Below are 57,671 nucleotides of genomic sequence, written 5' to 3' on the forward strand. Positions count from 1 at the left end.
CCTCGGACGCACCCACCGCCGCCATCACGCCGCCGGCGGGCAGCGCCTGCATCAAGCGGCCCCGCGCGGCCACCAGGGCACACGCGTCCGACAGCGACAGCATCCCCGCCACGTACGCGGCGGTCACCTCACCGATCGAGTGACCGGCGACGAAGTCCGCCCGCACACCCCACGACGACAGCAGCTCCCACAGCGCCACCTCGACCGCGAACAAACCGGCCTGCGCGAAGACGGTCTGGTCCACGAGACCCGCGTCCGCGGTACCCGCCTCCGCGAACACCACCGCGCGCAGCGGACGCGGCAGGTGCGGGTCGATCTCCGCGCACACCGCGTCGAAGGACGCCGCGAAGACGGGGAACGCGTCGTAAAACCCACGACCCATGCCCGCGCGCTGCGAACCCTGCCCGGTGAACAACACCGCCCGACGACCCGCCGACACCACACCCGACGACCGGCCCTCGGCGACCCCGGCCAACCCCGCCGACAACTCCTCGACCGTCGAGCCCCACACCACCGCCCGGTGCTCCAACGCCGCCCTCGTCGTCACCAACGACCACGACACATCCGCCACCGACAGATCGGAACGGTCCCGCACGAACGACGTTAGCCGGGCCGCCTGACCCGCCAGACCCCGCGCCGAGCGCGCCGACACCACCCACGGCACCGGCACCGCGACGGGCGCGACGGGCGCCGGAGCGGACTCCGGCTCCCCCTGCTCGATGATCACGTGGGCGTTGGTGCCGGAGATGCCGAACGACGACACCCCCGCCCGACGCGGACGCCCCACCACCGGCCACTCCCGCGCCTGCGTCACCAACTCCACCGCACCCGACGACCAATCCACATGCGACGACGGCGCATCCACGTGCAACGTCGCCGGCACCACACCCGCCCGCATCGCCATGACCATCTTGATCACACCGGCCACCCCGGCGGCCGCCTGCGTGTGACCGATGTTCGACTTCACCGACCCGAGGAGCAGCGGCTCGTCCCGCCCCTGCCCGTACGTCGCCAACAGCGCCTGCGCCTCAATCGGGTCACCCAACGTGGTACCCGTACCGTGCGCCTCCACCACGTCCACGTCCCCGACGTCCAACCGGGCGTTGGCGAGCGCCTGCCGGATCACCCGCTGCTGCGACGGACCATTCGGCGCCGTCAACCCGTTCGACGCCCCGTCCTGGTTCACCGCCGTACCCCGCACCACAGCCAGAACCCGCCGGCCCTCCCGCCGCGCGTCCGACAACCGCTGCACCAGCAGCACGCCCACGCCCTCGGACCAACCGGTGCCGTCCGCCGTGTCGGAGAAGGACTTGCACCGGCCGTCGGGTGCCATGCCCCGCTGCCGGGAGAAGTCGATGAACGTCTCGGGGGTCGCCATGACGGTGACGCCGCCGGCGAGGGCCAGGTCGCACTCGCCGGACCGCAGGGCCTGCACCGCCAGGTGCAACGCCACCAACGACGACGAACACGCCGTGTCCACCGTCACCGCCGGCCCCTCGAAACCGAACGAGTACGCCACCCGACCCGACAGCACGCTGCTCGCCGTGCCCACGCCGAGGTAGCCGTCGAGGGTCTCCGGCACGTCGGTCAGCCCGGCGGCGTGGTTGTGGTACATCATTCCGGCGAACACGCCGACCGGCCGGCCCCGCAGCGCGAGCGGGTCGATCCGGGCGTCCTCGATCGCTTCCCACGAGGTCTCCAGCAGCAGCCGCTGCTGCGGGTCCATGGCGAGGGCCTCGTGCGGCGAGATCTTGAACAGGTCGGCGTCGAAGTCACCGGCGTCGACCAGGAAGCCGCCCTCGCGGGCGTAGCTGCTGCCCCGGCGCGCGCCGGACGGGTCGTACAGCTCCTCGACGTCCCACCCCCGGTCGGCGGGGAAGTCGGTGATGCCGTCCCCGCCGGCGACGAGGAGGTCCCACAGCTGCTCCGGGGAGCGTACGCCGCCGGGGTAGCGGCAGCTCATGCCGACAATCGCGATCGGCTCGTCGAGCGCCGCGACGGCGGCGACCGGGGCCGGCAGCGGGCCGGCGTCCGTGCCGGTCTCGGCGTCCAGGTGGTCGGCCAGGGCGAGCGGCGTCGGGTGGTCGAACACCAGGGTGGCCGGCAGCCGCAGGCCGGTCACCGCGCCCAGCCGGTTCCGCAGCTCGACGGCGGTCAGCGAGTCGAACCCCAGCTCGGTGAAGGGGCGGCCGGCCTCGACGGCGGCGGCGTCGGCGTACCCGAGCACCGCCGCGACCTGGTCGAGGACGAGCCGCAGCAGGGCCGCGGCGCGCTCCTCGCGGTCGAGCCCGGCCAACTGCTCGGCCAGCGCGGTGGTCCCGGCCGGACCGGTGCGCGCGGCGCGGCGGCGGGGCGCGCGGACCAGCCCACGCAGGACCGGCGGCAGGGTTCCCGCCTCGGCCTGGGCGCGCAGCGCCGGGCCGTCCAGCGTCATCGGCACCGCCACCGGCCGGCCGGTGAGCAGGGCGGCGTCGAAGAGGGCGAGGCCGTCCGCCTGCGGGAGGGGCCGCACGCCCGCGCGGGCCAGCCGGTCGGTGTCGGCGCGGTCGAGGCCGGCGGTCATGCCGCCACCGGACTCGGCCCACGGCCCCCAGGCCAGGGAGAGCGCCGGGCGGCCCGCGGCCCGCCGCCGGTGCGCGAGCGCGTCGAGGTAGGCGTTGGCCGCCGCGTAGTTGGCCTGGCCGGGGCTGCCCGTCACGCCGGCCGCCGAGGAGTAGGTGACGAAGAGGCGCAGGTCCAGCCCGGCGGTCAGCTCGTGCAGGTGCGCGGCGGCGTCCACCTTGGGCCGGAGCACGTCGGAGAGGGATTCGGCGGTGAGCGCGGCCAGGGTGCGGTCGGCGAGCACGCCGGCGGTGTGCACGACGCCGGTCAGTGGGTGGGCCGGGTCGATCCGGCCCAGCAGCGCGGCCAGGGCGTCCCGGTCGGCGGCGTCGCACGCCTCGACCGTCGCGCTCGCGCCCAGGTCGGCCAGCTCGGCGAGCAGGTCGGCGACGCCGTCCGCGTCGGCGCCGCGCCGGCTGGTCAGCAGCAGGTGGCGGACCCCGTGCCGGGTGACCAGGTGGCGGGCGGTCAGCGCGCCCAGAGCGCCGGTGCCGCCGGTGACCAGGACCGTGCCGTCCGGGTCGAGCGCCGGTGCCGGGGCGTCGGATTCCGGGGCGGCGACGAGCCGGGGCACCCGGACCACGCCGTCGCGCACCGCCGCCTGCGGCTCGTCGGCCGACAGCAGGCCGGCGAGGGCGGACGCGGAGCTGTCCCGGTCGTCGACGTCGACGAGCAGGAACCGGCCGGGGTGCTCGGCCTGCGCGGAGCGGAGCAGACCCCAGACGGCCGCGCCGGCCAGGTCCGCCACCTCGGCGTCGTCGTCCACGGCGACGGCACCGCGGGTGAGCACCACCAGCCGGGATCCGCCGGTGTGCCGCTCGGCGGCGAGCCAGCCCTGGAGCACGCCGAGGACCTCGGCGAGCAGGTCGTGGACCAAGCCGGCGCCGGCTGCGGCGGTGCCGGCCACCGGGTACAGCACGACGTCGGGCACCCCGGCGTCGACCAGCGTGTCGAGGTCGGGGTGCCGGGCGGCGGTCACGCCGGCCGGCAGTGGCGCGGGGCGGTCGCCGAGCACGGCCCAGGTCGTGTCGTCCGCCGCGCCGACGCCGCCGGCGTGCCGGGGCCAGTCGAGGCGGAACAGCGAGCGACGCCACGCGGACCCGCCGGGGCTCAGCTCCCCGGCCGGCAGGGGCCGCAGCACCAGGGACCCGACCCGGGCGACCGGCTCGCCGGCGGCGTCCGCGACCAGCATGGCCACCGTGTCCGGGCCGGTGGGGGTGAGCCGCACCCGCAGCGCGTCGGCGCCGTGGGCGGAGAGCGTGACGGCGGCCCAGGAGAACGGCAGCCGGGCCTGGCCGGGGTCGACGATGCCCAGCCCGACCGCCTGCACGGCGGCGTCGAGCAGCGCCGGGTGCAGCCCGTACCCGCCGGCCTCGCCGGCCGCCGGCTCGGGCAGCGCCACCTCGGCGTACACGTCGGCGCCGAGCCGCCAGGCGGCGCGCAGCCCCTGGAAGGCCGGGCCGTAGGCGAACCCGGCCTCCGCCGCCCGCCCGGTCAGCTCCGACACGTCGAGGGCGGTGGCCCCGGTCGGCGGCCAGTCCGCCAGCGTGCTGCCGCTCTCCCCCGGGTCGGGGGTGAGCAGGCCGGTGGCGTGCCGTACCCACAGGTCGTCGGTGCCGGACCGGCGGGCGTGGACGGTGAGCTGCCACGCGTCGCCGCCGGCCCGTTCGGCGGCGACCTGCACGTCGAGGCCGCCGGTCTCCGGCAGCACCAGCGGCGCCTCCAGGGTCAGCTCGGCGAGCCGGTCGGCGCCGACCTCCGCGCCGGCCCGCAGCGCCAGCTCCACGAACCCGGTGCCGGGGAAGAGCACCACGTCGCGTACGGCGTGCTCGGCCAGCCAGGGCTGGCTCTGCACCGACAGCCGGCCGGTGAGGGTCACCTCGTCGCCGTCGGCCGAGCGGAACACCGCGCCGAGCAGCGGGTGGCCGGTCGGGGTCAGCCCGGCGGCGGTCACGTCGGCGGCCTGCGGCAGGGGCAGCAGCCAGTAGTGCTCGCGCTGGAACGCGTACGTGGGCAGGTCGACCGGCTCGGGCGGGCCGTCGAACAGGGCGGCCCAGTTCACGGGCACGCCCCGGGACCAGACGGTGGCGGCGGCGGCCAGCGCGGTCGCCGCCTCGTCGGAGTCGGCGCGCAGCACCGGGGCGCAGACCACCTGGTCCGAGCCGACGATCTCCTGGGTCAGCGCGGAGAGCACCCCGCCCGGGCCCACCTCGACGTACGCGCCGACGCCGAGGTCGCGCAGGGTGGCGACGGCCGCGTCGAAGCGGACGGTGTCGCGGACGTTGCGCAGCCAGTACGCCGGGGAGGCGACCTCGTCGGGCGCGAGCACCGCGCCGGTCACGGTGGAGACCACGGGGATCCGCGGGGCGGCGAAGGTCAGCTGCCCGAGCACGTCGGCGAACGCGTCGAGCATCGGTTCCATCCGGGCGGAGTGGAACGCGTGGCTGACCCGCAGCCGCCTGGTGTTCCGGCCCAGGGCGGTGAAGTGCCCGGCGACCGCCAGCACGGCGTCCTCGGCGCCGGAGACGACGACGGACTCCGGGCCGTTGACGGCGGCCAGTCCGGCGCCGGCCGCCTCGACGGCGGTGTCCAGGTGCTGGCGCACCTCCGCCTCGGTGGCGCGGATCGACACCATCGCGCCGCCGGCGGGCAGCGCCTGCATCAGGGTGCCCCGGGCGGCGACCAGGCGGGCGGCGTCCGGCAGCGACAGCACGCCCGCGACGTGCGCGGCGGCCACCTCGCCGACCGAGTGCCCGGCCACGAAGTCCGGCACGACGCCCCAGGACTCGACGAGCCGGTAGGCGGCCACCTCGACGGCGAACAGCGCCGCCTGGGCGTAGCCGGTGCGGTCGAGCACCTCGGCGGGACCGTCGAGCACGCCGCGCAGGGGCCGGTCGAGGTGCCGGTCCAGTTCGGCGCAGGCGGCGTCGAAGGCCGCGGCGAAGACCGGGAACGCGGCGTACAACCGCCGGCCCATCCCGGTCCGCTGGGCGCCCTGCCCGGTGCAGAGCACGGCGACGCGGGTGGGGCTGGCGACCCCGCGCCGCACGGACGCCGCCGGGACGCCGTCGGCCAGCGCGGTGAGCCCGGCGACCAGCTCGTCCCGGTCGGTCCCGAGCACCACGGCGCGGTGTTCCAGGGCGGACCGGCCGGCGGCCAGGGTCCGACCCACCGCGGCCGGCGCGGCGTCGGGGTGGTCGGCGAGCCAGGAGCGCAACCGGTCGGCCTGGGCGGTGAGCGCGGCGGCGCTGCGCGCGGAGACCACCCAGGGCAGCGGCTCGGGCCCGGTCACGGTGTCGGCCCCCGCGTCCGGCTGCGGCGCGGGCGGGGCGGCCTCGACGATGACGTGGGCGTTGGTTCCGCTGACGCCGAAGGAGGAGACCCCGGCCCGCATCGGCCGGGACCCGCGCGGCCACGGGCGCGGCTCGCGGAGCAGGCTCACCGCGCCGGCCGACCAGTCGACGTGCGGGGACGGCTCGTCGACGTGCAGGGTCCTCGGCAGGACGCCGTGCCGCATCGCCATGACCATCTTGATCACCCCGGCGACCCCGGCGGCGGCCTGGGTGTGCCCGAGGTTGGACTTGATCGAGCCGAGCCACAGGGGCTGGTCGGCGGCCCGGTCCCGGCCGTACGTGGCGAGCAGCGCCTGCGCCTCGATGGGGTCGCCGAGCCGGGTGCCGGTGCCGTGGGCCTCCACCGCGTCCACGTCGGCCGGGGAGAGCCGGGCGTTCGCGAGGGCCTGGCGGATCACCCGCTGCTGCGACGGGCCGTGCGGGGCGGTGAGGCCGTTCGACGCGCCGTCCTGGTTGACGGCGCTGCCGCGCACCACGGCGAGCACCCGGTGGCCGTGGCGCTGGGCGTCGGAGAGCCGTTCCAGCAGCAGCAGCCCCGCGCCCTCGCTCCAGCCGGTGCCGTCGGCGGCGGCGGCGAAGGACTTGCACCGCCCGTCCGGGGAGAGGCCCCGCTGGCGGCTGAAGCCGATGAACGTGTCAGGGCTGGACATGACGGTGACGCCGCCGGCGAGCGCGAGCGTGCACTCGCCGGAGCGCAGGGCCTGCACGGCGAGGTGCAGCGCCACCAGCGAGGACGAGCAGGCGGTGTCGACGGTCACCGCCGGGCCCTCGAACCCGAAGGTGTACGCGATCCGGCCGGAGACGACGCTGCCGTGGTTGCCGGTGCCGACGAACGCCTCGACCTCCTCCGGCACTCCGTTCAGGCGGGAGACGTAGTCGTGGTACATGACGCCGGTGAAGACGCCGGTCCGGCTGCCCTTGAGCGAGTCGGCGGCGATGCCGGCCCGTTCGACGGCCTCCCAGGCGACCTCCAGCAGCAGCCGCTGCTGCGGGTCCATCGCCAGCGCCTCACGGGGGGAGATGCCGAAGAACGCGCCGTCGAACTCGCCGGCGTCGTGCAGGAAGCCGCCCTCCCGGGTGTACGACTTGCCGTGCGCGTCCGGGTCGGGGTCGTAGAGGTTCTCCACGTCCCAGCCCCGGTCGGCCGGGAACGTCGTGACGGCGTCGGTGCCGGACTCGACCAGCCGCCACAGCGCCTCGGGGGTGTCCACCCCGCCCGGGTAGCGACAGCTCATCCCCACGATCGCGATGGGCTCGTGGTTCTGCTCGTCGATGGCCCTCAGGCGTTCGCTGGTCTCGTGCAGGTCAGCGGTGACGCGCTTGAGGTACTCGCGGAGCTTGGCTTCGTTCGCCATCGGTTGATCACCTGTCGCTAAGGGGCAAGCGGCGGACTCGTGGTCAGGATCGGCCGAACTTCTGGTCGATGAAGTCGAACAGCTCGTCGTCCGAGGCGTCGTCGATGGCCTGGCTGACGTCGGCCGGCCGGTCGGTGGCGTCGCTCCACCTGGTGACCAGCGCCCGGAGGCGGACCGCCACGGCGCTCCGGGTCTCGTCGTCGCCGGCGAGCCGTTCCAGCTCGTCCGGCCCGGTCGCGGCGAACGCGGCCTCCAGCCGGTCCAGCTCGGCCAGCAGGTCCGACGCGGGCGCGGGCGGCGCGATGTCGGCCAGCAGGAAGTCGGCCAGCGCCGCGGGCGTGGGGCAGTCGAAGATCAGGCTCGCCGGCAGCCGGATCCCGGTGACGGAGGTCAGCCGGTTGCGCAGTTCCACCGCGGTCAGCGAGTCGAAGCCGAGGCCGGTGAACGTCTGCCCGGAGGGGATGACGGTGGCCGGCGGGTAGCCGAGCACGTCGACGACCTGCGCCTTGACGAGGTCCTCCACCAGCCGGCTGCGATCGGCCTCCGGCGTGCCGGCCAGCCGTCGGGCGAAGGACGGCCCGCCCTCGGCGCCGCCGTCGGCGACGCGCCGCCGGGCCCGGACCAGGCCGCGCAGCGGCGCCGCGAGCTGGCCGGCGTCGGACCGGCGGCGCAGCGCGGCGAGGTCGAGCAGCGCCGGCACGAGGTGCGGGCGGCCGCCGCGCAGGCTGGCGTCGAACAGGCGCAGCGCCTGGCCGGTGTCGAGCGGGCGGAGGCCGTTGCGGCTCATCCGCTGGCGCTGGGCGTCGTCGAGCCCGCCGGTCATCCCGCTGGCCTCGGCCCAGAGGCCCCAGGCCAGCGCGGTGGCGGCGAGACCCGAGGCGCGCCGCTGGTGGGCCAGACCGTCCAGGAACGCGTTCGCGGCGGCGTAGTTGCCCTGTCCGGGGCCGCCGAGGACGCCGGCGACCGACGAGAAGAGGACGAACATCGACAGGTTCCGCCCCCGGGTCAGCTCGTGCAGGCGCCAGGCGGCGTCGGCCTTGGCGGCCAGCACGGTGGACAACCGCTCCGGCGTCAGCGCCGACACCACCGCGTCGTCGAGGACGCCGGCGGCGTGCACGACCCCGGTGAGCGGGTGCTCGGCGGGGACACCGGCCAGCAGGGCGGCGAGGCTGTCCGGGTCCGCCACGTCGCCGGCCACCAGCCGGACCTGCGCGCCCAGCGCGGACAGCGCGCTCAGCAGCTCCGCCGCGCCGGGGGCGTCCGGCCCTCGCCGGCTGACCAGCAGCAGGTGGCGCACCTTGTGCGCGGCGACCAGGTGTCGGGCCAGCAGGCCACCGAGCGCGCCGGTGGCGCCGGTGACCAGGACCGTGCCGTGGGGGTCGGGTTCGGCGCCCAGCGCCGCGTCGAGGGCGGCGGGCACGAGCCGGGGCGCCAGCACCCGGTCGCCCCGGATCGCCAGCTGGGGTTCGCCGGTGGCGACCGCGCGGGCCACCAGCTCGACCGGACCCGCGGTCCCGGCGGGCTCCGGTCGCTGCGCCTCGTCGAGGTCCACGAGCACGAAGCGGTCGGGGTGCTCCGCCTGGGCCGAGCGCAGCAGGCCCCAGACCGCCGCGCCGGGCAGGTCGGTCACCCGGCCGGCGTCCCCGGCGGGGACGGCCCCGCGGGTCAGCACGACCAGCCGCCGGTCCGCCAGCCGGTCGTCGGCGAGCCAGCCCTGCACGGCGGTCAGCACGGTGGCGAGCCGGGCCCGGGTGGCGGTGGGGACCGGGTCGCCCTCGTCGTCGGCGTACGCCGCGAGCAGCACCAGCTCCGGGTCGAGCCGGCCGGAGTCGACCGCCTCGGCCAGCTCGGTGAGCCCGAGCCTGTCGAGGCCGGCCGGGCCGGTCGGGGCGTCGCCGAGGAGCACCGCGCGGGCGGTCGCCGGGGCGCCCAGCGGCACGCTCTGCCAGGCGACGTCGAACAGCGAGTCGACGTCCGCACCGGCGCCGCGTACCTGGTCGGCGGTGACCGGGCGGGAGACCAGCGAGCCGATCCGGGCGACGGGGGCGCCGGCCGGGTCGGTCAGGGTCAGGGTGACCCCGCCGCCGCTGCGCCGGGCCCGCACCCGCAGCGCGGTCGCGCCGACCGCCGAGAGGGTGACGCCGGTCCAGGCGAAGGGCAGGCGTACGCCCGATGCCTCCGCGTCCTCGTCGAGGAGGCCGACGACGTGCAACGCCGCGTCCAGCAGGGCAGGGTGGATGCCGAAGCCGGCGACCTCGGTGCCGTCGGGCACCGCCACCTCGGCGCACACCTCGTCACCGGTACGCCAGACCGCGCGCAGGCCGCGGAAGACCGGGCCGTACTCGACGCCGAGGCGGGACAGCTCGGCGTAGACGGTGTCGACCGCGACGCCGGCGGCGGGCGTGGGCGGCCAGGGCGCCGGGTCGGGCCCGTCGGGGTGCGGTGCGGCGGGTGAGAGGATCCCCGTCGCGTGGCGGTCCCATTCCCCGTCCGGGTCGGCTGCGGCCCGGGAGTGGATGGTGACCGGTCGGCGGCCCTCCTCGTCCGCCGCCCCCAACTTGACCTGCACCGCCCGGGCGCCCTGCTCGGGCAGCGCCAGCGGCGCCTCCAGCGTCAGCTCGTCCAGCGCGTCGCAGCCGACCTGGGCGCCCGCGTGCAGGACCATCTCGACCAGAGCGGCGCCCGGCACCACCACCGAGTCCCAGACGACGTGTTCGGCGAGCCACGGCTGGGTCTGCGCGGAAAGCTCGGTGCCGAAGATCCGGACGTCGTCGTCGGCCACCCGCACGGCGGCCCCGAGCATGGCGTGGTCGACGGCGTGGACACCGAGGCCGGGGGTCGCGACGCCAGCGGTCGCGGCGGCGTTGAGCCAGTAGCGCTGGTGGTCGAAGGCGTACGTGGGCAGGTCGACCGCGCGGGGCCGCGCCCCGGTGCCGGTGAGGTAGCCGGCCCAGTCGACGTGGCCGCCGGTGACGTAGCGCTCGGCCAGGGCGGTGAGCAGCGTGTCGACCTCGGGGTGACCGGCGCGCAGCGTGGCGGTGAACCGGACGTCGCCAGCCGCCTCGACGCAGTCCTGCGCCATCGCGGTCAGTACGGCGTCGGGGCCGACCTCCAGGAAGTGCGTCACGTCCTGGAGGTGGAGGGTCCGTACCGCGTCGGCGAACCGCACCGGCTGCCGCACGTGCCGCACCCAGTAGCCGGGGTCGGTGATGTCCCCGGCGTCCGCGACCGCGCCCGTCACGTTCGACACCACCGGAATCCTCGGCGGCTGCCAGTCCAGCCCCGCCACCACCGACGCGAACTCGTCCAGCATCGGATCCATCAACCGCGAGTGGAACGCGTGACTGACCACGAGTTCCTTGACCCGCCAGCCCCGCTCACGACCCGCCGCCACCACCGACGCGACCTCGCCGGCGACACCCGACACCACCACCGACGCCGGACCATTCACCGCCGCGACATCCACCGCCACGGCCGACGCCTCGATGACCTCCCGCACCGCATCCTCGGACGCACCCACCGCCGCCATCACGCCCCCGGCGGGCAGCGCCTGCATCAAACGGCCCCGCGCGGCCACCAGGACACACGCGTCCGACAGCGACAGCATCCCCGCCACGTACGCCGCCGTCACCTCACCGATCGAGTGACCGGCGACGAAGTCCGCCCGCACACCCCACGACGACAGCAACTCCCACAACGCCACCTCGACCGCGAACAAACCCGCCTGCGCGAACACCGTCTGACCCAACAGGCCGGCATCAGTGCTGCCCGACTCGGCGAACACCACCTCCCGCAACGGACGCGGCAACAGCGGATCCAATTCGCCGCACACCGCGTCGAAGGACGCCGCGAACACCGGGAACGCGTCGTACAACCCACGACCCATCCCGGCGCGCTGCGAACCCTGGCCGGTGAACAGCACCGCCCGACGACCCGCCGACACCACACCCGACACCGCCGACCGGCCCTCGGCGACCCCGGCCAACCCCGCCGACAACTCCTCGACCGTCGAGCCCCACACCACCGCCCGGTGCTCCAGAGCGGCCCGCGTCGTCGCCAACGACCAGGACACATCCGCCACCGACACGTCAGACCGGTCCCGCACGAACGACGTTAGCCGGGCCGCCTGACCCGCCAGACCCCGCTCCGAGCGCGCCGACACCACCCACGGCACCGGCAGCCCCACCGGCACCCCCACCACATGCACCGCGCCGGCCTCGGACTCCGGCTCCGGCTCCGGCTGCTCCAGGACCACGTGGGCGTTGGTGCCGGAGATGCCGAACGACGACACCCCCGCCCGACGCGGACGCCCCACCACCGGCCACTCCCGCGCCTGCGTCACCAACTCCACCGCACCCGACGACCAATCCACATGCGACGACGGCGCATCGACGTGCAACGTCGCCGGCACCACACCCGCCCGCATCGACAGGATCATCTTGATCACGCCGGCCACCCCGGCGGCCGCCTGCGTGTGACCGATGTTCGACTTCACCGACCCCAACAACAGCGGCTCATCCCGCCCCTGCCCGTACGTCGCCAACAGCGCCTGCGCCTCAATCGGGTCACCCAACGTGGTACCCGTACCGTGCGCCTCCACCACGTCCACGTCACCGGCCGACAACCCCGCCGACGCGAGCGCCTGCCGGATCACCCGCTGCTGCGACGGACCATTCGGCGCCGTCAACCCGTTCGACGCCCCGTCCTGGTTCACCGCCGTACCCCGCACCACCGCCAGAACCCGCCGACCCTCGCGCCGCGCGTCCGACAACCGCTGCACCAGTAGCACGCCCACGCCCTCGGCGAGCGCCGTGCCGTCCGCGGCCTCGGCGAACGCCCGGCACCGGGCCACCGGCGAGAGGTTGCCCTGCCGGGTGAAGTCGACGAAGACCGCCGGGGTCGGCATCACGGTGACGCCGCCGGCCAGGGCCAGGTCGCACTCCCCCGACCGCAGCGCCTGCACCGCCAGGTGCAACGCCACCAACGACGACGAACACGCCGTGTCCACCGTCACCGCCGGCCCCTCGAAACCGAACGAGTACGCCACCCGACCCGACGCGATGCTGCCCGCGTTGCCGAGGCCCAGGTAGTCCTCCGCCCCCGCCGGTGGGGACTCCGGTGGGTGGGCGTACCCGCTGTGGGTCATGCCGGCGAAGACCCCGACGCGGGCGCCCTTCAGGCTGGTCGGGTCGATGCCGGCGGACTCGACCGCCTCCCAGGACGTCTCCAGCAGCAGCCGCTGCTGCGGGTCCATGGCGAGCGCCTCACGCGGCGAAACCCCGAACAGCCGGGCGTCGAAGTCGGCGGCGTCGGGCAGGAAGCCGCCCTCCCGCACCGAGGACGTGCCCGGCCGGGACCGCCCGGGGTCGTAGAGCGTGTCCAGGTCCCAGCCACGGTCGGTCGGGAAGGAGGTGATGGCGTCCCCGCCGGCCGCGACGAGGTCCCACAGCTCCTCGGCCGTCCGCACCCCGCCCGGGAAACGGCAGCCGGTGCCGACGATCGCGATCGGCTGCTGCGCCTCGGCCTCGACGTCGCGGAGCCGTTGCCGGGTCCGCCGCAGGTCGGCGGTGACTCTCTTCAGGTAATCCCGGAGCTTGTCTTCGGTGTCCATCAACCCAGCCCATCGCGATGCACGGCGGAGACTCGGCGTAAGCGACGGTACGAATGCGCAGAAGTCTCAGGCGACACCTGTATCTGTCGTTCGGCTCGCTCGGCCGAGAGCCACGAGGATCCCCATCTGCGGGGAGAAGTTATTGGTGCGCGCGAGCGCGGACAACCCCTAACCAGGCGGCTGGCCAGCTAGGGGTGTCCGGTCCCGACCCCGTCGCACTAGCGTCGCCTCGACCGGGTCTGCGTTCGGCCCGGTCGGGAACTCCAGCCGCCGGGAAGGACCGCCGAGGATGACCACGCCAGATATCGACAACGGCCTGTGGGTGCGACGTTTCCACCCGGCGCCGGGTGGCGCCAGACGGCTGGTGTGTCTGCCCCACGCCGGCGGCTCGGCCAGCTTCTACTTCCCCGTCTCCCGCAGCCTCTCCCCCGCCGTCGAGGTGCTGGCGATCCAGTACCCGGGCCGGCAGGACCGCCGCCACGAGCCGTGCGTCGGCGACATCCACCAGCTCGCGCGGGAGGTCTTCACCGTGCTGCGGCCGTGGCTGGACGAGCCGGTGGCCATCTTCGGGCACAGCATGGGGGCCAGCGTCGGCTTCGAGCTGGCCCGGCTGATCGAGCAGGACGGCGGCGCGGCCGCGCACCTGTTCGCGTCCGGGCGTCGTGCGCCGTCGCAGGCGCGGCACGAGACCGTGCATCTGCTGGACGACGAGGGCCTGCTGGCCGACGTACGGAAGCTGAGCGGCACCAACCCGGCCGTCCTCGGCGACCAGGAGATGCTGCGGGCCGCGCTGCCGGCGATCCGCAGCGACTACCGGGCCGCGGAGACGTACACCTACCGGCCCGGTCCGCCGCTGAGCTGCCCGATCACGGTCTTCACCGGCGACGACGACCCGAAGACGACGGTCGAGGAGGCCCGCGCCTGGTCGACCCACACCACGGGGCCGTTCGACCTCAAGGTCTATCCGGGCGGGCACTTCTTCCTGGCCGAGCACCAGGCGGCGGTCCTGCGGGCGATCTCGACCGCCCTGACCGCGGCGCCGGCCATCTGATCCTGACGCGACGAGGGGCCCGTCCACCGGTGTCACGACCGGTCGGCGGGCCCCTCGTCCGTGGGCGGTGTCACCGCTTGTGGCCGACCGCGATCACGTAGTCGAGCTGCGCCAGCTCGCGCTTCATCAGGTCCTGGTTCTTCCAGTGCGCGGCCATGCTCTTGCGCACGGCGGGCTTGACCACGGCGCGGAACTCGGGGTCGTTGGTCCGGTCGGCCATGTACCGCCGCCAGCCCTCCCAGGTCTGGTCCTTGATCGACTGGACCTCCGGGTTGGCGAAGCCGGCCTCGACGAGCTCCTGCCGGTACGTGTCCCGGTCGTGCCAGTTCTCCTTCGGGATGCTGAACTTGACGAAACTCAGCGGGCCCGACTGGATGGCCGCCCGGACCACGTCGGCGCTGACCGGGATGATGTCGGCCGTGGCCAGCACGCCGCCCGGGCGCAGCACCCGCAGCGCCTCGGCGAAGAACGCGCTGCGCGGGTAGAAGTGGAAGGCGGACTCCAGGGCCACCACCCGGTCGAAGGTGTTGTCCTCGAAGGGCAGTTCGGTCGCGCTGCCCAGGCGGAAGTCGGTCCGGTCCGCCAAGCCCTCCGCGCGCGCCCGGCGCTGCGCCGCCTCGACGTGGTGCGGGGTGATGTTGAGGCCGTACACCTTGCCGACCCGGCGCTCGCGCAGCCACTTGAAGTCCTGGTCGGCGTAGCCGAAGCCGACGTCGAGGACGGTGTCGTCGGGCTTGAGCCCGGCGGCGTCGGCCAGCTTGTCGGCCAGCGCCTCGGCCGCGGTATCGAGGTCGGTCGCCCCGTCGGCCCAGTAGCCGACGTTCATGTAGTGGGTGCGGCGGGCCGCGAACTCCACGTCGGGCGACTGGATCTCGTAGAAGCGCCGGACCCGGGTGACGGGGTCGGCGGTGAAGACTGTGCGGATCGCCCGGCCGGCGATCTTCAGGTTCTCGAACATATGGATTTCCTTCCGGTGGGTGGAATGCTGATCAGCCCCGCCGGACCTGCTGGCGCAGGTCCTCGACGAGCGCGCGCACACCGGCCGGGTCAGCGGCGGTGCCGAAGACGTAGAAGTCGGGCCGGACGAGCACCGCCACGGCGTCGTACCGCTTGAGGTGGGACAGGTAGACGTCGTCGAGGTCGAACGCGGTCAGCGCGCCCGGTCCGGCGGCGGGGGCGCCGGCGGGGAGCATCCGGACGACCCGGGCGTCGAGGGAGTCCAGGAAGGCGCGGGCGTCGGCGTCGAGCAGCCCGTCGGGATCCTCGGCGCAGACCAGGGCGAAGCCGGTGCCGACGACCTCGTCGAAGAGCCCGGACCGGCCGTCGACCTGCACCTGCCCCTGCGGCATCGGCGCGCCGGCGCCGGACGCGGCGGCCTCGTCGGCCCGGCCGTGCAGGATCCCGCCGACCAGCGGCTCCAGCAGCGACCGGGTCCGGGGCCGGGTGGTCCGGCGGCGCAGTTCGGCGAGCATGACGGCGTCCCGGCCGGCCGCGGCGGTGCGGTCGGTCTCGCAGATCACCGTGCCCGAGTCCATGGACATCCGGATGGCGTGCTGCACGTGGGCGCAGCGCTCCTCCTGGTAGGTGTCCAGCAGGGCCTCGCCGGCGAGGCCGCGGTGCACCAGGTCGAGCTTCCAGGCGAGGTTGAGCGCGTCCCGGAAGCCCGAACTCATCCCCTGCCCCATGAACGGCGGCATCACGTGCGCCGCGTCACCGGCGATGAGGATCCGGCCGCAGCGCCAGCGGTCGGCCGAGCACGCCTGGGTGGTGTAGACGCCGTACCGCTCCAGGGTCGCGTTGTCGGGTGTGATGTCGAAGAGGCCGAGCAGCCGCCAGACGCTCTCGACGCTCTCGAACTCCTCGCGGCTCTCCCCCGGCACCCGCATGAACTCCCACCGCCGGTGCCCCGGCCCGGCCGACACCGCGGTGCGGGGCCGCGCCGGGTCGCAGACCTGGAGGTTGTTCGGCTTGAACTCGCGGGCCTCGTGCGGCACCACGTCGCAGACCAGCCAGTCGTACGTGAAGCCGAGGTCGGTGACGCCGCTGCCCAGGTGCTCGCGGACGAAGCTGTTGGCCCCGTCGCAGCCGACCACCCACCGGGCCGCGCGGACCTCCTCGCCGTCCGGCCCGGCGATGGTGACCTCGACCCGGTCGTCGTGCTCGGCCAGGCCGGTCACCTGGTACGGGCGCAGCACGGTGACGCCCGGCAGCTCCGTCGCCCGCTCGGCGAGCAGCGCCTCGAGGCCCGGCTGGTAGAAGGAGACGGAGTCGGGCCAGCCCATCGGGCCGTCGCCCGTCACCTTCACGTGCAGCAGGGTCCGGCCGAAGCCGTTCTTGAACGTGTACTCCCCCGACGACTCCACCACCGGACCCAGCCGGTCGGCGACCCCGGCGGCGGCCAGGATCCGGCTCGCCTCGCCGTCGTACGACACGGCGCGCGGGAAGTTGTACGGCGTGGCCCACCGCTCGACCGCCGTGACGGTGAGACCCCGCTGCGCCAGCAGGATCGTGAGCATCTCGCCCACCGGGCCGTAGCCCACGATCAGCACGTCGGTCATCAGCATCGGTATCGGTTCCTCGCGGAGTCGGTCGGACACGGTGTCGGAAGGACGGCTCCCGCCGTCCGGGGCGGCCGGACGGCCATCAGAGGCCGAGTTCGGCGTCGATGAGGTCGAAGATCTCGTCGTCGCTGGCCCGGTCGAGGTCGATGTCGAGGTCGGGGTCCCCGCCCGAGCCGGCGCGCATCGTCCGCCACTTGGCGATCAGCACCTCCAGCCGGGAGCCGATCTGGGCGTGCAGCTCCGGCTCGACGCTGGCCTCGGTCAGCGAGCGTTCCAGGTTCTCCAGGTCCGCGAGGACCGGCGGCACCTCGGGGCCGGTGGCCGGCGCGAGCTGGGCGAGCAGGAACGCGGCCAGCGCGTTCGGGTCCGGGTAGTCGAAGATCAGCGTGGCCGGCAGGCGCAGGCCGGTCGCCGTGGTGAGCCGGTTGCGCAGCTCGACGGCGGTCAACGAGTCGAAGCCGATCTGGCTGAACGCCCGGCCGGGGGCGACCGCCGCGCGGCTGCCGTGCCCGAGCACGCTCGCCGCCTGCTCGCGGACCAGGTCGACCAGCAGGGTGTGCCGGTCGGGACCGGCCAGGGCCGCCAGCTCGTCGGAGAGGGTGCGGCCGCCGGCGGCCGGGGCGGCCGACCGGGCGCTGGGCCGTTCCCGCCGGGTCAGGCCGCGCAGCAGGGCCGGGGGCCGCTCGACCTCGCCGAGCGCGGCGACGTCGATCCTGGTCGGCACCAGCACCGGCTCGGCCGTCCGCAGGCCCGCGTCGAACAGGGCCATGCCCAGGTCGGACGGGATCGCGAGCTGCCCGTCCCGGGCGGTGATCCGGGGGTCGGTCCGGTCCAGCTTGGCGGTCATCTCGCTGGCCTGCTCCCACAGGCCCCAGGCCAGCGACCGGCCCGGCAGTCCCTCGGCGCGGCGCGCCAGGGCGAGCGCGTCGAGGAACGCGTTGGCCGCCGCGTAGTTCGCCTGGCCGGGCACGCCGAAGACGCCGGCGCCGGAGGAGAACAGCACGAATCCGGCCAGGTCGAGGTGCCGGGTCAGCTCGTGCAGGTGCCACGCGGCGTCGAGCTTCGGCGCGAAGACCGTGTCGAGGCGCCGCGGCGTCAGGGCGGTGACCACGCCGTCGTCGAGCACCCCGGCGAGGTGTACGACCGCGGTCAGCGGGTGCCGCGGCGGCACCGCGGCCAGCACTCCGGCCAGGCTTTCCCGGTCGGACACGTCGGCCGCCACCACCGTGGCCTCGGCGCCCAGGGACCGCAGTTCGGCGACCGCCTCGGCCGCGCCGGGCGCCCGCTCGCCCCGGCGGCTGACCAGCAGCAGCCGCCGCATGCCGTGCGTCTCGACCAGTCGCCGGGCGACCAGGCGGCCCAGGGTCCCGGTGCCGCCGGTCAGCAGCACGGTGCCGTCCGGGTCCCACGCCCGGGGCATGGTGAGCACCACCTTGCCGACGTGCCGGGCCTGACTGACGTACCGGAACGCCGCCGGCGCCTGGCGCACGTCCCACGCCTGGGTGGGCAGCGGGGTGAGCGCGCCGCGTTCGAAGAGCCCCAGCAGCACGACGAGCATGCGCTGCACCTCGTCGGGGTCCTCAAGGGTCAGGTCGAAGGCGGTGTAGGCGACCCCCGGATGGTCGGCGGCGACCCGGCCGGCGTCCCGGATGTCCGTCTTGCCCATCTCGACGAACCGCCCGCCGCGTGGCAGCAGCCGCAGCGAGGCGTCGACGAACTCGCGGGCCAACGAGTCCAGCACCACGTCGACGCCCCGGCCGTCGGTGACGTCGGCGAACCGGGTCTCGAAGTCGAGGGTGCGGGACGAGGCCAGGTGATCCTCGTCGATGCCCATCGCCCGCAGGGCGTCCCACTTGGCGGGGCTGGCGGTGGCGAACACCTCGGCGCCGAGGTGCCGGGCGAGTTGCACGGCGGCCATGCCGACGCCGCCGGCCGCCGCGTGCACCAGCACCGACTCGCCCTTGGTGAGCCCGGCCAGGTTGACCAGGCCGTGGTACGCGGTCAGGAAGACCACCGGCACGGACGCGGCCGCCACGTACGACCAGCCGGCCGGCATCGGGGCCAGCAGCCGGCGGTCGGTGACCGCGACGGGCCCGAAGCAGCCCACGAACACCCCGAACACCCGGTCGCCGGGCCGCAGGTCCGCCACCTCGGCGCCCACCTCGACGACCTCGCCGGCGCCCTCGCCGCCGAGCGGCCCGGCGTCGCCGGGGTAGAGACCGAGCGCGTTGAGCACGTCGCGGAAGTTCAGGCCGGCGGCGCGGACGCGGACCCGCACCTCGCGGGGGCCGAGGACGGCGTCGGCGGCGTCGGTCGGGCTCAGGGTGAGGTTCTCCAGGCTGCCGCGCACCGGCGCGTCCAGCCGCCACGCGGCGGCGGGCGGCGCGGTCAGCTCGCCCGCCGACCCGGCGCGCGCCAGTCGTGGCACGTACGCCACGCCGCCCCGGATCGCCGCCTGCGGCTCGGCCGCCGCCAGCAGCGCGGCGACCTGGTCGGGACCGATCCCGTCGCCGTCGACGTCGACGACGACCACCTGGTCCGGGTTCTCCGACTGGGCGGAGCGGACCAGTCCCCACACCGCCGCGGCGGCCGGGTCGGTCACCTCGCCGGCGGCGTGCACGGCCACCGCGCCGCGCGTCACCAGCAGCAGCCGCGACGCCGCCCAGCGGGGCTCGGCGAGCCAGCGCCGGATCGCCTCGAGGGCCCGGACGGCGGCGCGGCGGGCCGCGCGGGGGGTGGGCTGCCCGGGTGCCGCGTCGAGCGGCACGAGCACGGCCCCGGGCAGGTCCAGTCCCGCGTCGACGGCGTCGGCGAGCCCGTCCAGCCCCGGATGCAGGGGGAACCCGTCGAGGCCGGGGGCGACCGCCGCGGCGGTGACCGGCGCGACCCCGTCGACCGGCGGCAGCGGCGTCCAGTCGACGCGGAACAGGGCGTCCCGGGTGGCCCGGTCGTCGGTGACGGCCAGCTCCGTGGCGGAGATCGGCCGCATCGTCAGGGCGGTCACGTCGGCGACCGGGGCGCCGGTCGGGTCGGCGGCGGTCAGCGCGATGGCGTACGGCGCGACCTGGGTGAGCCGGATCCGCAGCGCGGTCGCGCCGGTGGCGTGCAGGGTGACGCCGTTCCAGGCGAACGGCAGCAGCAGCCGGCCGGCCCCCGCCTCGGCGAGACCACCGAAGTGCGCGGCGTGCAGGGCGGCGTCGAGCAGGGCCGGGTGCAGCCCGTACCGGTCGGCGTCGACCCGCTGGGCCGCCGGCAACTCCACCTCGGCGTAGACCTCGTCGCCGCTGGTCCACACGGCCCGCAGCCCCTGGAACGCCGGCCCGTACGCGTAACCGTCGGCGGCGAGGCCGGCGTAGAAGCCGGTCAGGTCGACGGGGCGGGCGTCGCGCGGCGGCCAGTCGGTGAGCTGCGGCGGCGGGGCGGGCTGGTCGGCGGAGAGGGTCGCGCTGGCGTGCCGGGTCCACGGGCTCCCGGCCGGGCCGTCGGCGGGCCGGGAGTGCAGGGTCACCGGGCGGCGCCCGTCGTCGCCGGCCGGGCCGACCGCCACCTGCACCTGGGTGGCGCCGGTGGCGGGCAGCGTCAGCGGGGCCTCGATGACCAGCTCGTCGAGGACGGGGTGGCCGATCTCGTCGCCGGCGCGCAGGCAGAGCTCCACCAGCCCGGTGCCGGGCACCAGCACGCTCGCGGTGACCCGGTGGTCGGCCAGCCACGGCTGGGCGTCGGTCGACAGCCGTCCGGTGAACAGGTGTCCCCTCGCCTCGGCCAGCGGGACCGACGCGCCGAGCAGCGGGTGCCCGGCGGCGTCCAGGCCGGCGGCGCCGACGTCGCCAGGGCCGGCGACCGGCCGGGGCCAGTAGCGGCGGTGGACGAACGCGTACGTGGGCAGGTCGACCCGCCGGCCGCCGGCCAGCGCGGGTCGCCAGTCCACGGGTACCCCGCGCACGTGCAGCTGGGCCACCGAGAGCAGGAACCGCTGCCGGTCGCCCTGGTCGCGGTGCACGGAACCGACCACCACGGTCTCGCCGTCGTGCTCGGCGAGGGTCTCCTCGATGCCCACGGTGAGCACGGGGTGCGGGCTGCACTCGACGTACGTGTCGTGGCCCTGGGCGGCCAGCGACCGGACCGCCCGCTCCAACTCGACCGGCTGCCGCAGGTTGCGGTACCAGTAGTCGGGGCCCATCTCCTCGCCGTCGAGCCAGCGCAGGTCGGTGGTGGAGAACAGCGGCACGGCCGCCGGGCCGGGGGTGAGGCCCGCCAACACCTCCGCCAGCTCGTCGCGGATGCGTTCCACCTGGGCCGAGTGGGAGGCGTAGTCGACCGCGATCCGGCGGACCCGGACCTGCTCGCCGGCCAGCTCCGCGAGGAGTTCCTCCACCGCCTCGGGCTCGCCGGAGAGCACCACGGCGGTCGGGCCGTTCACGGCGGCCACCGCGATCCGGTCGCCGAACCGGGCGATCCGCTCCCGGACGGTGTCGGCGGGGAGCGCGACGGAGGCCATCGCCCCGTGCCCGGCCAGGGCCCGCAGCGCGCGGCTGCGCAGCGCCACCACCCGGGCGGCGTCGGGCAGCGAGAGCACCCCGGCGACGCAGGCGGCGGCGATCTCGCCCTGCGAGTGGCCGACCACGGCGGCCGGCTGCACGCCGTACGAGCGCCACAGCTCGGCCAGCGAGACCATCATCGCGAACAGGGCGGGCTGCACGACGTCGACCTCGTCGAGGCCGGGCGCGCCGGGCGCCCGGCGCAGCACGTCCAGCAGCGACCAGTCGAGGTACGGCCGCAGCGCCGCGTCGCAGGCCGCCATCCGCTCGGCGAACACCGGGGCCTGGTCGAGCAGCTCCAGCCCCATGCCGAGCCACTGGGAGCCCTGGCCGGGGAAGACGAAGACGCACCGGCCGGCGGGCCCGGCGTCGCCGCGTACCACCGCCGGGTCGGGGCGGCCCTCGGCGAGCGCGTCGAGGGCGGCGGCGATCCGGTCCGGCTCGGCGCCGACCAGCACCGCCCGGCAGTCGAAGGTGCTCCGGCTGGTGGCCAGCGACCAGGCCACGTCGAGCGGGGCCTGGTCGGGCCGCTCGGCGAGGTGGGCCCGCAGCCGACGGGCCTGCCCGGCCAGCGCCTCGGGGGTGCGCGCGGACAGCAGCCACGGCAGCGCCCGGGCACCGCCGGCGACGGCCGGCGGTGGGCTGGACCCGGCCTCCGCGAGCGGGGCGGACCCGGCGGCGGCCGCCGACAGCGGCGACGACCCGACCGCGGGCTCCGGGGCCGGTGCCGGCTCGGCGACCGCCTCGACGATCACGTGGGCGTTGGTGCCGCTGATACCGAACGAGGAGACACCGGCGCGCGCCGGCCGGTCCCCCCGGGGCCACGGGCGGGCCTCGGTGAGCAGCTCCAGGGAGCCGGAGTCCCAGTCGACGCGCGAGCTGCGCCGCTCGGCGTGCAGGGTGCGGGGCAACCGGCCGTGCCGCATGGCGAGGACCATCTTCAGCACCCCGGCGACGCCGGCCGCGGCCTGGGTGTGCCCGAGGTTGGACTTGACCGAGCCGAGCAGCACCGGCGGGGTGTCGGCCGGGCGCTGCCCGTAGGTGGCGAGGATCGCCTCCGCCTCGATGGGGTCGCCCAGCGACGTGCCGGTGCCGTGCGCCTCCACCACGTCCACGTCGGCGGGGGTCAGCCCGGCGGCGCCCAGCGCGGCCCGGATGACCCGCTCCTGGGACGGCCCGTTCGGGGCGGTCAGTCCGTTGGACGCCCCGTCCTGGTTGACGGCCGAGCCCCGGACCACGGCGAGGACCGGGTGGCCCCGACGGCGGGCCTCGGAGAGGCGTTCCACCACCAGCATCCCGACGCCCTCGGACATGCCGAAGCCGTCGGCGTCCTCGGCGAACGCCTTGCACCGCCCGTCGGCGGCGAGGCCGCGCTGGCGGCTGAACCCGGTCAACCCGGCGGGGGTGGACATCACGGACACGCCGCCGGCCAGGGCCAGGTCGCAGTCGCCCTGACGCAGCGCCTGGACGGCCAGGTGCAGCGCCACGAGGGACGCCGAGCAGGCGGTGTCCACGGTGACTGCCGGCCCCTCCAGCCCCAGCGCGTACGCGACCCGCCCGGACAGGACGCTGCCGGCGGTGCCGGTGAGCAGGTGCCCCTCGTCGGCGGTGACCTCGCCGTCGTCGGAGGTGACGCCCGGGGCGACCTGGTCGGCGTAGTCCTGGCCGTGCGTGCCGGCGAAGACGCCGGTGCGGCTGCCGCGCAGGGTGGCCGGGTCGATGCCGGCGCGTTCCAGCGCCTCCCAGGAGGTCTCCAGCAGCAGCCGGTGCTGCGGGTCCATCGCGAGGGCCTCGCGGGGGCTGATGCCGAAGAACGCGGCGTCGAAGTCGGCGATGCCGGTGAGGAACCCGCCGGCCCGCACGTACGTGCGGCCGGGCGTGCCGGGCACCGGGTCGTAGAGGTCGGCCAGCGGCCAGCCCCGGTCGTCGGGCAGGTCGCCGATGACGTCCCCGCCGGCGTCGAGCAGCCGCCACAGTTCCTCGGGCGAGCCGATGCCGCCGGGGAACCGGCAGGCCATCGCGACGATGGCGACCGGCTCGTCGAGGGCGACGGTGGTCGCGTCGGTGACCTCGGTGGCGGCGGTGCCGAGCAGGCGGGCGTGCAGGTGCGCGGCGAGCAGTTCCGGGGTGGGGTGGTTGAACACGGCGTGCGGGGCGAGCCGGACGCCGGTGACCGCGGTGAGCCGGTTGCTCAGTTCCACCGCCATCAGCGAGTCGAAGCCGAGCTCCTTGAACGGGCGGCGCGGCTCGACCTGTTCGGGGCCGGTGTGCCCGACGACGGTGGCGCACCGGGTGCGCACCAGGTCCAGCAGCAGGGCGGCGCGGTCGGGCTCGGCCAACTCGCCCAGCCGGTCGGCGAAGCTCGCGGCGGAGGTGGGGGCGGAGCCGGCGTTGACGGCCCGGCGGGGCGGCGGGGGCAGCAGCGCCCGCAGCAGGGCGGGCACCTCGCCGGAGGCCCGGACCGCGGCCAGGTCCAACCCGATCGGCACCAGCGCCGGCAGGTCGGCGTGCAGCGCGGCGTCGAGCAGCGCCAGGCCGGCGGCCGCGTCCAGGGGCCGGGTGCCGCCCCGGGCGAGGCGGGCCAGGTCGGCCGGGGTGAGCCGGCCGGCCATCCCGTCCTCGGTGGCCCACAGCCCCCAGGCCAGGGACGTCGCGGGCACGCCGTGGGCGCGGCGGTGCGCGGCGAGCGCGTCGAGGAAGGCGTTGCCGGCCGCGTAGTTGCCCTGGCCGGGGCTGCCGAAGGTGGCGGCGGCCGAGGAGAACAGCACGAACGCGGCCAGGTCGAGGCCGGCGGTCAGCTCGTGCAGGTGCCAGGCGCCGTGCACCTTGGACCGCAGGGCACGCTCCCAGCGGGCCGGGTCGAGGTCGGTGAGCAGCGCGTCGTCGGTGGCCCCGGCGGCGTGCACCACGGCGACCAGCCGGTCGGCCAGCGGGGTGACGACGGCGGCGAGGGCCGCCCGGTCGGCGACGTCGACCGCGACCACCCGGACGGTGACGCCGGCGTCGGTCAGCGCGGCCGTCCAGTCGGCGGCCCGGCCGGTGCGGCTGAGCAGGACCAGCTCGGCGACGCCGTGGACGGTGGCGAGGTGGGTGGCGACGTGCCGGCCGATCCCGCCCGTGCCGCCGGTGACCAGCACGGTCCCGCCGGCCAGCGCCGGGACCGGCGTGCCGGCCGAAGGGTGCTCGACCGGGCGGAGCCGGGGCAGCAGGACACGGCCGTCGCGGACCGCGACCTGGGGTTCGTCCGCCGTGACGGCCAGCGCCGACCGGACGGTGGCGTCGTCGGTGGCGTCGAGGCTGAGCAGCAGGAACCGGTCGGGATGCTCGGCCTGGGCGACCCGGACCAGCCCGGCCACCGGGGCGTGCGCCGGGTCGCCGTCGCGGACGGCGACGGCCAGGCGGGTGGTCTCCGCGCGGGGATCGGCCAGCCACCGCTGGAGCACGTCGAGGACGGCGAGGCCGACGGCGTGCGCCCGGTCGGGCACCGGGCGGCCCGGGTCGCCGTCGCCGACGCGCAGCACCAGCAGCGGCGGCAGCGGCCCGTCCGGGGGCGTGTCGTCGGCGAGCGTCCAGGTGGGCGCCGGCGTCGCCGGGAACGCCGCCGGCAGCCAGTCGACGGCGTACAGCCCGGCGGGGGCGGCCGCGGGCGTCGGGGCGGCGGCGGGCGGCAGCGTCAGCGGCCGCAGCACCACCCGGTCCACGTCGAGCACGGGCGCCCCGGCGTCGTCGACGGCGCTCAGCGTCACCGCGTCCGCCCCGGCCGGGGCCAGGCTGACGCGCAGCGCGTACGCGCCGGTGGCGTGGACGCGCACCCCCGCCCAGTCGACGGGCGTCAGCCGCGCGCCGGGCGCGGCACCCGCCTCGTCGCCGGGTGCGGTGTCGGCCTCGCCGCCGGGCGCGAAGTCGGCGAGCGGGAGCAGGCGCAGGGCGGCGTCCAGCACCTGCGGGTGCACGCCGTACCGCTCGGCGTCCGGGTCGCGGGCGTCCTCGGGCAGGCGTACGTCGACGAAGAGCCGGTCGGCGGCGACCCACGCGGAGCGGACCAGCTCCCCGGCGATCGCCCGGCGCTGCGGGGTGGCCAAATCCAGCGGCCGGGCCCCGGTGGGCGGCCAGGCCGGGGCGCGGACGCCGAGCCCGCTCTCCTGGTCGGCGGGGCCGAGCACCGCCTCGGCGACCTCTTGCCACGGCTGCCCGTCGCCGGTGCGGACGTGGCAGCGCGCCGCCCGGCGCCCCCGCTCGTCGGGCACGGAGAGGTCGACCTGCACGTCGACGGTCAGCTCGGCGGGCAGCGGCACCGGCTCGGGGACGCTCAGCCGCTCCACCGTCGGGGTGCCGAGCCGCTCGCCGAGGTGGGTGAGCATGTCCAGCAGGGCGGTGGCGGGCAGCAGCGCCGGCGCGCCGTCCCCGGTGGCGGCCAGCCACGGCCGGGTCGCCGCCGAGAGCTGGCCCGTGCAGACCACCTGGCCGGTGCCGGCGACCGGCAGCATCCCGCCGAGCAGCGGATGCCCGGCGTCGGCCAGCCCGGCCCCGGCCGGGCCGCCGGCCGCGGAACTGGCGGGCAGCCAGTAGTGGCGGCGCTGGAAGGCGTACGTGGGCAGGTCGACCCGGCGGTGCGGGCCGGGGCCGGCGAGGGCGGCACGGTCCACGGCGACGCCCCGCACGTGCAGCCGCGCCACGGCGGCGAGCAGCGCCTCCGGCTCGCCGGAGGCGCCCCGCACGGCGGGCACGAACGCCAGCTCGTCGGCCTCGGCGGCCAGGCAGTCCTGGGCCATCGCGGTGAGCACGCCGGCCGGGCCGACCTCCAGGAAGGTGGTGACCCCCTGGCGGTGCAGGGCCCGCACGCCGTCCTGGAAGCGGACGGTCCCCCGCACGTGTGCCACCCAGTATTCGGGTGAGCAGAGCCGGGCCGGGTCGACGGGGTGACCGGTCAGGTTGGACACCACGGGCAGGTGCGGGGTGCGGTAGGCGAGTCCCGCCGCCACCTCGCGGAACGCGTCGAGCATCGGCTCCATGCGCGGCGAGTGGAAGGCGTGCGACACCCGCAGCCGGCTGGTCCGCCGCCCGGCCGCGCGCAGGGTGGCCGCGACGGCGAGCACGGCGTCGGTGTCGCCGGAGATGACGACGCTGGTCGGGCCGTTGACGGCGGCGAGACCCACCCGGTCGGTCAGGTGGGCGGCGACCTCGGCCTCGTCGGCCTCGACGGCGACCATCGCGCCCCCGGCGGGCAGCTGCTGCATCAGCCGGGCCCGGGCGGCGACGAGCGCCGCCGCGTCGGCGAGGGCGAACACCCCGGCCACGTGTGCGGCGGCCAGCTCGCCGACGGAGTGCCCGAGCAGCGCGTCGGGGCGTACGCCCCAGGACTCCAGCAGCCGGTACAGGGCCACCTCGAAGGCGAACAGCCCCGGCTGGGTGTAGAGGGTCTGGTCGAGCAGGTCGGCCAGCTCTCCGCCCTCGGGGGCGAGGACGACGTCCGCGACGGGGTGCGGGGCGTGGCCGGCGAGGCAGCGGTCGAGTTCGGCGCAGGCCGCGTCGAACGCCTCGGCGAAGACCGGGTACGCCGCGTGCAGTTCGCGGCCCATGCCGGCGCGCTGGCCGCCCTGCCCGCCGAAGAGCAGGCCGAGCCGGCCGTCGACGACCCGGCCCGTCAGCACGGACGGCGCGTCCGACTCGCCCCGGGTCAGGGCGGTCAGTCCGGCGCGGGCGGCGGCCGGGTCGCCGGCCAGCACCACGGCCCGGTGTTCGAGGGCGGCGCGGGTGGTGGCGAGCGCGTGGCCGACGTCGGCCGGGTCGGCGTCCGCGCCGGGCCCGTCGAGCCAGGTCAGCAGGCGGGCCGCCTGGTCGCGCAGGGCCTCGCCGGAGGCCGCGGCGAGCAGCCACGGCACGGGCCGGCGGCCGGCGGGCCCGGTGCCCGGCGTCCGCTCGTCGACCGCCAACGCCGTGCCGCCGGTGGACGCCGGGACCTCCGGGTCGGCGGGGGGCGCCTCGACGATGACGTGGGCGTTGGTGCCGCTGATGCCGAACGAGGAGATGCCGGCCCGCCGGGGCCGCCGCACCTCGGGCCACGGGCGGGCCTCGGTGAGCACCTCGACCGCGCCGGCGGCCCAGTCCACCTCGGACGTCGGGGCGTCCACGTGCAGGGTGCGGGGCAGCGTCCCGTGCCGCATGGCGAGCACCATCTTGATCACCCCGGCGGCGCCGGCGGCGGCCTGGGTGTGGCCGAGGTTGGACTTCAGCGAGCCCAGCCGCAGCGGCTCGGCGTCGCCGCGTCCGGCGCCGTACGTGGCGAGCAGCGCCTGCGCCTCGATCGGGTCGCCGAGCCGGGTGCCGGTGCCGTGCGCCTCGACGGCGTCCACGTCGGCGGCGGTGAGGCCGGCGGCGGCCAGCGCCCGGCGGATGACCCGTTCCTGGGCGGGGCCGTTGGGGGCGGTGAGCCCGTTGGACGCACCATCGGAGTTGACGGCCGAGCCGCGCAGTACGGCGAGGACGGGGTGCCCGCGCCGGCGGGCGTCGGAGAGCCGCTCCAGCAGCAGCACCGCGACGCCCTCGGACCAGCCGGTGCCGTCGGCGCCCTCGGCGAACGCCTTGCACCGGCCGTCCGGGGCCAGGCCCCGCTGCCGGCTGAACTCGACGAACGCCTGCGGGGTGCCCATCACCGCCACGCCGCCGGCCACCGCGAGGGAGCAGTCCCCGGCGCGCAGCGCCTGGGCGGCCAGGTGCAGCGCCACCAGCGACGACGAGCACGCCGTGTCGACGGTGACCGCCGGCCCCTCCAGCCCCAGCGCGTACGCGACCCGCCCGGAGACGACGCTGCCGGCGGTGCCGACGCCGAGGTAGCCCTCGGTGCCGGGTGGCGCCTGGCGCAGGTTCGCGGCGTAGTCGTGGTGCATGACGCCGGTGAAGACGCCGGTGGCGCTGCCGCGCAGCGAGGTGGGGTCGATGCCGGCCCGCTCGAACAGCTCCCAGGACGTCTCCAGCAGCAGCCGCTGCTGCGGGTCCATGGCCAGCGCCTCGCGGGGGCTGATCGCGAACAGGGTGGCGTCGAAGTCCGCCGCGCCGGCCAGGAAGCCACCCACCCGGACGTACGAGGTGCCGGGGCGGTCGGGGTCGTCGGAGAACAGGCGCGCGAGGTCCCAGCCCCGGTCGGCGGGAAACCCGGTGAGCCCCTCCCGCCCCTGGTCGACCAGGTCCCACAGCTCCTCGGGGGAGCCGACGCCGCCGGGAAGCCGGCAGGCCATGGCGACGACGACCACGGGGTCGTCCGACGTGGACGGTGCCGAGGGCCGGTCGGAGACGGAACCGGGCTCCGGGGTGCCGCCGCGCAACCGGGCGGCGAGGTGCCGGGCGAGGGCCTCCGGGCTGGGGTGGTCGAACGCGGCCGTGGCGGAGAGCCGTACGCCGGTGGCCCGGGCCAGCCGGTCGCGCAGGGCGACCGCGCTGACCGAGGTGAAGCCGAGTTCCTTGAAGGCCCGGGCCGGGCGGACGGTAGCCGGACCGGGCAGGCCGGCCACCTCGGCGGTGGCGGCGCGGACCAGGTCGAGCAGGAGCCGGTCGCCCTCGGCGGTGCTCAGCGCGGACAGCCGGCGACGCAACTCGGCGACGTCCCGGTCGTCCGCGGCGTCGCGGGCGGCCACCCGGGGCGTACGCCAGGCGGGGTGCGCGTCGGCGTGGCCCGCCGGACGGCCGAGCAGGACCAGGTCGTCACCGTCGTGGGCCACGTCGAACGCGGCGAGGTCGGCGCGCGCCTCCGCCGGCGAGCCACCGGCGGCCTGCCCGGTCGCGGGCGGCGCCGACGACGTCCGGTCGCCGGTGTCCGAGTGTGCGGTCGTGCCCACGAGCCGGGCCGGGAGGCCGGCGGCCCGACGGCGGGCGAGCAGGGCGTGCAGGGCGCCGACGGCCGAGGCCGCCCGCTCCCGGTCGGCGGCGCCCAGCAGCAGGGCGGACGGCGCGAGGACGGTGAACGCGGTCCCCGGGCGCCGGGTCCCGGCGTCCAGCCCGCCGGCGAGGCCGAGCAGCCGCGCGACGGCGTCGTCGTCGGCCAGGTCGCCCGCGGACGGGCAGAGGAAGACCCCGCCGAGGGGTTCGTCACCCGCCCGGTCGGCGGGCAGCACGACGGCCTCGGCGCCGGCGGCGGTCAGTTCGGCGGCCAGGTCCGCCAGGGCGGGCGCGGCCGTGGCGTCGGCGTGCGGCAGCCGCAGCCGGCGGACGCGGTGGGCGGCGACGAGGTGCCGGGCCAGCGCCGCGCCGGTCGGCCCGTCGGCGCCGGTGACCACGACCGGGTGGGCCGGGTCGACCACGGCGGCCGGCCGCGCCGGCAGGTTCGCGGGGGCGGGCGCGAGGACCGCGTGCCGGGCGGCCCCGGCGCGGAGCGCGACCTGCGCGGCCCCGGCGTCCACCGCGGCCGGCAGCAGGGCGAGCGAGGCCGCGTCGCCGTCGTGGTCGATGAGCACGATCCGGTCCGGGTGCGCGGCCTGCAGGCAGCGCCCGAGGGCCTGGACCGCCCCGGCCGCCGGGTCGACCCCGGCCGCCACGCCGGTCGCGGGGGCGGGCTCGCGGATCCCGCCGGTCGCGGCAGGACCGTCGGACCCGGTGCCGCCGGCCGCGTCGGCTGCGGTGGACGCGTCGGGTCCGGCGTCCAGGTTCCGGGGCGCGGCCGTCAGCAGCACCAGGCGGGCGCCAGCGAACCGGTCGTCGGCGAGCCAGCCGCGCAGCCGGTCGGCGAGGTCCCCCGGCGCGGCGTCCGCCGGCTCGACCGCCAGCACCGTCACGTCGGGCACGTCCGGGTCGTCACGCAGGGCGGCGAGGTCGGGGTGGGCCCGGAACCGGTCCCCCGCCGACGCCGCGCGCAGCGCCTCCACCAGCGCCGCGCTCGCGCGCCCGACGACCGCCCAGCGCCGGGTCGGGGCGGTCGCGGCCAGGGCCGCCGTGGGGACGGGCGACTCGACCGGCGCTACGGCGGTCAGGTCCAGCGGCTGCCAGGTGAGCCGGCTCAGCGTCTCGTGGTGACTGCCGTTGACCGCGCGCAGCCGGGCCGGCCAGTCGAACAGCAGCCGGCGGGTGACCTTGCCGGAGGCGGTGCGGGGCACCTGACCGATCTCGTACAGCTCCTCCGGGACCTTGTGGTAGGAGAGCCTCTCCCGGCAGGCCGCGTACGCGGCCCGGGGGTCGAGACCCTCCGGCCCGGGCACCACGAACGCCACCGGCACCTCACCCAGCACGTCGTGCGGCCGGCCGGTCACCGCCACGTCGGCGACGCCGGGCACCGCGCGCAGCGCCTCCTCCACCTCGGCCGGGTGGATCTTCTCGCCGCCCCGGATGATCAGTTCCTGGTGCCGCCCGGTGACGAAGATGTTGCCGTCGGCGTCGCGACGCGCCAGGTCGCCGGTGCGGTACCAGCCGTCGCGCAGCGCGGCGGCGGTGACCTCCGGCAGGCCGTGGTAGCCGAGCATGAGGCTCGGCCCGCGGACCCACACCTCGCCCTCGGCGCCGGTCGGCACGTCGAGACCGGTCTGCGGGCTGACCAGGCGCACCTCGACGCCGGGCACCGCGAGTCCGCAGGACCCCTCGACGCGGGGCCGGTCGGGCCGGGTGACGGCGATCGAGCCGCAGGTCTCCGTGCTGCCGTACGCGTCGAGCAGCGGCGCGTCGAAGACCTCCTCGAAGGCCCGGCGCAGCGCGCCGGTCGTGATCGCCCCGCCGACCAGGCAGACCCGCAGGGCCGGGGCGCGGAAGCCGGTCTCCCGGGCGGCGGCGACCAGGTGGTGGTACATGGCCGGCACACCGGCGAGCACGGTGGCCTCGTCCTCGTCGACCGCGCGCAGCACGTCGTCGGCGGAGAAGCCGTCGACGAGCCGTGCCGTGGCGCCGACCGCGGTCACGCTGAGCACGCACCCGATGTGGGAGAGGCTGTGGAACAACGGCAGCGGCCAGACCACCCGGTCGGCGGCGGTGAGCCCGGGGATCGGCACGTAGCAGGAGGCGACCGACCAGAGGCAGGTGCGCTGCGTGGAGAGCACGCCCTTGGGCCGGCCGGTGGTGCCGGAGGTGTAGAGCATCCAGGCGACCTCGTCGAGGCCCAGGTCGTCGCGGGCGTCCACGCCCGGCTCGGCGTCGACGAGTTCGCGCCAGGCGGTGACCCCGTCGGGCATCGGGCCGTCGCCGGTGGCCACCACCCGCAGGGCCGGCCGGTCGGCGCGCAGCCGCAGCAGCTGGTCGAGGTGCTGCGGGTCGGTGACCACCAGCACCGCGCCGGAGTCGTCCAGCAGGTGGGCCAGCTCGGCCTCGGTGCTGCGCGGGTTCAGCGGCACGCCGACCGCGGCGGCCCGCGTGACGGCGAGCCAGGTCTCCACCGTCTCCACCCGGTTGCCGAGGCAGAAGGCCACCCGGTCGCCGCGTCCGACCCCCGACGCCGCGAGGTGCCCGGCCAGCCGGCGGGTCCGCGCCGCCAGGTCGGCGTACCCGACCGCCCGGCGGTCGTCGCGGAACGCGACCTTGTCGCCGAACCTGGCGGCGTGCGCCGCGAGCAGATCGGGCAACGGCTGGATCAGGTCGCTCCGAAGCATGTCACCACATCCGTCCGTCGGCGAGACTCCTCGTCCGCGGCGTAGACCTCGCTCGCCGTAACGGCCCAAGTCTTCCGAGCGCCCCGCCGGCAACCTACCCCTGTCACCCCCTAAGTCGTCCCCAGATCCGGCCGCCGATCGGATGGCCGGACGCGCCGCAGGTCGATGATGGGGCGACCCCCGCAGACCGTCGAGCCACGTGCTCCACCCGCCCGTCAGCCGAGGTGCCGTCGTTGGAACGCTGCTGGTTGTTCGCCCGCTTGGCCGTGCCGGCCGACGGATGCCCGGAGGCGCGGGTGACCGACCTGGTCGGGACGGTCCTCACCGATCTGGTCGCCGCCGCCCGCCGGGCCGACCCGGCCACGCACTGGTTCTTCGATCCGGAGCGCTCCCCCGCCGGGCCGCGCCTGAGCGTCGGCTTCCACGCCGCCCCGGCCGCCCTCGACACGGTACGGACGCGGCTGCTCGCGTACGACCCGCGGGTGTCCTTCGCCGCCGACCCGTACGCGGTCCGCGACGCCGCCCGGGGTGGCCCGCTCGCGTGCGCGGGCAGCGACCTGGCGCTGGCCCTGCTCGGTGGGGATGCTCCCTGGCTGGCCGGCGTCGAGCTGCCGCTGGCCGTGGCGCACCTGCGGCACCTGAGCGGGCTGGTGCCGGCGGCCGACCGACTGGCGTTCCTCTTCCTGCACTGGCAGGACCGTAGTCAGCGGCTCACCGGGGCGCAGCGGCGGGACCTGGCCGCGCAGGCGGACGCCGGGGCGGAGAAGATCGTCCTGGCGGCCGGCGACCTGCCGCTCGACGGGTCGGTCGGCGCCGCGTGGCAGCGCTACCTGGACCGGGTCGCCGAGGTGGTCGGCCGGGACCACCCGGCGACCCCGTCCGGGTTCCTGCTGGCGCACCACGCCCAACTCACCCACGAGCGGTGGGGCATCGGACCGGACGTCGACTCGCTGGCCGCGCTGGCGCTGCGGCTGTCGATGGTCCGGGACCGCCCGGTCGTCGCCGCACCGGCCCCCGTTGCGCAGAGGAGGCAGCAGCCGCATGCACCCGCCCGTACCTGACCGTCCCGCCCCCGCCGAACCGGCCCGGATCGACGTGGCGCTCGGCGAGCGCGCGTACCCGGTGCTGATCGGCCCCGGCGTGCGCCACCGGCTGCCGGCGGAGGTGGCGCGGATCGGCGCCCGGCGGGTCGTGGTCGTCTCGGCCCGGCCGCCGCGGTGGACGCCGGATCCCGGGGTGCCGCACCGGGTGGTGCCGGCCCGCGACGGCGAGCACGACAAGAACCTGGCCACGGTGGAGCAGCTCTGCCGGGCGTTCGCCGAGTTCGGGCTGACCCGCGCCGACGCGGTGGTCTCCTGCGGCGGCGGCACCACCACGGACGTGGTGGGGCTGGCCGCCGGCCTCTACCACCGGGGCATCGCGGTGATCCACCTGCCGACCTCGCTGCTCGCCCAGGTGGACGCCAGCGTCGGCGGCAAGACCGCGGTCAACCTGCCGGAGGGCAAGAACCTGGTCGGGGTCTACTGGCAGCCCCGGGCGGTGCTCTGCGACACCGAGCACCTGGGCACGCTGCCGGAGCGGGAGTGGCGCAACGGATACGGGGAGATCGCCCGGGCGCACTTCATCGGCGCGGGCGAGCTGCGCGGCCGGCCGGTGGCCGAGCAGATCGCCGCGTGCGTGGCGCTCAAGGCGCGGGTGGTGGCCGCCGACGAGCGCGACTCCGGGCTGCGGCACATCCTCAACTACGGCCACACGCTGGGGCACGCGCTGGAGCGGGCCACCGACTTCCGGCTGCGGCACGGCGAGGCGGTCGGCGTCGGCACGGTCTTCGCGGGCCGGCTGGCCGGTGCCCTCGGCCGCATCCGGGCCGACCGGGTGGCCGAGCACCACGAGGTGGTCGCGGGTTACGGCCTCGACACGACGCTGCCCGCCGGCGTCGGCCACGACGACCTGGTCGCGCTGATGCGGCGGGACAAGAAGGCCACCTCGGGCCTGTCCTTCGTCCTGGACGGCCCGGCGGGGCCGGACCTCGTCACCGACGTGCCCGAGACCGCCGTTCGCGCCGCCCTCGCCGGCATGTGAGGGCGCGCGGCAATCGCCGAACCGATTGACTTTCGATAGGTTACGAGCGATAGTCGATGCATGGTCGCAGAACATCGAGCGGTGGCCCCGCTCAGAGTCTTCCTCGTGTTGCTGTTCGGGATCCTGGTCATGCTCCAGACCTTCTCGCTGCCCGGGCAGTTCGCGCACATGGCCGAGGAGTCCCCCGAACACGCCTACCTCCGGTGGCCGATGACCGCCGTCGCCGTGTTCTGGGTGCTGTGCGTCCAGGTGGTGATCGTGTCCACCTGGAAGCTGCTGACCCTGGTCAAGAACGACCGCATCTTCAGTGACGCCTCGCTGGCGTGGGTGGACGCGATCGTGTGGGCGATCGTCGCCGCCTGGGTGGTGCTGCTGGGCGTCTTCCTCTACGTCGGGTTCAACGCGACGGACCCCGGACTGCCACTCCTGTTGTTCCTGATGCTGGTCGGCGTCGCCGTGCTGGGCCTCCTGATGGTGGTGATGCGCGCGCTGCTGCGGCAGGCCACCACGCTGCGGACCGACATGGAAGCGGTGATCTGATGCCCATCGTCGTCCGCATCGACGTCGAGCTGGCGAAACGCAAGATGAGCGTCGGCGAGTTCGCCGAACGGGTGGGGCTCACGCCGGCGAACGTGGCGGTGCTGAAGAACGGTCGCGCCAAGGCCGTCCGCTTCAGCACCCTGGAGGCCATGTGCCGGGTGCTCGACTGCCAGCCCGGTGACCTGCTCGAGTGGGTCGAGGAATGACCATGACGGCGCACCGCGTGCGCGGCGCGGAAACATCGACCCGTCGGCCCGCGCACCCGCAGGACCGGCGGCGGGTCCGGCCCCGGAAGAAGGAGAACTCATGAAGTACGTCGTCGCCGTCCTCGCCGTCCTCGCCGTCGCGGTCGGCGTCGCCGGCATCGTGCTCGGGGAGGCCGACGACTCGCCGGGTCTCCAGCTCCTGGGCGCCCTGCTCGTCATCGGCGCGATCGGGTTCGGCGTGCGGGCCGCCCGACGCGGCAGGTAGCAGCCGCCACGGGAACCGCCGCAGCGCGGTCGGCCGGCCGGCCGCCGCGTCGTCCCCCGGGCCACGCCCGCGGCCCGGGGGACGACGGGTCAGCCGCCGAGCACTCGCTGGATCTGGGCGATCAGCACGCCGCAGGCGTACCGGTCCGAGGCGCCGACCATGCCGACGATGGTCGCCGGCTGCGGGCCGTTGTCGGTCTCCGCCGGGTCGTGGTGCATGAACACGACGAGCTGCCCACGATCGATGAACGGCGCGAGGAGCGGCTCGGCGTCGACGCCGGGCGCGAGCGAGAAGAACGTCGTCATGGCGCACGGGTGCTGACCCAGCAGGGAGCTGCGGTGCAGCACGGATGCCGTAGCCCCACTGACCCGGAAGTTCGGGTCGATGACCCGCAACCGGCCGTCCCGACTGACGCCGGCGTCGAACGCGCAGTAACCGCGGTACCCGAGGACACTGGCCTTCCGGACCGCCGCGGTCAGCACCTCGACCAGTTCCGCCGGCGGCTGGTCGTCGTCCATCACACAACCGATCCACGTCGAGGTGGGCTGCGGCAGGTGCACGGACGCGCCGAAGTACTGCACCGCTCCGCTCTCCGTCACGCCGAACTGGAGCCCCCAGATCGTCCGGAAGGAAACCTCCTCCTCGACGATCCACCGATCGCTCACCTGCTCCAGCTGGTTGAACAGCGACCGGTTCAACCGGTCCCGCAACCGCCTGGTGAAGATGGCGATTCCGCTGTACACCTCGACACCGGCCGGCTTGACCACCGCCGGCCGGCGGTCCTGCTGCACGATCCGTCGCACCTCGGCGGGGGTGGCGACCTGCCGGCGGGGCAGGTGTTCCGGTGCGACCAGCGTCTCGAGGACGGTCTTGTTGTTGAGGCGGGCCAGCAGGTCCGGCGACACCCGGGCCCGCGCGGCCCGCAGCCGCGGATCGTGCGGCGGGAACTGGAACTCCAGCAGCTCGCCCCGCTCGGCGGCCTCCCGGGCGAGCCGCACCGCCTGCGCGCCGGAGCGGAACTCGCGCAGGTCACTCGGCGTCTTCAGCCCGCACCGGCTGAGCAGGCGCAGCGACTTGTCCGCGCTGGAGCCGGTGCTGCACATGGCCGCCGCCTGGTGCGGCAGGGTCAGGTGCAGGCCGGTGATCATGTCCAGCCCGTTGTGCAGGGCGCTGCCCGCACCGGCGAGATAGCGGCTGCCGGCGGTCGCCACCGGATCGGGTGGCCGGGCCAACACCACTCCATCGGGAGCGAACACCTGTACCTGGATAGGCCCATCCATGGGATCTCCTGACATGCCGGCCCACAGGGGGCCTCGGGGTGGCACGAATTCCGGGTGCGCCACGACCACGAGCAGCGGAGAACGTGGATTGATGCGTGGGCCCCCGGCACGGGGTGAGGCAGCTCGGCCACGAGAGCCGGGGCGTGCCGCGCGTGCACCGGCCGGACGGGTCTCAGGCTGGACCGGGCCAGGTAGCGGGCTGGCTTGTGGTCAGCGCTGCGTTGGCGAGGTGCACACCATCAGGCGGTGTCTGATGTGCCAGTCACCGACCGGGTCATGATCGGGAAAGCATAGTCAGATCTCATTGCCCCGGGATGGGCCGGTCAGCCGAGCACCGACCGCCCTTTTCGCCGTCGGAATCGCCGATGCTCCGAGCGGGAACCTCGTCCCGGACTGACCGATCAGCTGCATTCGGCGGGACCATGGGATCGCGCCAGTCCTCATAGGACTATCGCGTACCGAGCGGTTCGGAGGGCACCGTCCCGCCGCGGCGCACGGGCGTCGGTCCCGGGCGTTCCCGCCGGCGGGCCACCGCTGAGGCGCGCTGACCAGCTCACCTGTCCGGCCCGACGTGGCCGCCGGCACACCCGAGCCGGGCCGCTCGTCACCCGCGGCACGTTTCGGCCGCGCTCGGCCGGCTGACGCGCTAGGGGTCGACGGGCGCAGCTCTAGGGGTGTACTCCACTCCACGGCGCTTCATAGGGTCGGGCCCCATCGGTTCGTCGGTCCCTTTCCAGCACCCGGATCGGGGACGAACACGGGTGCGCGGCGCCCTGACAAAGGGGAGGCATCGGTGACCGGACCGGACACCGACCCGCCCCTGCCGAAAGGCGACGTGATCGCGGTCCGGGATCCGGGCGGTGACCCTGCCCCGATCGCACCGCCGTTCCCCCGCCACGGCCGCACCCTCCGGCCGTCGGGCCCGCGAGACGCCCGGGACGCCGCGCCGGTCGGGATCCGCCCGGCGGTGCGGCACCGAGGCCACGGCGGGTCGGCGGATCGCGTACGGCACATCGGCTGACCGGCCGCTGCGCCTCGCGCCTTCCGGTCACCCCTTTCCTTCGGAGGTTGAGCTCATGTCTGTCGGGTTCGAGGGTGCTCCGGCCGTCGACGGCGCGGTCGACGGCGGGGCTCTTGACCTCGTGGGCGACCTGCGACGGCCGACGGTGTGGCCGGCGCGGGCGGCCTCGGCGCACCGGACGCTGCCCCCGTCGCTGCACGCCGCCGGGCCGGCCGGCGAGGTCGTGGTGGCGGGGCTCGTGGCGGTCCTCGCGCGGTGGACGGCCCGGGAGGAGGTGGCGGTGGGCCTGTCGTCGGGCGGCGGCGGGTCGGTGGCGCGGGTCGGCCTGGCGGGTGATCCGGGTTTCGGGGAGTTGGTGTCGCGGGTGGGCGCGGCGTTGGCCGCGCCGGTGGCGGTGGCGCGGGACCGGATGGGTCCGCTGGTGGTCGGCGTGGTGGACGGTCCGGTGGCCGAGGTGGGACCCGGTGTGGTGGACGTCGGTCTGACGGTGACCGTGGCGGCCGACGGGTCGGCGTTGCGGGTGGACTACGCGGCGGAGGAGTTCTCGGCCGAGTGGGTGCGGAGCCTGGTGGACCAGGTGGTCCTGTTGGCGGGGACGGGCTCGGCGGAGCCGGAGATCGCCCTGTCGGGTTTGCCGTTGATGGGCGACGTCGAGCGGGAGCGGTTGTTGGGGTGGGGCCGGGGCGCGGTACGGGAGGTGCCGGGCGCGCCGATCCACGAGTTGGTGTCGGGGTGGGCGCGGCGGTCGCCGGAGGCGGTGGCGGGCGTCGCGGGTGGTGAGGTGTTGACGTACGGGGAGCTGGAGCGCCGCTCGGCGACGTTGGCGGCGTACCTGCGGTCGGTGGGTGTGGGCGACGGTGACGTGGTGTCGCTGGCCTTGGATCGCGGTCTGTGGACGTTGGTCGCGACCCTGGGCGTGCTGCGGGCGGGCGCGGCGTACACGCCCATGGACGTGTCGTGGCCGGCGGAGCGGATGCGGGTGTTGCTGGCCGACCACGGGGCGCGGGTGGTGTTGACCGTCGGCGCGGTGGCGCCCCGGATCCCGGCCGGGCACGGGGTGTCGGTGGTGGCGTTGGACGACGACTGGCCGACGGTGCAGGCGTGCGAACCGGCGGACCTGCCGGCGGTGCCGGCCTCCGCGCCGGCGTTCGTGATCTACACGTCCGGCTCCACGGGCACCCCCAAGGGGGTCGTGCTGACCCACGACAAGCTGACGAACTTCCTGGCGTGGATGGTCGACGAGTGCGCCATCGGCCCCGACAGCCGGATGCTCCACTGCTGCGCGCCGGTCTTCGACGTGGCGCTGGGTGAGATCTTCGCCGCCCTGACCTCCGGCGCCCGGGTGGTGGTGTGTTCCCGCGACGAACTGCTCGACGCTCGCCGGCTCACCGACCTGATCGCCAAGGAACAGGTGACGCACGCCTTCTGCCCACCCACCAACCTCGCCGCGGTCGACCCCGCCGACTGCCCGAGCATGTCCTGCCTGACGCTCGCCGGGGAACCGGTCCCGCCCCACCTGGCGCACCGGTGGCTGACCGCCGGCGCCCGGCTGGTCAACGCCTACGGCCCGGCGGAGGCCGCCGTGGCGTGCACCTGGTTCGACGCGTCGGCCGGCTGGCAGGGCCCGTACGTGCCGATCGGGTGGCCCATGCCCAACCGGCAGATCCGCGTCGTCGACGCGAGCCTGAACCTCATGCCCATGGGCGTGCCCGGCGAAATCCTCATCACCGGCTTCGGCGTCGCCGACGGCTACCTCAACCGCCCCGAACTCACCGCACAACGATTCGTCACCGACCCGTACGGCGGCGGTCTGGCCTACCGCACCGGCGACCTGGGCCGCTGGAACGCCGCCGGAGCCCTGGAAATCCTGGGCCGGATGGACCACCAGGTCAAGGTCAACGGCATCCGCATCGAGCTCGGCGAGATCGAGACCGTCCTCGCCCGACACCCCGACGTGGGCGCCGCCGTCGTCGTACGCCGCGAGGACCAGGGCGCCGCCCGGCTCGTCGGCTACGTCACCGGCCGCGACGGCCGCACCCCCTCCGCCGGTGAGCTGCGCGAGCACGCCGCGGCCGTGCTGCCGTCCTACATGGTGCCCGCCGTCGTCATGACCCTCGACCGGTTCCCCGTCGGCGGCACCGGGAAGATCGACCGACGAGCGCTGCCCGAACCCGGCTCACAGCGCCCCGACCTCGGCGTGGAGTTCGTCGAGCCGGCGACGAACTCCGAACGCCTCGTCGCCGGGGTGTTCGCGACCGTCCTGGGCATCGACCGGGTCGGCACGCGCGACAGCTTCTTCGACCTCGGTGGCACCTCGTTGCAGTCGGCGACCGTCGCCACACGCATCGACGAGGCCACGGACGTGGTCGTGCCCGTGTCGCAGATCCACCGCACGCCCACCCCGCACGCGCTGGCCCACTGGCTCACCGCCGCACCCCGCCGCCCCCGGACCGGTTCGACCGCCGGCCAGACCCGCCAGCGTCCCGGCCCGGTACCGCTCGCCCAGCAGGTGGCGAAGTGCCTGATGTCGCCCCTGGAGGTCGTCAATCCGGTCACCTGGTGGATCGAGGGTGAGCTGGACCTGCGGGCGTTGCTGGCCGCCCTGGGTGACGTCCACCGCCGGCACGAGGCACTGCACGCCCGCTACCGGCGCGTCGACCCGCCGGTCGCCGTCATCCCCCCGAACCCCGGCATGCCCCAGCTGCGACTGCTCACCGACGCCACCGGCGAACAGCAGGCACTGGACCAGCTCGCCGAAGCCGTCCAGCAGCCCCTCGACTACACCCAGGGGCACAACTGGCGGGCCGCCCTCATCCGTGAACGGTCCACCAACCGGATCCTGTTCGGCGTCGGCATCCACCACATCGCCTTCGACGGATGGTCACACGCGCTGCTGGTGCGGGACCTCAGCCACGCCTACGCCGCCCGGCTCCGCGGCGCGGCCCCGGTGTGGGAGCGGCCGGCAACCACGCTGCGGCAGTCGTACGACGAACACACCCGGCTGCGCGACGCCGCCGACCTGGAGACCCAGCGGGCGTACTGGCGCGACCAGCTACGCGGCCTGCCGCGGCAGGGCCACGGCCAGCCCACGGCGTCGCTGGAGCAGGCACTGGCGTGGGGACCGAAGACCGGGCACATCGTCACCGTCGGCCCCGAGATCATGCGCCGCTGGGACGACGCGGCGAGGGCACAGCGGTTCAGCCGGTCCAGCTGCTTCGTGGCCGCGTTCGCCTCCGCGCTGCGCGCCGTCCACCGGCAGGACGACATCGGCCTGCTGATGGTCGTGGCGAAGCGGGGCAGCCGCGTCCTCGACTCCGCCTTCACCACCCGGCTCAACCTCAACTGCGTCCGGGTCCGGTTCGACGGACCGGAGGACGGCGGGCTCGTCCTGCGGGTCAACGAGACGATCAGCGACCTCATGCGGGCCCAGGACGTCCCCTTCGCCGAGACCGCCGACGACCCCGCCGCCGGGATCCCCGGCGAGGTGGTCGCCAGCCTGCCGACCTTCGTCTACCAGGACAACGTCGTCCTTCCGCTGGAACTGCCCGGCTGCCGGACCGAGGAGGTCGTCGAGCCGTACGCCCGGGAGGTCCCCAACGGCCTCACGGTCGAGGTGCTGCCCCGCGCCGACCATGCCCTCCTGCGCGTCACCATCCGTACCGACTACCTGCCGGACAGCTTCGCGGCGGAGCTGAACGGCCACATGCTGCGGTTCCTGGAGGCCGGACCCGCGGTGCCCCCCACCGCCCACTGAACCCTGCACCGATTCCCTGCCCGGGGACGCGGAGAGCCGCGTCCCCGGTGTTCCTGATGTCCTGACCGGCCGTACCCGAACAGGTGGCGCCGGCCCTGATCGGAGGTTCGCTCATGCCTGTCGGGATCGTTGATCGTGCGGCCGGGGCCGCGGGTGTCGCCGGGCCCGGCGCCGACATCGAGACCCTCGACCTGTCGGCGGACCTGCGGCGGCCGTTGGTGTGGCCGGCCCGGGCGGCGTCGCAGTCGCGGACGGTGGCGCCGGCCGGCCCGACGGGCCCCGAGCCGGCCGGTGTGGTGCTGTTGGCCGGTGTCGTCGGAGTGCTGGCCCGACACACCGGTCAGGACGAGGTGGCGCTGGGCGTGTCGTCGGGCGGGTCGGTGGTGCGGGTCGGTGTCGCGGACGATCCGGCGTTCGGTGTGCTGGTGCGGCGGGTGGGTGCGGCGTGGGCCGCGCCGGTGGCGGGCGCGGGTGTGCTGGGTCCGGTCGCGGTGGGCCTGGTGGACGGCCCGGTCGCCGGGGCGGGCCCGGAGATGGTGGACGTCGACCTGGTGGTGACCGTGGCCTCGGACGGGTCCGGGCTGCGGGTGGACTACGCGGCGGAGGGCTTCTCCGCCGACTGGGTGCGGGGCCTGCTGGACCAGACCGTCCTGCTGGCGTCGGCCGGGACGCGGGAACCCGAGGTCCCGCTGTCGGAGTTGCCGCTGCTGGGTGCGGCCGATCGCGATCGGCTGCTCGTGTGGGGCCGGGGCCCGGTCCGGCCGGTGCCGGACGAGCCGATCCACGACCTGGTGCTGGCGTGGGCACGCCGCACACCGGACGCGGTCGCGGGCGTCGCCGGCGACGAGGTCGTCACGTACGGGGAACTGGCACACCGGTCGGAACTGCTGGCCCGTCACCTGCGGTCAGTCGGCGTCGGCGTCGGGGACGTGGTGTCGCTGGCGCTGGAGCGCAGCATGTGGACCCTCGTCGCCACCCTGGCGGTGCTGCGGGCGGGGGCGGCGTACACGCCGATGGACGTGTCGTGGCCGGCGGAGCGGATGCGGATGCTCCTGGCCGACCACGGCGCCCGGGTCGTGCTCACCGTCGGCGAGGTCGCCCCACGCGTCCCCCGGCCCGACGGCGTACGGGTGATCGCCCTGGACGAGGACTGGCCCGCGGTGGCGGCCACCGAACCGGTCGACCTGCCGGCGGTGGACGCCTCCCGGCCGGCGTTCGTGATCTACACGTCGGGCTCGACGGGGAAGCCGAAGGGCGTGGTGCTGACCCACGCCATGTTGACGAACTTCCTCGGCTGGATGCGCGAGGAGTGCCAGGTCGGCCCGGACAGCCGGATGCTGCACTGCTGCGCCCCCGTCTTCGACGTGGCGTTGGGCGAGATCTACACCGCGCTGACCTCCGGCGCGCGCGTCGTGGTCTGTTCCCGCGACGATCTGCTCGACGCCCGCCGGCTGACGGAGCTGATCGCCAAGGAGGGGACCAGCCACGCGTTCTGCCCACCCACCAACCTCGCCGCGGTCGACCCCGCCGACTGCCCGAGCATGTCCTGCGTGACGCTCGCCGGGGAACCCGTCCCGCCCCGCATGGCCCAACGCTGGCTGGCCGCCGGCGCCCGCCTGATCAACGCCTACGGCCCGGCCGAGGCGTCCGTCGCCTGCACCTGGTACGACGCCAGGGCCGGCTGGGGCGGCGCGTACGTGCCGATCGGCTGGCCCATGCCCAACCGGCAGATCCTCGTCGTCGACGCGCGGTTGAACCTCGTCCCCATGGGTGTCCCCGGTGAGATCCTCATCGCCGGGGAGGGCGTCGCCGACAGCTACCTGCACCGCCCCGAGCTGACCGCGCAACGGTTCGTCACCGACCCCTACGGCGGCGGGGTCGCCTACCGCACCGGCGACCTGGGCCGGTGGAACGCCAACGGGGCGCTGGAGATCCTCGCCCGCATGGACCACCAGGTGAAGGTAAACGGCATCCGCATCGAACTCGGCGAGATCGAAGCCGTCCTCGAACAGCACCCCGACGTCGGCACGGCCGTGGTCGTCCGCCGGGAGGACCAGGGTGTCGCCCGGTTGGCGGGCTACGTGACCGGACGGGACGGCCGGACCCCGGTCGTGAGCGAGCTACGCGCACACGCCGCGACCGCCCTGCCCCCGTACATGGTCCCGGCCGTGATCATGGTCCTCGACCGGTTCCCCGTCGGCGGCACCGGGAAGATCGACCGCCGGGCGCTACCGGAGCCCGGCTCCCAACGCCCCGACCTCGGCGTGGACCACGTCGCACCCGCGACCGACGAGGAACGACTGGTCGCGGGCGTGTTCGCCACCGTGCTGGGCGTCGAGGGCATCGGCGCCCGCGACAGCTTCTTCGACCTCGGCGGCACCTCCCTCCAGTCCGCCGCGGTCGCCACCGCCATCGACGAAGCCGCCGACGTGGTCGTACCCGTCTCCCAGATCCACCGCACCCCCACCCCACGGGAACTGGCCAGGTGGCTGACCACCGCGCCCCGCCGCGCCCGGACCCGGCCGGAGCCGCCCGTCGCCGGACGCCCCGACCCGTCCGGCCCCGTCCCGCTGACGCTCTCCGTGGCCAAGTTCGCCTGGCTCCCCTTCGACCTGGTCTGCCCGACCACCTGGTGGATCGAGGGGGAGCCGGACCTGCGGGCGCTGATGGCCGCCCTCGGCGACGTGCACCGCCGCCACGAGGCACTGCACGCCCGCTACCGGCGCGTCAACCCGCCGGTCGCCGTCATCCCGCCGAACCCCGGCATGCCCCAACTGCGACTGCTCACCGACGCCGCCACCGAACGGGAAGCCCTCGACAAACTCGCCGAGACCGTCCAGCAGCCGCTCGACTACACCCAGGGCCGCAACTGGCGCGCCGCCCTCGTCCGCGAGAGGTCCAGCGGCCGGACCCTCTTCGGCGTCGGCATCCACCACATCGCCTTCGACGGATGGTCACACGCGCTCCTCGTCCGCGACCTCAGCCACGCCTACACCGCCCGCCTGCGCGGCCACGCCCCCACCTGGGACCGGCCCGCGCCCACCCTGCGGCAGTTCCACGACGAGTACAGCCGCCTCCGCGACGCCGCCGACCTCGAGACCCAGCGGGCCTACTGGCGCGAGCAGCTACGCGGACTCCCCCGGCAGGGTGAAGGCCGACCCCAGGCGCTCCTGGAGCAGACCCCGACGTGGGGGCCGAGGACCGGGCACACCGTCGCCGTCACCCCCGACGTGCTGGGCCGCTGGGACCGCGCCGCCCGCGAACACCGGTTCAGCCGCTCCGCCTACTTCGCCGCCGCCTACGCCTCCGCGCTGCGCGCCATCCACCAGCAGGACGACATCGGCCTGCTGATGATCGTCGCCCAGCGCGGCAGCCGCGTCCTCGACTCCACCTTCACGAGCAGGATCAACTCCAACTGCCTGCGGGTCCGGTTCGACGGGCCGGAGGAGGACCTGGTGCGGGCCGTCCAGCAGAGCATCGACGAGCTGATGGCCGCCCAGGACATCCCGTTCCTGGAGAGCACCGCCGACCCGGCCGTCGACATGTCCCGCGAGGTGGCCAACAGCCTGCCCACCTTCGCCTACCAGGACAACGTCGTCCTTCCGCTGGAACTGCCCGGCTGCCGGACCGAGGAGGTCGTCGAGCCGTACGCCCGGGAGTGGTCGGGCGCCTGCCTCGTCGAGGTGCTTCCCGGTGACGGGGACGCGCTCCTGCGCGTCACCGTCCGCACCGACCTGGTCCCGGCCCCCGTCGCCGAGATGTTGACCACCGGCATGCTCCGCTTCCTGCAGGCCGGACCGGGGGCCGCCGCCGGGGCGCGCTGAGCGGCCCCGCAGACACCGCGACCGGCCCGTCAAGCAGACCCGGCGGCAGAGCCCGGACCGGGTGTGGCGGAAGGCCGAGACAGGGTTCTGGGCCCGGTGGCGGCCGGTCGTGGGTCGTCAGCGCCGGAAGCGTTGCCGCAGGTACTCGTGAATCGGCGCCAGGTCCTCGGCGGTGAGCACCGTGGTGGCGTGGTTCTGCCGCTCACCGTAGCGGTCGAGGGTGTAGCGCAGCGGCTCGTGGTGCCGCCGGATGACGTACCGCACGTCCGTGCCGAACGCCGCCGACTCGCGGGTGCCCACGAACCGCAGCAGCGGATGGCCGCTCCGCTCCGCCCGTCTCAGGAGGTCGGTGGTGACCAGGGACAGGTCGGGCCCCTCCGAGATGATCCGCAGCGGCGGGTCGGGACGCTCGGTGCGATACGCCCGGGTGATCGCCGCGAGGTCGAGGGCACGCAGCGCGGCGCGATCGTCCTCGTCGGCCCAGCCGATGCGGAACACCACGTTCGGCCAGCCCAGCGGGCGTGGGGCGGAACGGTTGCCGACCTCGGTCAGCAGCACCCGGGTGACGTCGGCCAGGTTGTCGGCGGCGTGCACCGGATCGCCGAGCTTGGCCACGAGGTGGTCGCGCAGGTGCAGCTCGAACCGGCCGTCGCGTTGGGCGATCCGGTACGACTGCCGGGCGCGGGTGGCGACGAAGGGGTTGCCGTACAACTCCGCCGGCGGCCACCAGCCGCACTCGCGCAGCCAGTCGCCCGCGACGGGATCGAGTTCGTCGACGGTGACCGCCCGGACGCTGCCGGGCGGATCGAGCCTGCTGGCGATGGCCCACAGCTCCTCGCAGGCGGCCTGCTCGCTGGCGAAGACGACCGGCTCCGGGCCGTGCGTGTCCGGGGGAAAACGGGCGGGGCGGTTCGGGTCGCGGACGGTGACGGTGTACCGGCCGTCCTCGACCAGCAGGTTCCACGCGCCGTAGCAGACCGACGTCGACCTGCTCGATGCGGGAACCTGGCTGCGCAGCGTGTCGTAGTGCCCCGCGTAGACCTGGAAGGGGTCGTGGCCGGCAGCGCGCAGGCGCTGCTGCAACTCCAGAAAGTTCACCCGGTCATGGTGCACCCGTCGCCTACGGACGGCCGTGGGCGGGCGGCGCGCGGCGACGGTGACGTGCGCCGCGCGAACCCCTGGCGGGACCGGGTGCCGCCGGTGCGGGTCAGTGGACGAGGACGGCGGGGCAGTGCGCGAGCAGGTCCGTCGGGGCGTGCAGGACCAGGTCGGGACCGGCGGCGAGCAGCGCGGCGACGTCCCCGCCGTGCCAGGTGGTGGCGACCGCGGTCGCGCCGGCGTCCCGGCCGCTGAGCAGGTCGATGACCGCGTCGCCGACCATCATGGCCTGCCCCGGCGGCACGTCGAGGTGACCGAGGGCCTGGAGCACGATGTCCGGGGCGGGCTTCGGGCGGGCCACCTCGTCGGAGCCGATCACCTGGTCGAACAGGCCCAGCACGCCGAGCGTGTCGAGCAGCGAGCGGGCCCGGGGGCCCGCCTTGCCGGTGGCGATCGCCATCCGGATGCCCCGCTCGTGCAGCGTCTCCAGGGTCTCCCGGACGCCGGGGAAGAGCGGCACCAGGTGCGCCATGCGGTAGCTCTCCCGGACGAACGGCTCCTCCATCTCCAGCGGCAGCCCCATCAGCCGCATGATGTCCGGGAAGTACCGGCCCATGTGCCGGTTGTACTCCTCGAACGGCGCCGGCCCGTCCCCCACCACCTCGGCGTACGCGATGCTGAACGCCTCCCGCATGACGGCCGAGCTGTCGACGATGACGCCGTCGAGGTCGAACACGACCGCGCGGATCGGGCCGCGGACCGGCGACTGCGGGGTCACCTCGACGGTGGACGGTGGATGGCTCATGGCTGCTCCCGGAAGCGAGTGGGGTCGACGGTGGTTCTCACCGGTCGTGACGGCCCGCCAGCGCGTGCTGCCGCTCCGGCTCGGTGGGCCGGGCGGAGTGGTAGATCCGTTCGATGACGTCGATGGTCCGGCGCGCCTCGGCGACGGCGGCGCCCCGGCCGGCGGGGTCGGCGAGCAGCCCGGGGAGGGCGTCGAGCTGCCGGTCGTACTCGGCGCCGATCGGTTCCTCGGGCAGCGGCAGCCGGACGGTCTCGCCGTCGCGGGTGCGGGTCAGCACCGGCGTCGGCTCCCGGTTGGGGCTGAAGCCGAAGGTGCAGCGCAGCGTCGCCGAGCCCGCGGCGCCGTGCACGGTGATGGTGGTGCGGTCCAGCGACTCGTGCGACGCCCAGCAGGCGTGCAGGGCGACGGAGGAACCGTCGGCGGTGAGCAGGAAGCCCCGGGCGGTGTCCTCGACGTCTCCGGGGACGCGGCGACCGGCGGCGGCGTCGCCGCGCCAGGCGGCGTGGGCCGCGCCGTCGTTGACGAAGTCGTCGGAGACGCTGCCGATGGCGTGGGTGACCCGGGTCGGGCCGAGCAACGGCAGCACCGTGTCGAGCAGGTGCCAGCCGAGGTCCACCAGCGCGCCCCCGCCGGAGAGGTCGCGCCGGGTGAACCAGCCGCCGGCGTCCGGCACGCCGCGCGCACGGACCCAGGCCACGTCGACGTGCCGGATCGGGCCCAGCTCACCGGCCGCCTCGGCCAGCGCGCGGACGTCGGCCCGGTAGCGGGCGGCGCTGCCGGCGAGCAGCACCGCCCCGCCGTCCCGCTCCGCCTCGGCGAGCAGGGTCGCCTCGGCGGAGGTCAGGCAGACCGGCTTCTCCAGGAACACCGGTACGCCCCGGCGCAGCAGCCGGGCGGCGACGGCGGCGTGGAGGTGGTTCGGCACGGCCACCACCACCAGGTCGGCCGCCCCGGCCGGAAGCTCGTCGACGTCGGCGTACGCGGCCGGGACGCGGTGGGTGTCGCGGGCCCGGTCGCGGACGCCGGGCTCCGGGTCGACCACGGCGGTCACCGCGAAGTCCGGGTGCGTGGCGAGCCGGGGCAGCCAGATCTCCCGCCCCGCCCACCCGAGGCCGGCCACCGCGACGCGCACCGGCCGGTCGGGCGCGGTGGCCGGGGGCAGGGTGGTCATCCGGCGAGGATGTCGGCGAGCACGGCGGCGATGTCGTGCATCTGCTGCTCGGTGCCGAGCAGCGTACGGTGGTGCAGCCAGATGCAGTCGGCGTGGATCTGCTCGACGTTGGGGCAGCGGGCGGCGATCGCCTCGACCGACTCGTCGGGGGCGCCGGCCTTCCAGAAGCCCTCGCACCGGTAGATCGCCCGGAACGCGACGAACGCCGGGACGCCCCGGGCGATGAGCGCGTCCACCACGGCACGGCGGCGCTCGAGGGTGATCCCGGGGACGCGGAACATCGCCATGTAGTGCGGGTTGCGGTCGGTACGCGGATCGGTGCCCTGCGGGACGACGCCGGGGACCTCGGCGAGCAGGCTCGCCAGCAGCGGCCAACGCTGCTCGCGCACCGCGATCTGCGCGTCGAGCCGGGAGAGCTGGGCGCGCAGCACGGCGGCGGTGAACTCGCCCATCCGGTAGTTCGAGCCGGTGGTGCTGTGCAGGTAGTCCCGGTCGGTGCGGGGCCGCCCGCAGCTGTGCACGAGGAACGCCCGCTCGCGCAGCTCCTCGTCGGGGAAGAGCACCGCGCCGCCCTCGCCGGCGGTCATCAGCTTGCCGTTCTGGAAGCTGAACGCGGCCACCGAGCCGAGCTCCCCGGCCCGCTTGCCTTGCCACTGGGCGCCCTGGGCGTGCGCGGCGTCCTGGAGCAGCGCCACCCCGGCGTCGGCGGTGATCTTGCTCAGCGCGTCCATGTCGGCGAACTGGCCGGCCATGTGCACCGGCATGACCACCTTCGTGCGGGGCGTGATGGCGGCCTCGACGGCCGCCGGGTCGACGCAGTAGGTGTCCAGGTCGACGTCGACCGGCACCGCGACCGCGCCGAGGCGCTGCGCGGCCAGCGAGGACGAGATGAACGTGAAGGCGGGGACGATCACCTCGGTGCCGGGCCCGACGCCGAGCACCTCCAGGGCGACCTCGAGGGCGTGGGTGCCGTTGGTGACGGCGAGCGCGTGCGGCGTGCCGTGGTAGGCGCCGAACTCCCGCTCGAAGGAGTCGACCTCGCTGCCGCCCATCCGCCACCACTGGCCCTGCTCGAGGGCGCGGATCAGTCCGGCGCGCTCCTCGTCGCCGTACTGCGGCCACTCCGGGAATTCCGACACCGTCGAGGGCTGACCACTCATGACTTCCCACTTCCCAACTCGGGCAGACCAGGGGCTTCGCCGGACATCGGGCGCGACGACCGGGACCGCCGGTACGCGGTCCGGGGGCGTCGGATGGCCGGATCGAGGTAGGTGACGCCCCCGTGGTGCCGGCGGCATCGCTTCAGCAGGGAGGACGGTAACCGAACGGCACGCCGGGTCACCGCCCCTAACAGCCCCTACGCACCCCTTACTCCGCCCGCCGCGGGGCCGTCGCCGGGTCGCCCGACGCCGCCCGCGTAGTAAGACTTCTGAGGACCAGTCATCGGGTCCTGTCGGGACAGGGCCGCGCCCCGCGAGGTGAAGCGTGTCGGACGTGCTGCTGCTGAACGGCCCGAACCTGGGCATCCTCGGCCGGCGGGAGCCGGAGATCTACGGCACCGACACCCTTGCCGACATCGAACGGGCGGTCGGCGAGGAGGTCGCCGCGCGGGGCTGGCGGGTGGTGGCCGAGCAGCACGACTGCGAGGGCGCCCTGATCCGCGCGATCCAGGGCCGCTACGACACCGTCGGCGCGATCGTCAACCCGGGCGCGCTGATGATCGCCGGCTGGAGCCTGCGTGACGCGCTGGCCAACTACCCCCGGCCCTTCGTCGAGGTGCACCTGTCCAACGTCTGGGCCCGGGAGAGCTTCCGGCACGACTCGGTCATCGCCCCGCTGGCCAGCGGGGTCATCGTCGGGCTCGGGTCGCTGGGCTACCGGCTGGCCGCCCGCGCCCTGGTCGCGACCGTCCGGTGAGGACCCGGCACGCAACCGTCCGACGCCGCCGACCCGGCGCCGGTACGGTCGTCCGCACGTTCCGACTCTCCCCGAAGGACCTCACGTGCGCATTCCCGTCATCGTCCTGACCCTCGTCCTCGCCGCGGTCTTCCTGGGCACCGCCGTGCCCAAGCTCACCGGGCAGGCGCAGATGCGCGAGCGGATGGCCCACCTCGGCGTCTCCCCCGGCCTGACCCGCGGGCTCGGGGTGCTGGAGCTCGCCGCGGTCGCCGGGCTGCTGCTCGGGCTGCTCTGGGCGCCGCTGGGCGTCGCGGCGGCGGTCGGTCTCGCCCTGCAGATGGTCGGCGCGGTGGTCTACCACGCCCGCGCCAAGGACCCGGCCGCCATGACGCTGACGCCGGTCGTCTTCGCCGTCGCCGCGCTGGCGCTGGCGTACCTGCACCTGCGGCAGGGCTGAGGCCGGCATGCCGGACCCGGCTCGGCGCGACGGCGTGCTCGGCATCGACGTGGGCGGCACCAAGGTGGCGCTGCGCGCCGAGGCGGCCGGCCGGCCGGCGTACGACCGGGTCTTCCGCTGGCCGCACGGCGCCGACGCGGTGGCGGACCTGGCCGCCCTCGCCGCCGAGGTGTCCCGGCTGCGCGACGTGTGGGGCCCGGTCGGCGCGGTCGGGGTGGCCATGCCGGCGACCACGGATCCGGGGGGCGCGGTCACGACATGGCCCGGCCGGCCCAGCTGGGCGGGCCTGGACCTCGCCGGCGCGCTGCGCCACCTCTTCCCCGACGCGGCGACGGCCGTCGCCGACGACGGCGACCTCGCCGCGCTGGCCGAGGCCCGGCGCGCCGGCCGCGACGACGTGGTCTACCTGGGCGTCGGCACCGGGATCGGCGGCGGCGTGGTGCTGGCGGGACGGTCGGTGCCGGGCCGGTCCTCGGCGGAGGTCGGGCACATGGTCGTCGCCCTCGACGGCCCGCGCTGCGACTGCGGCCGGCGCGGCTGCCTCCAGTCCGTCGCCTCCGGTCCGGCCACCCTCCGACGGGCAGCCGACGGTCGGGGCGCCGAGGTGGGCTTCGACGACCTGCGCGACGGGTTGCGCGACGGCCGGGCCTGGGCGGTCGACGCGGTCGACGCGAGCTGCCGCGCCCTCGCGGCGGCGGTGGTCAGCCTCGGCGAACTGCTGGATCCGGCGGTGGCGATCGTCGGCGGCGGGTTCGCCGCCGGGCTGCCCGGTTTCGTCCCGCTCGTCGCCGAACGGGTCCGCTCGGCCGGCCGGCCCGGACGTGCGGCGCCGGCGGTGCTCCCCGCGGCCCTCGGTGGCCTGTCGTCCCTGCACGGCGCGGTGGAACTGGCCCGGGGCCTGACCGACGCGCCGCTCCCCGCCCCTGCTGTCCCCACCCCGTAGAGGAGATCAACCATGGTCAGGATCGGTGTCATCGTCGGCAGCACGCGGCCCGGACGCAAGGCGGACGTCGTGGCCCGTTGGGTGCGCGACCTCGCCGCCAAGCGGGGGGACCTCACCGCCGAACTGGTCGACCTCGCCGACTACGGCCTGCCGCACTTCGACGAGGTGCTGCCCCCGTCGATGGCGCCGTCCACGCGTCCGGCCGTACGCCGGTGGGCGGCGACGATCGGCCGGTTCGACGGGTTCGTCTTCGTCACCCCGGAGTACAACCACTCGATCCCGGGCGTGCTGAAGGACGCCGTCGACTTCCTCTTCCAGGAGTGGCAGCACAAGTCCGCCGGTCTCGTCAGCTACGGCGTGCACGGCGGCACCCGGGCCGCGGAGCACCTGCGGCTGGTGCTCGGGCAGCTCGGGGTTGCCGACGTCCGGTCGCAGGTCGCGCTCTCCCTGACGGCCGACTTCGTGAACTTCCGGGACTTCCGGCCGGCGGCGCACCACGAGGAGGCCGTCAGCACCATGCTGGACCAGGTCGTCGCCTGGGCCGGCGCGCTGCGGACACTCCGCCGGCCCTGACGCGCCCACGCCGCCAAGCTCGACGCCGCCGGGCCCGGCACCGCCACGTCCGACGCTGCCACGTCCGACGCCGCCGGGCCCGACGCCGCCAAGTCGACGCCGCCGGGCATGCCCACGCGGCCCGCGCGGCGGTGTCGCCGCCGGGCATGGCGGTGCACGCGGGCTCAGCCGGTCCGCTCGGCGCGGCGCAACAGCGCGGCGGCGACGCAGCCGCCGGCGAAGACGGCCACGGCGCCGACCGTCTGGCCCGTCTCCAGCGCGGATCGGAACGCGTCGGCGACGAGCCCGCGTTCCGCCTCGGTGCGGGCCGCGGCCAGGGCGGCGGGGAACGACCCGGCCCCGGCCAGAGCGGCGGGCAGCAGGGCGGCGAACCGGGCGTTCAGGATCGCGCCGAGCACGGCGACGCCCAGGCTGCTGCCGACCTCCGTCATGGTGCCGTCCACCCCCGCCCCGGCCCCGGCCCTCTCCGGCGGGATCGCGCTCATCACCGCCTCGACGATGGCCGGATTGGCCAGGGCGCAACCGGCGCCCATCACGAGCAGCCCCGGCAGCAGCACGCCGTAGCCGTCCGTCGGGGCGTGGGTGATGAGGGCGAGACCGCCGGCGAGCAGCGTCATCCCGAGGGCGATCGACCGGGGCAGCCCCAGCCGCCGGATCACCCGCGCGGCGACCCCGGCCACGTTGAGCAGGACGATGGAGAGCGCGAACGGCACCATCCGCAGCCCCGCCTCCCAGGCCGGGTAGCCCCGCACGAACTGGAGGTGCTGGGTCAGCAGGAACAGCGCCCCGGTGGCGCCGAAGGTGATCAGGACGACCCCGGAGACCGCGCCCACGAAGCGGCGGCTGCGGAAGAAGTGCATGTCCAGCATCGGGTCGGCGACCCGCCGCTCCCAGGCCACGAAGGCGGCGAGCAGGAGCACGCCCGCGCCCGCCGCGCCGAGCACCGGGGTGGCCGTCCAGCCCCGCTCCGGCCCCGCGATGATCGCGTAGACGACCGTGGTGAGGCCCGCCGTGGAGAGCAGCACCCCGCCGAGGTCGAGGCGTCCGCCGGTCGGACGGCGCGACTCGGGCACCAGCGTCCACGCCGCCACCAGGCAGACCAGCACGATCGGGACGTTGACCAGGAAGATCGCCCCCCACGGGAGGTGGGCGAGGACGAGCCCGCCGAAGGGCGGCCCGGCCGCGAACCCCAGCGCGCTCGCCGCCGCCCAGAGCCCGATCGCCCGGGACCGCTCGGCGTCGTCGAAGACCTGCATCGCCACCGCGAGGGTGGCGGTCACCAGGAGCGCGCCGCCGATCCCCATTCCGGCCCGGGCGGCGATCAGCTGGCCGCTGCTCTGGGCGAGCCCGGCGACCAACGACCCGAGCCCGAACAGCACGAGGCCGGCGAGGAGCATCCGGCGGCGGCCGTACCGGTCGGCGGCGCTGCCCGCGGTGAGCAGCAGTCCGCACTGGACCAGGGCGTACGCGTTGATCATCCACTGGACGTCGACGGTGCTGGCGGCCAGCTCGGTCGTGAGCACCGGGATCGCCACCGTCAGCACGGTGTTGTCGAGCACCACGGTGACCTGGGCGAGGCAGAGCACGCCGAGGATCAGCCACCGGCCCCGCACCCGGCCGTCCGCGCCGGCCGCCGGGGGGGCGGCCGGCGCGGCCGTGGTCACGGTCATCGGTTCGGCGCGAAGCGGGCGATGGGGTTGACCAGGGTGCCGACCAGTTGCAGCGCCGCCGACGGGTCGGCGAGATCGACCATCTGCCGGTTGTTGCGCAGCTGGAGCCGGTTCAGGCAGGACAGCGCGAACTCCGGGGCGAACAGGTCGTAGCGCCGCAGCCGGTCGGCCAGGTGGGGGACGCTGTCGGCATACTCGGCGGCGCACTCGGCGACGGTCCGCCAGAAGGTCTCCTCGTCGAGCACGCCCTCGGTGACCAGGATCGCGCTGAGGTAGCGCAGGAAGCAGTCGAAGACGTCGGTGAAGATGGACAGCAGCTTCATGTCCTCCGGGACGTCGGCCCGGACCCGCCGCACCTGCGGGGGCAGGTCCGCGTCCGGGTCCATCACCACGATCTCCTCGGCGATGTCCTTGAAGATGGCCCGCTCGACCGTACCGCCGTCGAGGACGAGGATGACGTTCTCGCCGTGCGGCATGAAGGCCAGGTCGTGGGCGTAGAAGCTGTGCAGCAGCGGGGTGAGGTAGGCGTCGAGGTACCGCCGCAGCCACACCCGCGGCGCCAGCCCCGACAGCGCGATCAGCGCGGCCGCGAACGAGCGGCCGTCGCGGTCGGTGTGCAGCAGGGACGCCATGGTGGCCAGGCGCCGGCCCGGCTCCAGGCCGGGCACCGGGCTCTCCCGCCACAGCGCGGCCAGCATCTTCCGGTACGGGGAGTACCGGTCGGTCGCCGCCTCGTACTCCAGGTGCCGGTACCCGATCGCGGCCCGCTCGCGAATGATCGACAGGCCGGTCCGCCGAAACACCTCGTCGCCGGCGATCAGGTCGGCGAGCCAGTCGTTGATGGCCGGCGTGGCCTCCATGTACGCGGCGGACAGCCCCCGCATGAAGCCCATGTTCAGCACGGACAGCGCGGTCTTGACGTAGTGCCGGGCCGGGTCGGTGACGTTGAAGAAGGTGCGGATGGACTGCTGGGCGAGGTACTCGTCCGGCCCCGGGCCCAGGCACACCAGCCGGCGCTGCGCCACCTCGGCGGCGAACGTGACGGAGATCCTGTTCCACCACTGCCACGGGTGCACGGGGATGAGCAGGTAGTCGGCCGGGTCGAGGCCGAGCCCGGTCAGCGTGCCCGCGAAGGCGGCCAGGGTCTCGTCGCCGAGTTCCGCGCGGAGCAGCGCGTCGTAGTCGAGGTCGGCGGCGCAGGTGAAGGTCGTCCGGTCGCGGTGCGCGGCCAGCCAGATCAGGCGGACCGGGCGGGCGGCCTCCGGGGCGTACGCCCGGTATTCGTCGATGCCGAAGCCGATGCGGCCGTTGTTCGCGACGAAGCCTGGGTGCCCCTCGGTCATCTGGGTCTCGATGGTCTGGAAGTCCGCCCGGGCGAGTTCGGCGGCGCTCACCGCCGGCTTGTCGAGCTTGTACGCGGTGCTGGCCAGGGTGGAGCTGATCTCCTCCAGGTAGACGGGGAGGATCTCGTCGCTGAGGCCCAGCGCGCCGCGCAGGTCGAGGCAGAACTCCAGGGCGTCCAGCGGCAGCTCGGCGTCGCCACGGTGCCGGGTGATGCTGTCGGCGTCGATCCGCCAGTGGTCCAGGGCCAGCAGGTCGGCGCTGAACCGGTAGACCACCTCGCCGTCGTCGCCGCGCACCTGGAAGAGGCGCTGCCCCGTCGTCGGGCCGTCCGGCCCGGCGGGGACCGGCTCGGGTGCGAGCAGCCGTTCGTGGGCGAACTCGGCCAGGGCCTTGCGGACCAGCAGCCGGTTGGCGCGGGCCCAGCTCTCCGGCGTCAGGTGGGCCACGGATGCGGAGGGGTTCACTCGGGCAGGTCTCCTCGGGTTGCGACGGGAGGGGTGGGGGTCGCGCCGGTCGCGGCCTCGAACTGGGCGCGGGTGCAGACGCTGAGCAGCGCGTCCTTCTCGGGCTTGGCGATCCGGCCGACGACGGTGAAGCCGACGGCCGCGTTGAGGGCGTGCACCGCCGTGTTGCGCACGTCGGGCTCCACCACGACCCGGCGGGTGGCCGGGTCGGCGAACAACCACGCCATCACGGTGGTGATCACCGCGCGGGTGAAACCGTGCACCGGCGCGTCCGTGGGCGCGCAGAGGAAGTGCATGCCGACGTCGCCGTCGACCGCGTCGTGCAGCCCGACCAGCTCGACGTGCGCGGGGTCGTACCGCTCGGCGAGGAAGGCGGGCCGGCCCTCGTGCAGGCCGAGGAACGCGTCGTGGTGCGGGTGCGCGGCGATCCGCCCGTACTCCTCGGCGACCCGGGCCACGTCGGCGTCCTGCATCAGCCAGAACGCCGCCTTCGGGTGGGTCACCCAGCGGTGCAGCAGCGGGGCGTCGGCGTCCGGGTCGAGGGCACGCAGGGCGAACTCGCCGAGCCGGTCGTCGACGCGGCGGTAGACCACGTCGGTCACGACGCGACCCCGGCCGGCGCGCCGAAGTCCTGGAAGGCGATGCGCTTCTCGATCGGGTAGTGCTCGCGGCCGAGCATCTCCCGGATGATCCACGAGTTGCGGTACGGGCCCATGCCCAGGTCGGGCGAGGTGATGCTGTGCGTGTGGGTGCCGGCGTTCTGCAGGAAGATGCCCCGGCCGGTGTGGTCGATGCTGTAGTTGCGGGCCACGTCGAAGCGGCCGTGGCCGTCCCAGCGGATCCGGTCCCGCACCGGCTCCAGGAACTCGGGGACGCGGTAGTGGTAGCCGGTGGCCAGCACCAGCCCCTCGGTGGCCAGGGTGAAGTCGCGGTCCTGCTCGACGTTGCGCAGCCCCAGCGTGTACGTCCCGCTCGCCTCGTCGTACGCGGCGGTCGTCAGCGCGGTGTTGGTCAGCAGCCGGGTCCGCACGGGGCCGCCGATGCTCTTGGCGTAGAGCAGGTCGTAGATGTCGTTGATCAGGTCCGCGTTGATGCCCTTGAACAGCCCCTTCTGCGCGGACTCCAGCCGGTAGCGGGTCGCCTCCGGCAGGGCGTGGAAGTAGTCCACGTAGTCCGGCGAGGTCATCTCCAGGGTCAACTTCGTGTATTCGAGCGGGAAGAACCGCGGCGACCGGGTGACCCAGTTCAGCTGGTAGCCGCCGCTGTCGATGTCGCCGAGCAGGTCGTGGTAGATCTCGGCAGCGCTCTGCCCGCTGCCGACCACGGTGATGCTCCGCTTGGCGCGCAGCGCCGCCCGGTGCTCCAGGTACCGCGAGTTGTGCACGACGTCGCCGCCGAGCTCCCGACAGGCGTCGGGCACGTGCGGCGGGGTGCCCGTGCCGAGCACGAGGTGCCGGGCCCGGTGGCTGACCTGCTCCCCCGTGGCGGCCACCGTCGCCCGCACGACGTAGTGCTCGTCGGCCGGGTCGAACTCGACCGAGGTGACCTGCTGTCCGAACCGGACGCTGCGCAGCTTGCCGGCGGCCCAGCGGCAGTAGTCGTCGTACTCGCTGCGCAGCGGGAAGAAGCTCTCCCGGATGTAGAACGGGTAGAGCCGCCCCGACTCCTTGAGGTAGGCCAGGAAGGAGTACGGGGAGGTCGGGTCGGCGAGCGTGACCAGGTCGGCGATGAACGGCGTCTGGAGGCGGGTGGAGTCCAGCAGCATCCCGGGGTGCCAGCTGAAGCTCTCCCGCGCCTCCAGGAAGAGGCCGTCGAGGTCGTCGATCGGCTCGGTCAGGCACGCCAGGCCCAGGTTGTACGGGCCCAGCCCGACGGCGATGAAGTCGTACGTCGACATGTGGTTCTCCAAGGCGGGGGGTGGATCGTCAGCCGACGGGGCAGGACAGCTCGGCGGTGGCCCTGGTCTGCGCGTACCAGCCGGCGTGCTCGGCGACGAGGTCGAGGACGTGGGCGATGTCGTCCAGCGTGGTCTCGGGGTTGAGCAGGGTGAACTTGAGGTAGTGCGCGCCGTCGACCTTGGTCCCGGCGACGAGCCCGGCGCCGGAGGCCGCCAGCGCCTCGCGGGCGTACAGGTTGGCGTCGTCGACGACGTCCCGGCCGGCGCCGGTCGGCAGGTAGCGGAAGACCACGGTGCTCAACTGCGAGCGGGTGACCACCTCGAAGCGGGGGTCCCCGGTGAGCATCTGCCAGGCGTCGGCGGCGCGGTCGACCACCTCGTCGAAGAGCGCGCCGATCGCGTCCGGACCCATGATCCGCAGCGTCAGCCAGAGCTTCAGGGCGTCGAAGCGGCGGGTGGTCTGGAGGCTCTTGTCGACCTGGTTGGGGATGCGCTGCTCGACCATGCGGGCCGGGTTGAGGTAGTCGGCGTGCCAGGTGGCGTGCCGCAGCACCCGCCGGTCGCGCACCAGCAGCGCGCTGGAGCTGACCGGCTGGAAGAAGGACTTGTGGTAGTCGACGGTGACCGAGTCGGCCCGCTCGATGCCGTCGAGCAGGTGCCGCCGGGTCGGCGACACCAGCAGCCCGCAGCCGTACGCGGCGTCGACGTGCAGCCAGACGCCGGCGGCCGCGCAGATGTCGGCGATCCGC

General features: G+C 75.3%; 27 protein-coding genes (1 of these 27 running past the window's edge). 12 read left to right on the top strand and 15 right to left on the bottom strand.

What is annotated here, in order from left to right:
- Together ACSNOB_RS11440 and ACSNOB_RS11445 are read right to left on the bottom strand one after the other, a co-directional pair.
- A partial coding sequence (locus ACSNOB_RS11440) for an SDR family NAD(P)-dependent oxidoreductase (protein ID WP_436686647.1) occupies positions 1–7,309 on the bottom strand: 7,309 nt, incomplete at its 3' end.
- A 43-nt stretch (positions 7,310–7,352) separates the two neighbouring features.
- On the bottom strand, positions 7,353–12,920 hold the full coding sequence (locus ACSNOB_RS11445; RefSeq protein ID WP_436686648.1) for a type I polyketide synthase: 5,568 nt from the start codon (positions 12,918–12,920) through the stop codon (positions 7,353–7,355).
- A gap of 289 nt (positions 12,921–13,209) precedes the next feature.
- Between ACSNOB_RS11445 and ACSNOB_RS11450 the strand changes: the two genes are divergently transcribed.
- On the top strand, positions 13,210–13,971 hold the full coding sequence (locus ACSNOB_RS11450; RefSeq protein ID WP_393112128.1) for a thioesterase II family protein: 762 nt from the start codon (positions 13,210–13,212) through the stop codon (positions 13,969–13,971).
- A gap of 70 nt (positions 13,972–14,041) precedes the next feature.
- Here the strand turns inward: ACSNOB_RS11450 and ACSNOB_RS11455 are convergent, their stop codons facing one another.
- The 3 genes from ACSNOB_RS11455 to ACSNOB_RS11465 all read right to left on the bottom strand — a co-directional run bounded on the left by ACSNOB_RS11455 (position 14,042) and on the right by ACSNOB_RS11465 (position 31,629).
- Positions 14,042–14,929, bottom strand: a complete 888-nt coding sequence (locus ACSNOB_RS11455; RefSeq protein ID WP_436686649.1) for a class I SAM-dependent methyltransferase — start codon at positions 14,927–14,929, stop codon at positions 14,042–14,044.
- Between the two features lie 31 nt (positions 14,930–14,960).
- Positions 14,961–16,535 carry a bifunctional 3-(3-hydroxy-phenyl)propionate/3-hydroxycinnamic acid hydroxylase gene (locus ACSNOB_RS11460; protein ID WP_436686650.1) on the bottom strand — a complete coding sequence of 525 codons (1,575 nt, stop codon included), beginning with the start codon at positions 16,533–16,535 and terminating at the stop codon, positions 14,961–14,963.
- A 79-nt stretch (positions 16,536–16,614) separates the two neighbouring features.
- Complete coding sequence (locus ACSNOB_RS11465; protein WP_436686651.1) at positions 16,615–31,629, bottom strand: SDR family NAD(P)-dependent oxidoreductase; 15,015 nt, start codon at positions 31,627–31,629, stop codon at positions 16,615–16,617.
- Between the two features lie 224 nt (positions 31,630–31,853).
- On the opposite strand from ACSNOB_RS11465, the gene ACSNOB_RS11470 reads away from it, so the two are divergent.
- The 5 genes from ACSNOB_RS11470 (at position 31,854) to ACSNOB_RS11490 (ending at position 34,722) form a co-directional block, all read left to right on the top strand.
- Positions 31,854–32,690 carry a hypothetical protein gene (locus tag ACSNOB_RS11470; protein WP_436686652.1) on the top strand — a complete coding sequence of 279 codons (837 nt, stop codon included), beginning with the start codon at positions 31,854–31,856 and terminating at the stop codon, positions 32,688–32,690.
- On the top strand, positions 32,671–33,711 hold the full coding sequence (locus ACSNOB_RS11475; RefSeq protein ID WP_436686653.1) for a 3-dehydroquinate synthase family protein: 1,041 nt from the start codon (positions 32,671–32,673) through the stop codon (positions 33,709–33,711). Before ACSNOB_RS11470 ends, ACSNOB_RS11475 begins: the two co-directional genes overlap by 20 nt.
- A gap of 81 nt (positions 33,712–33,792) precedes the next feature.
- Positions 33,793–34,251 (top strand): DUF2975 domain-containing protein, encoded by a 459-nt coding sequence (locus ACSNOB_RS11480; RefSeq protein WP_436686654.1) that lies wholly within the window; start codon positions 33,793–33,795, stop codon positions 34,249–34,251.
- Positions 34,251–34,457 (top strand): helix-turn-helix domain-containing protein, encoded by a 207-nt coding sequence (locus tag ACSNOB_RS11485; RefSeq protein WP_091094605.1) that lies wholly within the window; start codon positions 34,251–34,253, stop codon positions 34,455–34,457. Before ACSNOB_RS11480 ends, ACSNOB_RS11485 begins: the two co-directional genes overlap by 1 nt.
- Before the next feature lie 100 nt (positions 34,458–34,557).
- Positions 34,558–34,722 carry a hypothetical protein gene (locus ACSNOB_RS11490; RefSeq protein WP_436686655.1) on the top strand — a complete coding sequence of 55 codons (165 nt, stop codon included), beginning with the start codon at positions 34,558–34,560 and terminating at the stop codon, positions 34,720–34,722.
- A gap of 89 nt (positions 34,723–34,811) precedes the next feature.
- Here the strand turns inward: ACSNOB_RS11490 and ACSNOB_RS11495 are convergent, their stop codons facing one another.
- Complete coding sequence (locus ACSNOB_RS11495) at positions 34,812–35,978, bottom strand: ATP-grasp domain-containing protein (RefSeq protein WP_436686656.1); 1,167 nt, start codon at positions 35,976–35,978, stop codon at positions 34,812–34,814.
- A 1,100-nt stretch (positions 35,979–37,078) separates the two neighbouring features.
- Here ACSNOB_RS11495 and ACSNOB_RS11500 point away from each other — a divergent pair.
- Entirely contained in the window at positions 37,079–40,777 is a 3,699-nt protein-coding gene (locus ACSNOB_RS11500) for a non-ribosomal peptide synthetase (protein ID WP_436686657.1), read from the top strand.
- Positions 40,778–40,890: 113 nt separating this feature from the next.
- Positions 40,891–44,601, top strand: a complete 3,711-nt coding sequence (locus ACSNOB_RS11505; RefSeq protein ID WP_436686658.1) for a non-ribosomal peptide synthetase — start codon at positions 40,891–40,893, stop codon at positions 44,599–44,601.
- 117 nt (positions 44,602–44,718) lie between these two features.
- Here the strand turns inward: ACSNOB_RS11505 and ACSNOB_RS11510 are convergent, their stop codons facing one another.
- From ACSNOB_RS11510 to ACSNOB_RS11525, 4 genes are all read right to left on the bottom strand, one after another.
- Positions 44,719–45,699: a hypothetical protein gene (locus ACSNOB_RS11510; protein ID WP_436686659.1), complete on the bottom strand. Its 981-nt coding sequence runs from the start codon at positions 45,697–45,699 to the stop codon at positions 44,719–44,721.
- Positions 45,700–45,808: 109 nt separating this feature from the next.
- A complete protein-coding gene (locus ACSNOB_RS11515) occupies positions 45,809–46,504 on the bottom strand; it encodes an HAD-IA family hydrolase (protein ID WP_436686660.1) in 696 nt (231 codons plus the stop codon).
- Positions 46,505–46,541: 37 nt separating this feature from the next.
- Complete coding sequence (locus ACSNOB_RS11520) at positions 46,542–47,675, bottom strand: Gfo/Idh/MocA family protein (protein ID WP_436686661.1); 1,134 nt, start codon at positions 47,673–47,675, stop codon at positions 46,542–46,544.
- The gene (locus ACSNOB_RS11525) at positions 47,672–48,835 is read right to left on the bottom strand and encodes a DegT/DnrJ/EryC1/StrS family aminotransferase (protein WP_436686662.1); all 1,164 of its coding nucleotides are present in this window, start codon (positions 48,833–48,835) and stop codon (positions 47,672–47,674) included. The genes ACSNOB_RS11520 and ACSNOB_RS11525 overlap by 4 nt, the downstream gene beginning before the upstream one ends.
- A gap of 325 nt (positions 48,836–49,160) precedes the next feature.
- On the opposite strand from ACSNOB_RS11525, the gene ACSNOB_RS11530 reads away from it, so the two are divergent.
- From ACSNOB_RS11530 to ACSNOB_RS11545, 4 genes are all read left to right on the top strand, one after another.
- Positions 49,161–49,592: a type II 3-dehydroquinate dehydratase gene (locus ACSNOB_RS11530; protein ID WP_393112106.1), complete on the top strand. Its 432-nt coding sequence runs from the start codon at positions 49,161–49,163 to the stop codon at positions 49,590–49,592.
- Between the two features lie 85 nt (positions 49,593–49,677).
- Positions 49,678–50,031, top strand: coding sequence for a DoxX family protein (locus tag ACSNOB_RS11535; RefSeq protein WP_436686663.1), 354 nt, complete (start codon positions 49,678–49,680; stop codon positions 50,029–50,031).
- A 7-nt stretch (positions 50,032–50,038) separates the two neighbouring features.
- The gene (locus ACSNOB_RS11540; RefSeq protein WP_436686664.1) at positions 50,039–50,974 is read left to right on the top strand and encodes an ROK family protein; all 936 of its coding nucleotides are present in this window, start codon (positions 50,039–50,041) and stop codon (positions 50,972–50,974) included.
- A 12-nt stretch (positions 50,975–50,986) separates the two neighbouring features.
- The gene (locus tag ACSNOB_RS11545) at positions 50,987–51,547 is read left to right on the top strand and encodes an NADPH-dependent FMN reductase (RefSeq protein ID WP_436686665.1); all 561 of its coding nucleotides are present in this window, start codon (positions 50,987–50,989) and stop codon (positions 51,545–51,547) included.
- 164 nt (positions 51,548–51,711) lie between these two features.
- Here the strand turns inward: ACSNOB_RS11545 and ACSNOB_RS11550 are convergent, their stop codons facing one another.
- The 5 genes in view from ACSNOB_RS11550 to ACSNOB_RS11570 are tightly spaced (at most 28 nt apart) and all read right to left on the bottom strand, a layout consistent with a single transcriptional unit that may run on beyond the window.
- Positions 51,712–53,217, bottom strand: coding sequence for an MFS transporter (locus tag ACSNOB_RS11550; RefSeq protein ID WP_436686666.1), 1,506 nt, complete (start codon positions 53,215–53,217; stop codon positions 51,712–51,714).
- Positions 53,214–55,025 (bottom strand): IucA/IucC family protein, encoded by a 1,812-nt coding sequence (locus ACSNOB_RS11555; RefSeq protein WP_436686667.1) that lies wholly within the window; start codon positions 55,023–55,025, stop codon positions 53,214–53,216. Before ACSNOB_RS11555 ends, ACSNOB_RS11550 begins: the two co-directional genes overlap by 4 nt.
- On the bottom strand, positions 55,022–55,618 hold the full coding sequence (locus ACSNOB_RS11560; RefSeq protein ID WP_436686674.1) for a GNAT family N-acetyltransferase: 597 nt from the start codon (positions 55,616–55,618) through the stop codon (positions 55,022–55,024). The genes ACSNOB_RS11555 and ACSNOB_RS11560 overlap by 4 nt, the downstream gene beginning before the upstream one ends.
- 5 nt (positions 55,619–55,623) lie before the next feature.
- Positions 55,624–56,922 carry a lysine N(6)-hydroxylase/L-ornithine N(5)-oxygenase family protein gene (locus tag ACSNOB_RS11565; RefSeq protein WP_393112092.1) on the bottom strand — a complete coding sequence of 433 codons (1,299 nt, stop codon included), beginning with the start codon at positions 56,920–56,922 and terminating at the stop codon, positions 55,624–55,626.
- A gap of 28 nt (positions 56,923–56,950) precedes the next feature.
- Positions 56,951–57,671, bottom strand: the 3' end of a protein-coding gene (locus ACSNOB_RS11570) for a pyridoxal phosphate-dependent decarboxylase family protein (RefSeq protein WP_436686668.1). It continues 836 nt past the right edge of the window; only the last 721 of its 1,557 coding nucleotides appear in the window; its start codon lies off the right edge, out of view; it ends in the stop codon at positions 56,951–56,953.

Origin of the sequence: Micromonospora sp. URMC 106 (genome assembly GCF_051386395.1) — a bacterium.
GTDB lineage: Bacteria > Actinomycetota > Actinomycetes > Mycobacteriales > Micromonosporaceae > Micromonospora.

Bases quoted from the DNA above. Each gene is read 5' to 3' on its own strand.
- ACSNOB_RS11565 (WP_393112092.1), bottom strand. From the start codon at position 56,922: ATGTCGACGTACGACTTCATCGCCGTCGGGCTGGGCCCGTACAACCTG.
- ACSNOB_RS11540 (WP_436686664.1), top strand. From the start codon at position 50,039: ATGCCGGACCCGGCTCGGCGCGACGGCGTGCTCGGCATCGACGTGGGC.
- ACSNOB_RS11445 (WP_436686648.1), bottom strand. From the start codon at position 12,920: ATGGACACCGAAGACAAGCTCCGGGATTACCTGAAGAGAGTCACCGCC.
- ACSNOB_RS11465 (WP_436686651.1), bottom strand. From the start codon at position 31,629: ATGCTTCGGAGCGACCTGATCCAGCCGTTGCCCGATCTGCTCGCGGCG.
- ACSNOB_RS11450 (WP_393112128.1), top strand. From the start codon at position 13,210: ATGACCACGCCAGATATCGACAACGGCCTGTGGGTGCGACGTTTCCAC.
- ACSNOB_RS11455 (WP_436686649.1), bottom strand. From the start codon at position 14,929: ATGTTCGAGAACCTGAAGATCGCCGGCCGGGCGATCCGCACAGTCTTC.
- ACSNOB_RS11545 (WP_436686665.1), top strand. From the start codon at position 50,987: ATGGTCAGGATCGGTGTCATCGTCGGCAGCACGCGGCCCGGACGCAAG.
- ACSNOB_RS11490 (WP_436686655.1), top strand. From the start codon at position 34,558: ATGAAGTACGTCGTCGCCGTCCTCGCCGTCCTCGCCGTCGCGGTCGGC.
- ACSNOB_RS11475 (WP_436686653.1), top strand. From the start codon at position 32,671: ATGCACCCGCCCGTACCTGACCGTCCCGCCCCCGCCGAACCGGCCCGG.
- ACSNOB_RS11515 (WP_436686660.1), bottom strand. From the start codon at position 46,504: ATGAGCCATCCACCGTCCACCGTCGAGGTGACCCCGCAGTCGCCGGTC.
- ACSNOB_RS11485 (WP_091094605.1), top strand. From the start codon at position 34,251: ATGCCCATCGTCGTCCGCATCGACGTCGAGCTGGCGAAACGCAAGATG.
- ACSNOB_RS11525 (WP_436686662.1), bottom strand. From the start codon at position 48,835: ATGAGTGGTCAGCCCTCGACGGTGTCGGAATTCCCGGAGTGGCCGCAG.
- ACSNOB_RS11520 (WP_436686661.1), bottom strand. From the start codon at position 47,675: ATGACCACCCTGCCCCCGGCCACCGCGCCCGACCGGCCGGTGCGCGTC.
- ACSNOB_RS11550 (WP_436686666.1), bottom strand. From the start codon at position 53,217: ATGACCGTGACCACGGCCGCGCCGGCCGCCCCCCCGGCGGCCGGCGCG.
- ACSNOB_RS11505 (WP_436686658.1), top strand. From the start codon at position 40,891: ATGCCTGTCGGGATCGTTGATCGTGCGGCCGGGGCCGCGGGTGTCGCC.
- ACSNOB_RS11460 (WP_436686650.1), bottom strand. From the start codon at position 16,535: ATGCTGATGACCGACGTGCTGATCGTGGGCTACGGCCCGGTGGGCGAG.
- ACSNOB_RS11500 (WP_436686657.1), top strand. From the start codon at position 37,079: ATGTCTGTCGGGTTCGAGGGTGCTCCGGCCGTCGACGGCGCGGTCGAC.